Raw genomic sequence first — 44,630 nt, forward strand, 5'->3', positions numbered from 1 at the left:
TGCATTATTCCGGCATAGCTCAGTTGGTAGAGCACCTGACTGTTAATCAGGTTGTCGTCAGTTCGAGTCTGACTGCCGGAGTCATTGAAATACTTACCGGTATTTCTTTTGCCAACTTAGCTCAGCTGGTAGAGCATCTCCCTCGTAAAGAGAAGGTCGTAGGTTCGACTCCTATAGTTGGCATAATAAACATTCGTTAAATGTTACAAAGCTTGATTTATCAACGTTTTTCGTGGGTGAGTTAAGCTTTGTTTTCGTTTATTAAGAAAAGTACTGCACACGGTTCTGCACATCAAAATAAAAATGTGCAGCCAAAATCTTAATTGGTTTGATCTGGCTTCATGTCTGGCTGATTCCACGCTTAAGAAACGTTTCGGGCTTTATGATGTTGTTTAACGGCTATACTTTGATTGCAATCAGCATCTATTGTTGGTGGAAGCTGAAAATCAAAAGGCAAAGTCAGGGGATTGTTAAAGAAAATACGGCAATTGGGCAAAATATCCAGCGAATTGTGATTACTTTACCTAAGCGAGTAGAATATCATGCCGGTGATTTTTATTTTCTTTCCTTTCAAAAACAAAATAACCGCTTCAGCGAACCACATCCATTTTCGGTAGGTTCGGCACCATCTGAGCATCCAAATGAGGCCATTTGGTTTGTTTGATCAAGAGATTACAGAGGCTAATGGGCCAATCGTTCTGTATGGAATGGGAGCAGGGATGGTTCCGTTGCTTGGTTTGGCACAGCAGTATGCCAATAAAAAGAAAATTCATCTTCTCTGGACTGGTCGATTGGCCAAAGAAGATGAATATCAAAAAATCTTAAGATCACTGGCTGACAAAGGTGTTCAAATTGAACTCAAGGATCACCGTTTTTCAAAAGATGAGTTGAAAAGTATTTTTGATCCAAATGAGGTACAGACGGCACGACTGATTATAGTCGGTCCTTCGTCAGCGGTACTTTCAACGCGCCGGATCCTAAAAAAAATCGGTTTTAAAAATAATCAACTAATTGATGAACGCATGACGCTGTAAAAGTTTTGAGGATTAAGCAAATTGCCTACCTCAAGGCTTTTTATTTTGGCCAGGCTTGACTAAGGGCCTTTAACAGAGGCTGAACGACGCGACGCTCACTTTTAAGGTAGGTACCATAGATCTCCATTTCATTTTTAGGATCATCAATATCAACTGTGACGCGCGGATCGCCATTGAAACGATTTAACGTATCCGGCAATGCCTGGGTAAGGTTAGAGACGAAAAAAGAGAACCGTGAGTACTGACTGATTGTATTCATTGCATTAATGCTGTTTTGATACAGAAAGTCGGCCTGGGGGATGTTGTCTTCAACAATCTTGCGCCAAGTACCGATGTCCTGGAGCACCAAAAAAGTCATTCCAGTCAAATCCTTAAACGAAACGGCCTTTTTTTGTGATAGGGGATTAAATGGATCAATTTCGAGTTTCAGATATTCGCGGCCAAGGTAAAATGACTCTAGATCATCATTTATAATCTCATGATCGGTAAAAATCAGCCGCTCTTTTAGATTCTCCAGATCTGAGGCAACGTTATCTGGATTGACCAGTTGCCAGTTGATGACTGGTCTGGTAGGCATTTGATCTTTTAAAAAGTTCAACAGACCAATGGGGCCGGGAATTATTGAAGCTACGGTAAACTCATTTCTTAATCGATCATAATTAAGCACTTTATCGGTAAAATCATCAACGTTTTTTAAGAGCTTGGCAGCTTCATTGGCAGCCAACAGACCAGTATCATTAAGCTTGATATGATTACTAACGCTGCGATCAAATAGAGTGACACCTAACTCTTCTTCCAAACGTTTCATGCCGCGTGTCACGGTTGGCTGCGTAATCATCAGGTGCTCCGCGGTGGCGCTAAGTGTACCGTAGCGCTTAAAGGCCACCAATTCCGCTAGCAGTTCAAGATTGACTGTCAAATTGATCACTCCAATCATTGCTATTCTCTATCTGTATAGTAGCATACTTAATCAGTAATTTTTAAATTTTATTGCAGGCGTTATATTAAGAACATAATCAATAAAGCAAAATCAATTCAAAAGAACAAGGAGATTTTTTATGGAATACGTAACTTTAAATGATGGTAACAAGATGCCACAATTGGGCTTTGGCGTTTTTCAGGTTCCTGATTTGAATCAAGCTGAACAGGCAGTCAGCGATGCACTTGATTCAGGCTATCGACTGATTGATACGGCGGCTGCCTATGGTAACGAAGAGGCGGTTGGTGCCGCCATCAATAAGAGCAGCATTAGTCGTGATGAGATTTTTGTTACTTCCAAGCTTTGGGTTGATCACTTCACTTATGAAAAGGCTAAGCAGGGAATTGATGACTCACTGCGCAAGCTGAACCTAGACTACATGGATCTTTATCTGCTGCATCAGCCATATGGTGATACAGCCGGTGCATGGCGCGCTTTGGAAGAGGCACAAAAGGCTGGTAAGATCAAGTCAATTGGGGTCTCCAACTTTGCCTCTGATCAAATGATGAATCTGGAACTGATGGCTAACGTCAAGCCAGCTTTGAACCAGATTGAGGTCTCACCTTGGTATCAAGAAACGAATGAAGTTAAGTTCAATCAGGATCAAGGTATCCAAGTTGAAGCCTGGGCACCATTTGCGGAAGGCAAGCACGACATCTTTACTAATGAAACGATTGCAGCAATTGGTGAAAAATATGGCAAATCCAATGGTCAGGTAATTTTGCGTTGGCTGCTGCAGCGTGGCATTGTGGTCATTCCTAAGTCGGTTCACAAGGCTCGGATGCGTGAAAATATCGATGTTTTCGACTTTGAGCTAAGTTCAGCTGATATGCGATTGATGGCAAGTCTTGACAAAAATGAGAGTCAGTTCTTTGATCATCGTGATCCAGCGGCTATTGAAAGCATCTTTGGTCAAAGCCTCAAAGCATTACGTAACTAATGTATCAACTATATATAAGGAGGAAACTTTTATGAAGGCAGCTGTATTTATCGCTCCTGGTCAGATTGAAGTTAAAGAAGTCGCTAAGCCGGTAATTGATGGTAAGAATCAAGCGATTATCCGTGTAGTGCGGGCAAGTGTTTGTGGATCCGATTTATGGTGGTACCGCGGTATTGCCAAGCGAGAAGCCAATACGTTGGTCGGTCACGAGGCAATCGGGGTTGTTGAGCAGGTCAGCGAAGACGTTAAGCAGGTTAAGGAAGGCGACTTTGTAATTGTTCCGTTTACTCATGGCTGCGGTCATTGCGTGGCCTGCTTAAATGGCTTTGAAGGTAACTGTCTGAATCAAAAACCAGGTTCTAATGGCGGCTATCAAGCAGAATATATGAAATACGAGCCGGCTGATTCTGGATTGGTTAAGATCCCAGGTATGCCTGCTGATTATACTGATGAGCAGTTGGCCTCTCTGCAGACGCTTTCCGATGTTATGGCAACCGGCTTTCATGCAGCTAAGAGTGCCGAGGTTAAGCCAGGCGATACGGTTGCGGTAATTGGTGATGGCGCAGTTGGTCTGTGCGGCGTGATCGGTGCCAAGCTGCTGGGAGCTGAAAAAATAATCTTACTCAGTCACCATGAAGATCGCGCGTCGTTGGGCAAGGAATTTGGTGCTGATGAAATTGTTGCTGAAAAAGGTGAGGATGCCGTCAAGCATGTCTTGGCACTGACTAAAGAAAATGCAGGTGCCGATGCCGTTTTGGAATGCGTAGGTGCCGACAGCTCCATTGAACAGGCTGGCCAAATTGCTCGTCCTGGAGCAGTGATCGGTCGGGTAGGCGTGCCGCATGCCGAACCCAAATCCAACCTGCTGTTCTGGAAAAACATTGGTTTGCGTGGTGGCATTGCTTCAGTAACCAAGCCAGACAAAGAAGTGCTGCTCAAAGCCGTTTTGGATGGTCAGATCAACCCAGGCAAAGTCTTTACCAAGAGTTTTGATCTCGACCACGTAGCTGACGCTTATGCTGCCATGGATCAGCGCCAGGCCATTAAATCGCTGCTGGTCATTGGCAACTAGTAGCAGTCTGCTAAGCGCTGCTTTTGAATTATGAAACCCTCAAGATGTCTTTCTTAATCAAATTAAATTTTGATGATATAATCACCTAAAAGACATAAGAGGGGCGAAACTAATGAGCAACGTGGATGTGGATATTGAAGAGATCCGCCAGCTGACGCAAAGAGGACTCAATGAGCTGTTGGAACAGGCTAAACTGGAGTCTGGTGATCTGTTTGTCTTGGGATTGAGTACCAGTGAGGTTCAAGGCAAGATGATTGGCAAGCATTCCAATATTGAGATTGGCCGCACAATCGTCAAAACGATTCTAGAAACGCTAACGCCAACGGGGATTCATTTAGCCGTGCAGGGTTGTGAGCATCTAAACCGAGCATTGGTAGTCGAAAAATCCGTCGCCAAAGAAAAAGGATTTGAGATCGTCAACGTTTTTCCACAGATCAATGCTGGGGGAGCCGGTCAGATAGCCGCTTTCGAGAATTTTGACGATCCAGTTGAAGTTGAGCATATTATTGCTAATGCAGGTATGGATATCGGCGACACGTTTATCGGCATGCACGTCAAGTTTGTTCAGGTGCCGGTACGTACATCAGTCAAAGAAATTGGTCAGGCTCATGTGACCTACCTGCGCTCGCGGCCAAAATACATCGGCGGGCCACGAGCAAAGTATGAGTGGGATCCATTTAACGAAAAGTAAAAAAGCAGTCTTGAAATTGTGCATCTGCATGATTTTAAGGCTTTTTTTTAGCAAAAATCGCAACAAATAATTGTTATCGCTTACAATTGTCTTTAATGATAGTTTTATTAACTAACAGTATAGATTAGCATTCAATTTTAAAATTTTGTGAATATTTATTACTTTTTAAGATGCCGTGTAAGCGATTTCAAAAACCTGTGATATCACGATTTACCTTTTGAAATACCGGCACTTGGTTTGACGGAATGAAGATAAACAGTATATAATAGTAAACGTTATTTTAAGGAAATTATTACTTTCCTTTAATCTTTTGACTTTTTCAATAATTTGACTGAGCTTTTATTAGATTCAATCAAAATTTGGAGGAAATGGAATGGATAAGCAAAAACAATTAGACACGTCCTTCTTTGGGCAACCAAGAGGACTGGCTACGCTGTTCTTCACTGAAATGTGGGAACGGTTTAGTTACTACGGGATGCGTGCCATCCTGCTGTTCTATATGTACTATGCCGTCAGCAAAGGCGGTTTGGGTATGGACCAGGCAACGGCTGCTTCAATTATGTCAATCTACGGCTCACTGGTATATCTTTCCGGTGTAATCGGCGGCTGGCTTTCTGACCGGCTTTGGGGACCAAGAAAGACCGTCTTTATTGGTGGAGTTTTGATCATGTTTGGTCACATTGCCCTGTCACTGCCGGCAGGAACGACGGCGCTTTATGCTTCGATTATTTTGATCGTTATCGGGACGGGGCTTTTGAAGCCAAACGTTTCTGAAATGGTCGGGGGTCTGTATAGTGAGGAAGACCGGCGACGGGATGCCGGGTTCTCAATGTTTGTCTTCGGGATCAACTTTGGGGCGGCTATTTCACCAATCGCGGTTCCTTGGGCTGCCAACGGTTTTGGCCTGCACCTGTTTGGCAACGAAATGAACTTCCATGCTGGTTTCTCGCTGGCTGCGATCGGGATGTTCTTTGGCCTGCTGCAATACTACATTGACGGTAAAAAGTATCTGTCAAAAGACAGCCTGTATCCAGATGACCCGATTGACAAAGAAGATCTTAAGCCAATTATCAACTGGACGATCGTTGCTGTAGTTGTCTTGGCAATCATTCTTGGTCTGATGGGAGCCATGGGTCAGCTGAACATCAATAGCATCATCAATTTGATTACGGTTATTGCAATTGCTTTACCGATCATCTACTTTATCATGATGCTCAACTCCAAGAAGGTTACCAAAGTCGAAAAATCACGGGTCGTAGCTTACATTCCGTTGTTTATCGCTGCTGCAATCTTCTGGGCAATTGAAGAATCCGGTTCGGTTGTGCTGGCATTGTTTGCTGCTCAACGGACGGTTCTGCACATTGGTGGCTGGCACTTTGCTGCTGCCAACTTCCAGACGCTGAACCCGCTGTTTATCATGATTCTGACGCCATTCTTCGTTCACCTGTGGAGTCACTGGAAAAATCAGCCAAGTGCTCCTGGTAAGTTTGCTGCCGGTCTGGTTATCGTTGGCCTTTCATTTGTCTGGATGGCACTGCCTGGCTTGATTCACGGTACGACTTCTGGTCGGGTCAGTCCATTATGGCTGGTCGGTTCATGGTTTATCTGTGAAATCGCCGAAATGCTGATCTCGCCAATTGGTTTGTCAATTACGACTAAGCTGGCACCAGTTGCGTTCCGCTCACAAATGATGAGTATGTGGTTCTTGGCCGATTCTGCCGGTCAAGCCGTCAACGCACAAATCGTTAAGTTCTACACGCCAGGTACGGAAATCCAATACTTCCTGATCGTTGGTGGCGTAGCAATCGTCTTTGGGATTGTGCTGTGCTTCTTTGTTAAGCGAATCCACGGCTTGATGGAAGGCGTTGACTAATAAAATTAATTAGCGTTCGCGATTTGTTTCGCGGACGTTTTTTATTTCATCTCGGATTATGTTATCCTTACTTTCAAGGGGGGATCGAGAATGATTAAGCTGGCAGTCAGCAGCGATAATCACCTGGATGTCAATCGGATTTTATCAACGCGAGCTTTGCATATTCAAGCAAGCTGGCTGTTAAGGCATGATATCGACTACTATCTGTATGCTGGTGATCTTTACAATAATTTTGGACGAACGCGGCGCTATTTTGCTGCTTTACAACGTTTGGTTGGAGAACGGGTTCAGATCTATTATGTCCTGGGAAATCATGATATGCTGTCGCACGCGTCATACCAAGACGTTGAGCACCTGGCGGATCCAATGTATCTGCACAATCAATACGTTGATCTGCCAGGGACAGACTGGCGTCTAATCGGCAATAATGGCTGGTATGACTACTCATTTTCTGACTATGCTCAGCAGCCACAGAAAGTAGCTCAATGGAAAAAGATCTACTGGGTTGATGCTGCAGTCAAACAGCCCATGCCTGATTCGCAAAGAATGGGGTTGGTGCTGAATCAGGTTGAGCAGCAGCTGGCGATGGCCCAGGCGGCTGGCAAAAAAGTGATTTTTTTAACGCATTTCGCACCTAGAAAAGCTTTGCTGAGTCCCAAACCGTCATTTGTCCAAAGCCAACGACAGCTGAGAATCTACCAGATGATCAATGCAATGATGGGCAGCGAGCGTTTAGGCGAGCTGTTGGAAAAGACCCCAAACGTAAAGTATGTCTTTTATGGTCATCTGCATGGCATTCATGATCCATTAAAAGCAGCCCATCTGGTTTATCTTAATCAGGCGGTTGGCGTCAAAAAAGCCAAGCGAACCGAGTGGCAGTATGATAAGTTTGCGGAGCAATGGGAACATCGTTTGAAGATAATCGAGTTAAATAATTAAAAAAGGGCTTGCTTTTATTGGCTAAATTAGTTATTATAATTATTGTTGATTGTTACTGATTGTTTTCATTAACAGTTAAGCTCTTATGGAGGAGTAGCGAAGTGGCTAAACGCGACGGTCTGTAAAACCGTTCCTTCGGGTTCGGCGGTTCGAATCCACCCTCCTCCATTATTATTGGGCTATAGCCAAGTGGTAAGGCAACGGTTTTTGGTACCGTCATGCGCTGGTTCGAACCCAGCTAGCCCAACTGATAAAGCATCGCGCTGGCGGTGCTTTTTTTGTACGCTTTTTTATATTTTCGTGAAAAGAGGGTTAAGATGCCGAAACAGGGACAGTTTGCCAAATCGTTTCGTCCAAAAAAACTGAATGATTTTAAGGTTAAGCGTCATAGTCAAGGAGCCGTGATTGATGAGACACAGATGACAGATTTCTTGACGATCCGTTTTGCCTTGACGATTAAAAAGAAACTGCCAATCGTCCAACGCGAGTCTGCACAACGACTGTTGCAGGAGATCGCATCGCGTTTGCGGAATCAGGATGGCCGGCTGACTGATTTAATGGCTGAATTGATTGTCGAGCTTAATGCCAAGACGCCATGGCAGTTTTTTTGGCAGATCAGCGATTTTTGGCCGGTGCTGCAAAAATTCTTGCAAAAAGAGGTGCCAGCCGTTCCGCTTAGTCAACGGATTTTGATTAAGCAGACGTTGAGTCAGGCTGAATTGGAACGCTTGCTGGGCCAGGCTCTGGCTAAAAAAACGGCAGCTGCGATGCTGCTAGGGCAGGACCAGGCTGAGACAGAAAAGATTAACCAACTGGCCGTGATGATGATGGCCGATTTGTACGAGGAAACGCATTTGAATTGGCAAAAGGTTCGCCAGCTGCTGGCTCCATTTAAATTTTCGATTGACAATGAGCTTGATGAAACAACCAAACAGTGGCTGCGGGATTTGACTGCATTGTGAAAATAAAAACGTGCATTCTGGCTTAATTTGATTTATAATACTAATACTAATTTTAAGTAAGTTAATAAAGGGCTGTGGCGGAGCTGATTGCCATAGCCCTTTTTGCGTGCTTTTTTAAACTTGAGGAGGGATTTCTTTGCACGACAGACATCCATACTGGGCCATTTTTTCAGTGGCCTTAATGACTTTTATTGGTGTTTTGAACGAGACCTCGATGAACGTTGCCTATCCAGTCTTAGCCAAGGAATTTGGCGTCTCGCTTGATGTTGTTCAGTGGATTACGGGTGGCTATCTGCTGATGGTGACGATTGTAATGGGGACCACGGCTTATTGCTTAAGACAGTGGGCCGCGCGCTGGCTGCATCTGGCAGCGGTTTCGGCATTTATGATTGGAGATCTGCTTTGCGCTTTGGCCGTCAGTTTTCCAATGCTTTTAGCCGGACGGTTGATTCAAGCAATTGCGACGGGTTTTTCAACTCCCATGATGTTCTTTTTGATTTTTACTCAGATTCCGCGTGAGCGCTTAGGTGTAATGAATGGAATGGCGGGAATGGTAATCTCTTTGGCACCAGCTTTAGGCCCGACTTATGGCGGCGCCGTACTGGCGACTGGATCTTGGCGCGTCATTTTCTGGCTGATTCTGCCGCTTGCACTGTTGAGTCTGATTGCTGGTCAATTGACGATTCGCAACCAGCCGGTTGGTAATTCGCAACCGTTCAGTTTTTTAGCACTGCTTTTGTTGGCTGGCAGTCTGTTCAGCATCATCACTGGCGTTGCTAGGTTCGGTAATTCGGGCTGGACAAGTTCATGTGGGATGCTTTTATTACTTGGCTTGATTCTATTCGTCGGATTTGTCTGGCAGAATAAGCGTGGCAAGACACAGTTGTTTGACTTAAGCGTTTTTTCGCAGATTACCGTGCGGTTTGCGGAATGGACTTATTTCAGCCTGCAGTTCATCAATATCGGTGCATCGTTGGTACTGCCGATCTATTGCGAGTATGTTTTGCACGCGTCATCATTGACTGCGGGAATGGTCTTACTGCCAGGATCGCTTTTAGGGGCGGTGATGGCACCACTCTCTGGCTTTTTGGCAGATCGTTATGGGTATGGATTGCCGACTCGCATAGGCAGTGTGTTGATCGTTTTAGGGACAGTAGGCTTGTTGGTCTTCCAGGCTTATTTGACGCCGCTGTATGTAATGGTACTTTTCATCGTAATGCGACTGGGCTTTAATGCGGCTTTTTCCAATACGATTGCCAATGCTTCAACGTTAGTATCGAAAGAAAAATCAACCGATGTTAATTCAATCTTTAATATGACGCAGCAGTTTGCTGGTTCATTAGGGGTTGGGGTGATGACGGCTTTAATTGCTCTCAATCAAAATAACGGCCAAGGATCAATGGCAATTAGAACCTTTAAAGGCAGCCGGCTTGATTTTGGACTGCTGGTAGTCTTGGCCATCAGCGTCTTAGCTGCTGTCTGGCTTAACTTTTCTCGCCAGCAGCGATTGAAGAACGCCGCCGCTAAATGATACGTCAATAAAATAGCCAAGCCGTTCGCTTGATGATCATCAAAATGATATAATTTTATTTGACACTTAAATCGGCAAAAACTTGCCAGAAAGAAGAAAAATTGCCATGATTGCGCAGATACAGCATTTTTTGGTTGACCAACAGATTTTCACTTTGTTTATCTGTTTGGCGCTCGGTTATGTCCTGGGAAATATTAAACTGTTTGGGAGCAACTTTACGCTTGGCTCAACTGTAGGTACGCTGGCAGTGGCATTGGTTGTAGGTCAGGCCGGAACCTTTCCACGTGATAAGATGCTGGGAACGATCTTTTTTGGCGCCTTCATGTTTTCAATCGGTTACCGAATCGGCCCTTCGTTTTTGGTCAGTATGAAGTTGTTTGGAGGGCGAATGATTGCCGTGAGTCTGTTTTGGCTGTTGGCTGCTTTTCTGACCTCATGGGGCTGCTTTATCCTGTTTCATCTGGGACCGGGCGTGGCTACCGGAACGATTGCCGGTTCATTGACACAGTCGGCCACGGTTGCCAGCTCGTTGCAGGCATTGGAAAATCTGCCAATCAGCAAGACACTGCGACTGTCTTACGAGAGCCAGTTGCCGGTAGCCTATGCGCTGACATATGTTTTTGGAACCCTGGGCGTGATTATCCTGCTGCGCGATGTTGCGCCACGTTTGTTAAAGATCGATGTTCCCAAACAGGGAGATCGGATGGCTAGAAAATATCATTTTCACGCGCCCGCTCCTGATCCTACCTGGCGTCGAACCTACCGCCTGGCTGCTGAGTCGCCGCTGGTTGGCAAAAAGATTCGTGAAATTAACGAATTCTTTGATTTGCGCTTGATTGCGCTGGCAGCCTTTCACCAAGATCGCATGACTGACAAGCTGGAATACGTTGTGCAGGCAGGTGATCGCCTAACTTTAATTGGTTATGCATTGCATTTTGATGATCTAACGGGAATCGCTGGGCTGACGGAGGTTTTAACGCCAACCAACGCCCCGCGAGAACGTAAATTCGTCCTTGGTAAAAACTTTGATCCCGGTACACTGGCCAGGATCCGGCAAAATGGCGTCTTTGTAAACATTCACGATCCGCTGAGTGGTCAAGAGCATCTGATCAATCAGCTAAAGCCCGGTGATGTGATCTCATTGACTGGTAATACCAGTAAATCGGCACCCTTACTCAAAAAGATTGGGCGTTGGCATACCAGTGAACAGGCCATCAACTATACGGTTTTTTCTTTGGGAATTGCTGGGGCTTCGCTTTTGGGCCTGGTCGGGATCAAGGTCAATGGCATGCCGCTGCAGCTGGGCAACGGTACAGCGGCCTTGATCATGGGGCTTTTGCTCAGCAGTTGGATCGATCGGCATCACGATTATCGCTCGATTCCAGCAACGGTAACTTCTTTTTGGCAGAGCTTTGGCCTGACCGTTTTTGTCGGCAGTGTTGGTCTGGAGTCGGCCCAAGCTTTTACCGGTGCGATTAAGTCGTTGGGCTTTGGCATTCTGCTGATTGGTGCCCTGGTTTCAGTTGCCCCGCATCTGCTGACTTTGCTGTTTGGCCGCTTCGTACTGCGCGTTGAACCACTGGCCCTATTAGGAGCGCTATGTGGTTCGGGAACCGTGGCAGCCGCAATGAATGATCTGGCTGAACAAGCAGGCCTGGAAGGTGGGGCTTATCTTGCTTCTGCATTTACGCCGGCATTTGTTGTTGGTAATATAGGTATTACGTTATTGGGACCTTTGTTTGTGGCAATTTTGTCATGATGGTCATTATCAGAAAGGTTGAGTTTTTTTATGAAACAGTTCTTTACCGTTTTAGGCGGCATGGGTACGTTGGCAACCGAAAGCTATTGTCGACTGCTGGACGAGCGTACGCCAACGCATCGTGACCAGGATTATCTTGATTACATGATTTTGAATCATGCAACGGTTCCCGATCGAACGGAATGGATTTTAGATCACCACAAGCCTGACTATAATCCGCTCTTAATCGAAGATATCCAACAGATCACGCCGCTACAGCCGGAATTTTTTGTCTTAATCTGCAATACGGCCCACTACGCTTTTGATCGTCTGCAGGCAGCGACTTCGATTCCAATTCTTAACATGCTGCAGGAAACGGTCAATGAGATCAAAAATATTGCGCCGCATGCCAAGCGAGTCGGCGTTTTGGCAACGCGAGGCACGATCGCATCGGGCCTGTATGATTCTTATATTCAAAATGCTGGCTATGAAGAGATCAAGCCCACGCCAGCAATTTTGGATGCTACGGAAGATTTGATCTACCATGATATTAAAGAGGCCGGTCATTCCGATGGCAAGAAGTTCCATGAATTGGTTCGGACGATGATTGAGGATCAAAATTGCGATGTGGTAATCTTAGGATGTACTGAGCTTTCATACGCCAATGAAATGAATCCTGAAACTAAATTTCCCGTTGCCGATTCGCAGTCGATCATTGTCGACCGTTCATTGGAGCGAGCCTTGGCGATCCGCAACGGCAATCAATAAAATAAAACGACAGTCCATGCAAATTGGCTGTCGTTTTATTTTTGTGCAAAGATTTAATGCTAAATTGGTCTAGGCTAACTTATATTCGTGTTAAAATAAAAAAGATAAACCGTGAATGAATGGTCTGAAAAGAGGAAAAAATATGGGATCACCGGTATATATTCAAATTCATAATCAATTACGTGAAAATATTGAAAATGGTCATTGGAAGGTTGGACAAAAAATCCCAGCTGAACGTGAATTGGCAGCTGAATTTGGCGTTAGCCGCATGACGCTGCGCCAAGCGATTCAAACGCTGGTTGATGAAGGGGTCTTAGAACGGCGCGTTGGCTCAGGAACGTTTGTCGCCAGTCGTAAGGTCCAAGATAAGATGGCCGGTGTAACCAGTTTTACCGAATTGATGCTTGCTGCGGGGAAAAAACCCTCCAGCAAGACGATTTCCTATCATTTGACGACACCTTCGCAAAGTGAGATTGAAAGACTTAAATTGGAACCAGATGAGCGCGTTTTGCGAATGGAGCGCATCCGTTATGGCAATGAGATTCCAATCTGCTATGAGGTTGCGACTGTCCCGGCAAAACTGGTGGAAGATTTCAGTAAAACCGAGATCACCTCATCGTTTTATCGTACCTTGGAAAAAAAGGCCAACCTTTATCCCGGCCATGCCGTACAATGGGTTTCAGCAATCAGTGCGACTGAAAAGATTGCCGAGTATCTGCGGATCCGGCGTGGTGACGCACTGCTGCATTTGATTCAGCTTTCCTATCTGCAGGATGGCCGGCCATTTGAGTATGTCCATACCCAATATGTCGGCAGTCGTTTTGAATTCGTGTTAGAAAAATAAGAGGAATTTATATGAAGTTTGATTATCCAGATGACAGTATCGCTCTGCATACCGATGCCTACCAGCTGACCATGATGCAGACTTATTGGCAAAAAGGCATTGCCAATCGTCACGTGGTTTTTGAGGCCTTTTTCCGTAAGATGCCGTTTGGAAATGGCTATGCGGTTTTTGCCGGTTTAAGCCATATTATTCGCTATTTGAACGCTCTGCATTTTTCAGATTCCGATATTGAATATCTCAAGTCGACGCAGCAGTTTGATCCGAAGTTTATTGAATATCTGCGCGGCTTTAGATTTAAAGGAACGCTGCGCAGTGCGGTTGAAGGTGATCTGGTATACAGTCATGAACCGATCATTCAAGTTGAGGGGACGCTTTTAGAATGCCAGCTGGTTGAAACGGCCCTGCTCAATATTATTAATTATCAAATTATGATTGCCACTAAGGCTTCCCGAATTAAGTCAGTCGTTGGCGATCAGCCAGTAATGGAATTTGGATCGCGGCGGGCGCAGGAATTTGATGCGGCAATCTGGGGAACGCGGGCTGCTTATATTGGTGGATTCGATGCGACCAGTAATCTAAGGGCTGGCAAACTGTTTGGCATCCCAGTTTCTGGTACGCATGCTCACGCGCTCGTGCAGGCCTACCGTAATGATTATGATGCTTTTAAAGCCTACGCGCAGACCCATCATGACTGTGTTTTCTTGGTTGATACCTTTGATACGCTTAAAAGTGGGGTTCCCAATGCAATCAAAGTCGCCGATGAGTTTGGGGATGCTATTAATTTCCAAGGCGTCCGAATTGATTCTGGCGATATGGCCTACCTTTCTAAAAAAGTGCGGCAAATGCTGGATGAAGCCGGCTATCCAAATGCTAAGATTTTTGCTTCTAATAATCTTGATGAACGAACGATTATGGATCTACAGCGGCAAGGCGCCAAGATCGATGTTTGGGGAATCGGCACCAAACTAATTACCAGTTATGATCAGCCAACGCTAGGAGCAGTCTATAAGATGGTTTCCTTAGAAGATGAGCATGGTCAGATGGTTGATACGATCAAGCTTTCCAATAACGTGACCAAAATGTCGACGCCTGGTAAGCACCAGGTTTGGCGAATTACCGATCGAGGCAGCGAAAAGAGCGAGGGCGACTATGTAACACTGGCTGATGAGGATCCGCGCCAGCTGGACTCGCTTTATATGTTCGATCCTAACTATCCATTCTTGAACAAAACAGTTGAGGATTTCATTGCACGACCATTACTAAAAGATATTTTTGTTGACGGTCAGCAGGTCTATCAAGAACCAAGTATGAATGAAATTCGCCAGGCTCGGCAGCGGCATCTGGATCGTCTGTGGGAAGAGTATAGGCGAAACCTCAATCCAGAAGTATATCCGGTTGACTTATCGCAAAAGTGCTATGACAATAAGATGAAAATCATTAAAGACGTTAAGGACTATATTAAGCATTTGAACTAGGATCTAGACTAAAGAGGGAAAAATATGCGCAAGTTGCAAGAAGAAATCATTAATACCTTGGCCGTAACGCCATCAATCGATCCAGCAATCGAGGTCAAGCGACGCGTTGAGTTTTTAAAGGACTATCTGAAGAAAACTGGGTTAAAAACGCTGGTGCTTGGCATCTCCGGAGGTCAAGACTCGAGCCTGGCAGGACGGCTTTCCCAGTTGGCGGTAGAAAGCCTGCGAGTAGAAACCACAGATGATGCCTATCGTTTTATTGCTGTCCGGCTGCCTTATGGCGAACAGGCCGATGAAGCCGATGCAATGCTTTCGATCAATGAATTCATCAAGCCTGATCAGACCATGCGCGTTAACATCAAGCCTGCAGTTGATGCCATGGTTGCTGCGGTTGAACAAAACGGGCTGCAGATTAGCGACTTTAACAAGGGCAACGTCAAAGCTCGGGAGCGAATGATTGCCCAGTATGCGATCGCCGGTGAATTCAGCGGGGCAGTCGTTGGTACCGATCATGCCGCTGAAGCAGTTACTGGCTTTTACACAAAGTTTGGCGATGGCGGGGCCGATATTACGCCGTTGTCACAGCTGGATAAGCGCCAAGGCCGCCAGTTGCTAGAATATCTAAAGGCGCCAAGAGTGCTCTATGAAAAGACGCCGACTGCTGATCTGGAAGAAGATCGGCCAGCTCTGCCTGATGAAAAAGCATTAGGCGTTACGTACCAAGCAATCGATGACTATCTGGAAGGTAAGCCGGTTTCAGATCAAGCAGCCGCCAAAATTGAAGGCTGGTATCTTAAAACCAAACACAAGCGTCACCTGCCAGTCAGTCCCTTAGATACCTGGTGGAAAGATTAGCCTTGATATAGGGTCCAGGATCGGCCATTGCCGAATGCTGGGCCCTATAATGATTAATTGACCATTGAAACAAAATATTAAAAAGAAATGAGTTACAGATTGCTATGGAAAAAAATGATCTTAAATTAATGAGCCAGCAGCTGCCAGAATTAAGAGATCGGCAGATTGAAGCCGCTTTGAGCCTTTTGGAAGCGGGCAATACGATTCCATTTATTGCCCGTTATCGAAAAGAGGCAACCGGCAGTCTTGATGAAGTTCAGCTGCAGGGGATTCAAGAACAGTGGCATCGGGTAAAGAATCTGCGCGATCGTCAGCAGACCGTGATCAAGGCAATTGAAGAACAGGGCAAGCTGACATCAACTTTAAGAACACAGATTGAGACGGCTACCGAGCTAAACGTTGTCGAAGACCTATACCTGCCTTATAAGAAAAAACGCCGAACTAAGGCGCAGATTGCTCGTGAACAAGGCCTGCAGCCACTTGCCAACTGGATTTTTATGGCTAAGGGTGATGATCTGGACGGGAAGGCTGCTGAGTTTATCAGCCAAGACGTTCCCAACGTTCAGACAGCCTTGGAAGGGGCCCATGAGATTCTGGCCGAAACGATCAGTGAAAGCAGCACGATTCGCGCCTGGCTGCGCAGCTATACCAAGCAGCATGGCGAATTGATCGCGACAGTAAAAAAAGACGGCCAAGAACTTGATTCAGAAGGCGTCTATCAACAATATTATGATTTTTCCGCGCCGTTATCCGCAATGAACTCCTATCGTGTCCTAGCCATTAATCGTGGAGAAAAGGCCAAGATTTTAAACGTCAAGATTCTTGCTGATGAGCAGATCGTGCAGAACTATCTGAATTTCCGGCTGGTGAAAAAAGGCAGTGCCCAAAAGGCCGCTGAGTTTGTCAAAAATGCGGCTGCCGATGCCTACAAACGTTTCTTGGGGCCAGCAATCGAACGGGAACTGCGGCGAGAATTGACTGATCAGGCTGATGAGCAGGCAATCAAGGTTTTTGGTGAAAATCTCTATCATTTACTGATGCAGGCGCCAATCAAGGGCAAGGTGGTTTTGGGCTTTGATCCAGCATATCGGACAGGCTGCAAATTGGCGGTTTTAGACCCAAATGGCAAGCTGCTCAAGGTGGCTGTCATTTACCCGCACAAGCCAGCACCAGAAAATCAGCGTCAACAGGCGGAAGGACAGCTGCTGCAGCTGATTGAGGACTACCAAGTTGAGATGATTGCAATCGGTAATGGGACGGCCAGTCGTGAATCAGAACGTTTCGTGGCGCAGACAATCAAAAAAATCAAGCGCCCCGTTTATTATGTAATTGTCAATGAATCTGGCGCGTCAGTCTATTCAGCCAGCCAAGACGCACGTGACGAATTTCCAGAACTGACGGTAGAAAAGCGCAGTGCCATCAGTATCGGCCGGCGTCTTCAAGATCCATTGGCCGAGTTGGTAAAGATCAGCCCAGAAGCCATTGGCGTTGGTCAGTATCAGCATGATCTGCCTAAGACGGCACTGAAAGTTGAACTGGATGCCGTAGTCGAGCGGGCCGTCAATCGGGTCGGCGTCAATCTTAATACAGCAAGTTATCAGCTATTGGCGCACATTGCTGGGCTGAATACCACACTGGCAAAAAACATCGTGCGGTATCGCAATGAAAATGGCCGTTTTACCAGCCGCATGCAGCTAAAATCGGTTCCCCGCTTAGGACCAAAAGCATTTCAGCAGGCAGTGGGCTTTTTGCGAATCGTGGATGGCGATGAGCCGTTGGACAACACCGATATTCACCCTGAAAGTTACGTGATTGCCCGCCAGCTGCTGCAGGCAGCCGGCATCGCTAGTGAACTGGGATCAACGACAGCTGCCCAGCGGCTGCGACAATTAGACATCAATTCGTTTGTTAGTGAAAAAGTTGGACCAGCAACGCTTAAAGACATCATTGCCTCACTTTGTGAACCAGGACGAGACCTGCGTGACTCATTGCCAGCACCGCTTTTGCGTCAAGACGTTTTGACGATTGAGGATCTAAAGCCGGGAATGCAGCTGCAGGGGACGGTTCGCAACGTTGTGGATTTCGGTGCCTTTGTTGATGTGGGCATCAAGCATGATGGATTAGTTCACGTCTCGCATCTGACCAGGAAGTTTATTAAGGATCCGCGTCAAGTCGTAGCAGTTGGCGATATCGTTGACGTCTGGGTGCTGAGCGTAGACTTAAAACGTCAGCGCGTACAGCTGACGATGGTTCAGCCAAATGAGTAACCGAATGACTGACGAAGAACTGCAGAGGCTGACTCAGATCTGGTCGTTGCAGGCTTTTCAGCGGCCGTTTAAGCACCGGATCTGGTTTAATCGCCGTTTAAAGACTACCGGTGGCCGCTATCATTTAAAAGATCATCATATCGATATCAATCCCTTAATGTATGAGAGGTTTGACCTGGCCAATCTGCGCGGCGTCGTACTGCATGAGCTTTGTCACTATCATCTGCATCTAGCTGGTCATGACTGTCATCATACCCCTGAATTCAAGGCGCTTTTAAAACGCGTGGGTGGTCTGCGCTATGCTCCAGCAGTTAGGCAAGCCGAGAAGCAATTTAAATGGATCTATCAATGTAGCGGCTGCGGCATTCGAATTGGTCGCATGCGGCGTTTTGACGTGCAGCGTTTTGTCTGTCGGCGCTGCGGCGATCATTTTGAACTTTTAACTCAAAAATAGTTTGCCAACAAGTAGCATTTCTGGTAAAATGTTATTTGTTGATGCGGCAGTGGCGGAATTGGCAGACGCGCAAGATTAAGGATCTTGTGGTCGTTTTAGACCGTGGAGGTTCGAGTCCTCTTTGCCGCATTATTATTGCACTTGGCGATAGTCAGGTGCTTTTTTTAATGATTTTGAGTTCGCCCTTGAAAAGCAGGGGCGGACTTTTTTATTGGTGGATTTTTAAGATTTAAGGTGACCTTCCAATTAGTTTAGTAAATTTTTTAGTGAAATAATACTGTTTTACCGTTCATGAAAGCGCTATACTAAATAGACAGAGAATAATTTGATTTGAGGAGGCGCTTTTTAATGCAAGCAGATTTAAAATGGCTGGATGATCCACAGACGTTCCGGGTCAATCAGTTGCCCGCCCACAGTGATCATCAATGGTATCGTGATTATGCCGAGGCTGATCAGCAAAACAGCAGCTTTACCCAGAGTTTGGATGGTCAGTGGCGCTTTGCCTTTGCCAAGGATCCGCAAAATCGCATTAAGGAATTTTATGCACCGGACTATGATGTCAGCAAATGGGATCTAATCAAGGTTCCCAGCATGATTGAATTAAACGGCTATGCTCAAAACCAATACACCAATATCTGGTATCCATGGGCCGGCAAGATCTATCGGCGTCCGGCCTATGCCTTGAGCCCTGATGATCTTCAAGAAGGATCGTTCAGCCAGGGGACTGATAATACCAATGGCTCATACGTCAAGCACTTTGATCTGAGCGAATCACTGCGTGGAAAAAGCGTTCGGGTTAGGTTTGAGGGGGTTGAGCGTGCGATGTACGTCTGGCTGAACGGCCATTTTGTCGGCTACGCAGAAGACAGCTTTACGCCCAGCGAATTTGATCTGACGCCTTATTTGAAAGACACGGACAACGTTTTGGCAGTTCGCGTATATAAACACAGCACGGCTTCTTATCTGGAAGACCAAGACATGTTCCGTTTTTCAGGAATCTTTAGAAGCGTCAAGCTGTTGGGTCAGCCTAAGCTGCATTTGGAAGACTTGGATCTTAAGCCGCGCGTGACCGATGATTTTAAAAACGGCATCTTTAACGTGGATCTAAAGCTGCAGGGGCAAGCTGGTCAGGTTTTGATCAAAGTTCTTGATGCACAGGGCAAGTTGGTTGTTGATGAAAGTAAGCCCGCCGCAGAACGCGTTGCCGTACATGACATTAAAGTTAAGGATGCTCATCTTTGGGACAATCATCACCCTTATCTTTACCAATTGTTTGTCGAGCTGCGCGATCAAGCTGGTCAGCTTCTAGAGGTCGTTCCTTATCGATTTGGTTTTCGGCGCGTAGAAATCAATGCCAATCACGTGGTCCTGCTCAATGGTCAGCGCTTGATCATCAACGGCGTTAACCGTCACGAATGGAACTGCCGGACGGGCCGCTGCGTAACGATGGCCGACATGGAACAGGATATGGCCACGTTTAAGGAAAACAACATTAATGCCGTACGAACCTGCCATTATTCAGACCAGATTCCTTGGTACTACATGTGTGATCAAAACGGAATCTACATGATGGCGGAAAACAATCTGGAAACACATGCGACCTGGCAAAAGATGGGGCAAGATGAGCCGTCGTTCAATGTTCCTGGCTCTATTCCACAATGGAAAGAAGTCGTAGTTGATCGGGCGCGGACCAACTATGAGACGTTTAAGAACCATACTTCAATCTTATTCTGGTCGTTGGGTAACGAATCATATGCCGGCGATAATCTGGTTGCAATGCAGGAATTCTATAAAGAGCATGACGACAGCCGCTTGGTCCACTATGAAGGCGTCGTGCACACGCCAGCCTATCGCGATCGGATTTCTGATTTGGAAAGCTGGATGTATCTGCCACCAAAGAAGGTTGAGGAATATCTGCAGAATAATCCCGACAAGCCGTTTATTGAATGCGAGTACATGCACGACATGGGGAATTCAGATGGCGGCATGGGGTCATACATTGAATTGATCGATAAGTATCCGCAATACGTTGGCGGATTCATCTGGGACTTTATCGATCAGGCACTGCTGGTTCACGATGAGATCAGCGGTCAGGATGTAATGCGCTATGGCGGCGATTTTGATGATCGTCACAGTGACAATGAATTTTCCGGCGATGGGCTGATGTTTGCCGACCGGACGCCAAAACCAGCAATGCAGGAGGTAAGATACTACTATGGACTGCACAAATAAGATTCACGTCGTTTATGATGATGGCCTGTTGGGACTGAACGGCCAGAACTACCAATATCTGTTCAGCTATGAAAAGGGCGGTTTGGAGTCAATGCGTTTCAACGATAAGGAATGGCTTTATCGACCGCTTTATCCAACCTATTGGCGAGCAACAACCGATAATGACCGTGGTAACGGCTTTAACTTTAAGAGTGCCCAGTGGCTGGGAGCAGATCTGGCACCTAGGTGTATCAATATTGACCTGACCGTAGATGACCGTCACTTTGATCAGCTGCCGATTGCTCCATTGACCAATCAGTTCAGCAACCATGAATTTGCTGATCAGGTTAAGATTGAGTTTACTTACGAGACAGCAACCAATCCAGCAGCGCAGGTCAAGGTAGCCTATGCGATTGATGCCAGCGGTAAATGTCGGATTACGGCTCATTACTTTGGTCAGGCGGGGCTGCCAGAACTGCCCGTCTTTGGTGTGCGGCTGATCATGCCGACTTTGGCAACTGAATTTGAATATGATGGCTTGTCTGGTGAAACCTATCCCGATCGAATGGCAGGGGGAATCAAAGGTACCTGGCATGTTGATGGAATTCCGGTAACGCCTTATTTAACCCCACAAGAAATGGGGATGCACATGCAAAGCTCACGGCTGAAAATTATCCGCAATCAAACCCAAAATAACGCCGACCATGATGAGTGGCCGTTTGCCCTGACTATCAAGCAGACCGAGCAGCCATTCAACTTTAGTCTGCTGCCATATACCGCTTCAGAATTGGAAAATGCAACGCATATTGAAGAACTGCCGCTCAAACGTCGTACAGTCTTAGTAGTGGCAGGGGCCGTGCGTGGCGTTGGGGGAATTGACAGTTGGGGTGCCGATGTTGAGGAACGGTATCACCTGCCAGCTGATCGCGACTATCAGTTCAGTTTTGAAATTGAGCCAGCAACAATTGAATAGATTTGATGAAAATGGGAATTTGATTAAAGAAGTTCCCATTTTTTATTTTTGCAAGCAGTTGGCGGGTGTAAAATTGATCATGTTAGTTTGCATAAAGAGAGGGAAAAAGATGTTAAGCATATTCTGGTCAAGCCTGTCAGGAGTCTTGATCATCTTAATCATGATTGCAGCAGGATTTGTTATGAATGAGCGGCACTGGTTTACGCCTGACTCACCCAAGGCTATTTCAAAGATTGTTACCCAGGTTGCCTTGCCGACTTATATGATCAGTACGATTACAACCAAATTTACGGCTGCCGAGTTAAAGACGCTTTTGCCGGATCTGCGCTATCCGGTTTTATCGATGCTGATCCTGTTTGCATTGTCATTTGCCGTTGCTAGAGCATTGGCTATCAAAAAGAGCCACATTGGTCTGTTCAGTTCGATGTTTTTTAATTCCAATACGGTTTTTATCGGCCTGCCGATCAACCTGGCTCTGTTTGGCGCGCGTTCAGTTCCATACGTGCTGGTCTACTACATGGCCAATACGACTTTCTTTTGGACGCTAGGCGTTTGGCTGATTCAGCATGACGGTATGCAAGCAGCTAAGATTGATTTTAAGCAGGCGTTGGGCAAGCTGTTCTCGCCACCGCTACTGGGCTTTATGCTGGCGGTTGTTTTGGTGGCATTGCATATTCGGCTGCCTAAGTTCATCATCAGTACCTGCGCTTATCTGGGCAATTTAACGATTCCAATGTCAATGCTGTTTATTGGTATCGTGTTGTCCAATGCCGGCCTGTCAAGAATTCGTTTTACGCGCGATGCCTGGGGGATTTTGCTGGGCCGGTTCTTATTGGCACCGTTGCTAATGACGATTTTGGTACTGCCAAGCAACATGCCGATAATGATGAAGCAGGTCTTTATTCTGCAGGCGGCAATGCCGGTCATGACCAATGCACCGGTCGTTTCGCGAATGTATCATGCTGACTATAACTATGCCGCGATTATGGTAACTGAGACTACCACGCTTTCAATCATTGTGATTCCAATTTTAATGGTAGCAATTAAAACCTTGGTCCATTAATGAATCAAGTCGCTGAATCTTTTAAGCATAGATAAAAATAAGCGGTCAGCCTGTCGAGTCTAGACAGGCTGGCCGTTTGGCATTTATCTTTAAGAAAAAGTTTTATTGGTCTGATTAGTCGTTTCAATTGGTGATTTGCGTTATAGTTAAAGAAGCAGCATAAGGGGGAAGGTTAGTGATGACGGCAACACTGGTAATCGTTAGGCACGGTCAGAGTCAGGCCAACAAGGATAACGTTTTTACGGGATGGAGCGACGCACCGCTCACCAAGTTGGGAATTCAGCAAGGCAAACAGGTTGGCGATCAATTGGCAAAACTGGGCCTGCAGTTTGATGACGTGCACGTTTCTTACATGCAGCGGGCCATTATTACGGCCAATTTGATTTTAGATAAAATCGATCAGCTTTGGTTACCGATTCATAAAACCTGGCGACTGAATGAGCGTCATTATGGGGCCTTAAGTGGCTTAAACAAAGATGCGGTCAAAAAAGAGGTCGGCGCGGCAACTTTGCATCATTGGCGGCGCGGCTTTTTGGAGCGGCCGCCAATGCTTAAGAAGCGTACCCATGAGCGACGCTATGACCGTTTAGGAGTAAAGGTACCGCTTAGCGAAAGCCTCAAGATGACCCAAGAGCGGCTATTGCCATATTGGCAGGATCAGATTGCCCCACGACTTTTAGATGGCAGAAATCAGCTGATCGTTGCGCATGGCAGTTCGTTGCGAGCTTTGATCAAATATCTGGATTCGATTGCTGACGATCAGATTGATCAAGTTGAGGTCCCAAATGGTGAGCCGATTTTATACCGGTTTGACGATCACTTGAACATTATCGAGAAAAAAATTATTACGGATGGTGAACAGCATGTCAATTAAAGAAATTTCCAACAATCCTACGCTGGCTGGTCAAGTCAGACTGATTGAAGATATCGTCTATTCAGCTGCTGATGGCGAGGCGCAGAAAATGTCGATTCTGGCACCGTGGACGCAACGCTACAAGGATCTGCCACAGGAAAAACGACCACTGCTGGTTTTTGTTCAGGGCAGCTCTTGGACGACCCCGACCTTGGGTGAAAAGATTCCTCAATTAGTTCAATTCGTCCATGCCGGCTATATCGTGGCAACCGTTCAGCATCGCAGCGCTTTGGATGGCCATGCGTTCCCAGCTTTTTTGCAGGATGTCAAAACCGCGATTCGCTATCTGCGGGCCCATGCAGCTGAATATCAGATCGATCCTGACCGGGTTGGCATCTGGGGAACTTCATCCGGTGCCAATGCTGCTCTTTTAACCGCACTGACGCCGAATGATCCGCGCTACCGGACAGCTGACTACGCTGATCAGTCGGATGCCGTTAATGCCGTAATCAGCTGCTTTGCTCCAACCGATGTCGAAGATACCTTTAAGTTTTCTAAAAACGTGCCTGGCTCTGATGCCATGCAGTTTTGCCTGTTTGGCACCGATCCGGCGAAATGGCCAGCCATCAAGCGGGAAATGAGTCCATTATATCAAGTCAAGGATAATCAGCAATATCCGCCATTTCTGCTGATGCATGGGGATGCCGACCAGACCGTGCCATATCATGAAATGGAAGATATGTATCATGAATTGGAGAAACATCATGTTGCCGTTGAGGCCTACCGAGTTCATGGTGCCGTTCATGAACGCGACTTCTGGAGCCAGCAGATCTATGACATTGCTCGCGAGTTTTTGGATCGCAACGTTAAATAAACAAAAACTCATTGCCTGATTGGACAATGAGTTTTTTATTGCAGATATTTAGGCTAAAGTTCCCATTGGATCCCATGGCTTAAGGACGATTGGTTCTTGAGCCTGGTCAGCCTTGAGCTCATCACTGAGATATTTTTTATTGACGACGATCTGGTAGACGTATTGATCCATCCATTCATCACTCATAACGAAATAACCTTTTTCACCGACTTTTGGCCCCCATGAGTTCTCAACTTTCCATTTGGCTGGCTTGCCATCGACCAGATCAACCCCAGTCAAGACCATGGCGTGATCCATCATTGACTGATGATAGTCCAGCATGTCGGCTTTGTTCATGGTCAGTTTTGTATCAAACAGATCTTCATAGCCATACGTGTTGAGCGCCAGGATGCCCAGTTTGGTCTCAGAATATTTGACAACGTCAGAGCCAAACCAGACGCTTTCGCCGTTTTGCAGTTGCTTGATGGCCAGTTCTTTTAATTCCTTCATTGAAAGGTTTAAGTGCTTGACTTGACGACCGCCAACCACGTTCCCCAGCATCTCGATCGTATAGGTCTTGTGGTAGGCCTTGTCCTTAGTTGGGGCTTGGATAATGGAGACGTATTCACTTAGATCCCAGCCAACGTACTTATCGAAGAATTCAACCGGTGTCAGATTGCTGTCGCGATGGAACTGCTTGTCTTTTTTAGTTCGATATTCAAAATCAAAGGTCTGTACCGGTTCGCCAAAAGCATAGGCCAGCATGCGGTAGACAGTGTTGAGCATTTCTTTGCGCGTGGCATTGATCTGAGCTTCGCTGGCCTGATCATGGACCAATTGGCGCAAAATTACGGCATCATGGCGCAATTGATTGTTCAAAACGGCATTGATTTCGTTTGAGCGACTGGAATTGTAGGTTTCGGGCTGAGCTGATTTAGGTACGACTCCGTATTTTTCAATCAATGCGCACAGCATATCCCATTGACCGCCATCAGATTGGGGCGCGTCTAAAAGCCAGGCTACCTTGCGATCGTCAATATCCAGATTGGCAGTTTGAATGATGTTTTCATAAAACCAGTTGGCCTTTTCAAACTTGTCCCAGAAAAAGGCATAAGATTGCGACAACTCGAAATCATCCGGCAGATTAAAGCGATTCTGCATGTTGTGACGCATCGTGTTTAAAGCGGCAAACAGCCAGCAGCGTCCCGACTGCTTTTGATCGGCGACGTCACCGGTTGCCAGATCGATTGAGAAGTGCTGATCATTGTCGGCGATGGCGTGCCAGTCAAAGCTGGCAGCCTTGACCCCGTTTTTGGCTACGGCCCGTTCAAGAATCCGAGTATCCTGGCGGTTGGCATAGTCTTGCTTGAAATCTTTCAGTTGGTCGGCATTAATGACAAAACTCAAAAAAATCACTCCTTTAAGATATTGATTTAATTATAGTCGAATGTCCGATTCAAGCCAAAAAAGTGATCAAAAAAAGGCTCACCGGGCATTCTGCGCGGTTGAGCCTTTTAATATTAACGGGCATGCAGGATTTCTGGCCCGTTTTGACGACCAACGATAACGTCATTGACCCGGTTTAAGAATAAGCCGTGCTCAACAACGCCAACCATGTGAATCAGTTCTTCAGCCATGGCTTTTGGGTCATCGATTTTGCCCAGATGCAGATCAATGATGTAGTCATTTTCATCGGTACGGTAGCGCTGATCGCCATCCATTCGCCAAGTTGGCTGGTAGCCCTTGGCAGCCAGCTTGTTAAAGACATGCTGAGCACCGAATGGGATCACTTCAACTGGCAGTGGAAAGGCCCCCAGCTGGTGAACCATTTTGCTTTCATCAACAATCCACATGTAATGTTCGGAGATGTCGGCAACGATCTTTTCCCAAAGCAGGGCGCCACCGCCACCTTTAATGCCCTGGAAGTCATCGCTGATCTCGTCAGCACCATCAATCGTAAGGTCGATGTGGTCGACTTCATCAATATCTTTGATGGTGATGCCAAGACTTTGCGCCTGCTTGGTCGTACGGTTGGAGGTGGTGACGCCGATGATGTTCAAGCCTTCATTTTTAACGCGTTCGCCCAACGCGTCAACCATATAGCGAACAGTCGAGCCAGTACCCAAACCAACGATCATGCCGTCTTTGATGTATTCAACGGCAGCTCGGCCAACAAGCGATTTCAATTCATTTTGGTCCATATAGAACGCTCCTTTATTGATTAAAGCGATCCTCCGGTAATAGCAGATCCTGGTATTCCGGATGATCACGGAATGCCGCTTTAACATATGGACACATCAGTTTAACCGTCAGATGGCGTTCATGGGCACAATCAACGAAGCGCTTGGTAAGCTCGGCTGCCAGTCCATGGCCACGACCTTCAGGAGCGACAAAAACACGCTCTGCGACGACGCGGTCAGGATAGCCGGCAACCGGCGGGAAGCTGATGTCGCCGACCCATTTGCCATTATCATCGATAGCACTGATGCGGTGCGGTTCCGTTACAAATTGCATTTTTGTCCCCTCCATCATTAATAAATTTAATCCAATTTGATTTTCCATGGTTCTGAAATGATTGTCAAGGATTAACATGCTACAATTAAATGCTGGACTAGTTTAAAGATAGATTACGATTAAAATATAAAAACTGAACGTAAAATTTCTAGAGGTGAAGAAATGAAAAAAAGAGGATTTGAGATTGTTGCCAAGTATGCTGATGCCGGCCTAAACCTGCCGCAGCGGCAAACCAAGCAGGCAGCTGGCTATGACTTTGAGGCCGCTGCTGATTTTGTGGTACCTTCAATCTGGAAACAGGGCCTTTTTAAAGCGCTGCACGCCATCAAACATGGTGCCAAGCTTGGCGAAGATGAGCTGAAAGCCGGTGATCAGGCACTCAAACCGGTTTTGGTGCCTACTGGAATCAAGGCCTACATGCAGCCAGATGAAGTACTGATGCTCTTTAATCGTTCCAGCGGCCCCTTAAAACGGCGGCTGATTCTGCCCAATGGCGTTGGAATCATTGATGCTGACTACTATAACAATCCAGCCAATGAAGGCGAGATTTTCGTACAGCTGTTGAACTATGGGCTCTTTGACTACCATGTAAAAAAAGGTGAGCGAATTGCACAGGGAATCTTTATGCCATACTTAACAGCTGATGATGAGTCAATGCCTAAAAAAGATCGGGAGGGCGGTTTTGGCTCAACTAAAAAATAATTCCAAATAATCAGCTTTTATCAAGAAAGGAAATGCATATGGCGAAAGTCAAAACCCAGTATATCTGTCAAAACTGCGGCTATAATTCGCCTCGTTACCTTGGTCGCTGTCCCAACTGCGGTCAGTGGAATACTCTGGTTGAAGAGCGCGTTGAAACGGCAAACACGCAAAGCACGACACGGCATTCTTCGACATTGACGGGAATCGTTGCTAAACCGCAGCGCGTTAAAGACATCGATGCTCAAAAGCTGCCGCGCGTCAAGACCAGGCTAAATGAGCTTAATCGGGTTTTAGGTGGCGGCATCGTGCCGGGTTCGCTGATTTTGATTGGCGGGGATCCTGGAATCGGCAAGTCAACGCTTTTGTTGCAGGTTTCAGGCCAACTCAGCGATGAGGGGCATTCTGTCCTGTATGTTTCGGGTGAAGAAAGCGGCGCGCAGATTAAAATGCGGGCAGAACGTCTGGCAGTAGCCGGCGATGATTTTTACATCTACCCAGAGACCAGCATGGACAGCATTCGGGCAACAATCGATGATTTAAATCCTGAATATGTGGTGATCGATTCGGTCCAGACTATGCAGGCGACTGATGTCAACAGTGCGATTGGAAGCGTGTCACAGATCAGAGAGGTTACCGCGCAGCTGATGCAGATTGCCAAAAGCAAGAACATTACGATTTTTGTCGTTGGTCACGTTACTAAAGGCGGCGCGCTGGCAGGGCCTAAAATTTTGGAACACATGGTTGATACCGTTTTGTACTTTGAAGGCGATCTGCATCATACCTATCGAATCTTACGGGCGGTTAAGAATCGTTTTGGCTCGACCAATGAACTGGGCATCTTTGAAATGCGTACGGCGGGGTTGGCAGAGGTCAAAAATCCATCTGAGATCTTTTTAGAAGAGCGGCTCCAGGATGCTACTGGGTCAGCCGTCGTGGTTTCATTGGAAGGGACGCGGCCAATCTTAGTTGAGATCCAGGCCCTGGTTACGCCGACTGTCTTTGGCAATGCTCAACGAACGGCGACGGGCTTGAATCGGAATCGGGTCTCTTTGATTATGGCAGTTTTAGAAAAGCGCGCCAATCTTATGCTGCAAAATCAAGATGCCTATCTTAAGGCGGCCGGGGGCGTTAAATTAGATGAGCCGGCGATTGATTTGGCGATTGCCATCGCGATTGCTTCCAGCTATCGTGATAAGGGTACGCGCCCTGATGATGCTTTTGTCGGCGAAGTTGGGCTGACTGGTGAGATTCGCCGCGTCAGCCGCATCGAGCAGCGGGTTGCCGAAGCAGCTAAGTTAGGCTTTAAACGAATTTTGGTTCCCAAAAATAATCTCCAGGGCTGGAATCCGCCAGCTGATATTGAAGTGGTCGGCGTTACGACTATAAATGAAGCATTACGGCTTGCATTAGCGTAAAATAGAAATTACGACACAGTAACGATTTATCAAAGGAGGGTTGCAGGTGAGAAAGAGAATTATCAGATTGCTGTTCGTAATTGTAGGGGCAGCAGTTGGTTTTTACTATCTACCACCGATTTGGATTGCCATGCGCAATCAGTTTGGCGTTCAGTTGGCACGGCCCATTGAGTCAGTAATTGATTTTTTGATTGGAGCACTTGTTTTTTGGCTGATTTCACTGCTGTTGACTGACTGGACGATTAAGATGCTGAAACAGGCAGAAAACGCACTGACTAAAAAGAGTCTGACTTATCTGCTCTTTGGGGCAATTTCAACGATTTTTGGCTTGATCTTGGCGATTTTGGTCTCAATTCCTTTGTGGCGATTGAGTATTCCCGTCGTTAATAATGTCTTGCCGGTACTTTTGATGATCCTGTTCAGCTATTTAGGGTTTCATTTAGGGACCACGCGTCAAGACGAATGGCGTAAGCTTTTAACGCGACGCGGGCGAGATGAACAAGAAGCCCAGGTAATCAAGCGTCAGGATGAAAACTATCATCACTATAAGATTTTGGATACCAACATCCTGATTGACGGCCGCATTTACGATCTGGTCAAGACCGGTTTTTTGGAAGGAACGCTTTTGGTACCGAATTTTGTGCTTTATGAGCTGCAATATATCGCAGATGCCGGAGAAAGCATCAAACGCGTACGGGGGCGGCGCGGCTTGGATATCTTAAACAAGCTGCGCAGCGAAAAGATCGTTCCGGTTGAGATGTATAAAGGTGACTTTGAAGATATCAAAGAAGTCGATGAAAAATTGATTGCTCTGGCCAAAAAGGTTGATGGCGTGATCGTTACCAACGATTACAATCTAAATAAGGTCATTCAATTCCAAAACGTACAGGTGCTTAACATCAATAATCTGGCCAAATCATTGCGGCCACGTGTGATTCCTGGCGAGCAGCTGACGGTCGTCGTCGTTAAAAAAGGGACCGAGCGTCAGCAGGGAGTTGCCTATCTGGATGATGGCACGATGGTCGTGGTTGAGGATGGCCGCTACTACATGAATGAACAGCTGGACGTTGAGGTAACCAGTGCGCTGCAGACTGATGCTGGTCGGATGATTTTCGCGCGTCCGGTACATTCATCGTCATCGCATGGTATTGACGGCAATGAGCGCCAGGAGCAGAAACGATTGGCAGAATCAACCAAAAAGACAGATCATAAGCATAACGATCACAATAATCACAAAAACTAGTATTTGCAATTTAAGCATTGCACGGTACACTAGAATAGAAATATTTTCAATTTTTATGAAAGAGGCGGAACAACTTGTCAAAAAACGAAATTCGGGTTCGCTATGCACCTAGCCCGACTGGACACCTGCACATTGGTAACGCACGGACGGCACTGTTCAACTATCTGTTTGCACGTCACTACCATGGTAAATTCATCATTCGGATTGAAGACACTGATACGAAGCGTAACATCGCGGATGGCGAACGCAGTCAGTTGGATAATCTGAAGTGGATGGGACTGGACTGGGATGAAGGTCCTGACATCGGCGGCGACTACGGTCCATATCGTCAATCAGAACGCAAGGACATTTATGAAAAGTATGTTCAGGAACTGATGGACAAGGACCTGGCCTACAAGTCATACATGACCGAAGATGAGCTGGCTGAACAACGGGAACGGCAAAAAGCAGCCCACCAGATGCCTCATTACGAATATGAATATGCTGGCATGACTGATGAAGAAATCAAGCAGGCGCAAGCAGATGCTGAAGCAAAAGGCTTAAAGCCGGTTATTCGGTTCCGCGTGCCAAAGGATCACACGTATGCCTGGGATGATATCGTTAAAGGGCCATTGTCATTTGACTCGGCTTCAGTTGGCGGCGACTTTGTCATCATGAAGCGTGATGGCATGCCAACTTATAACTTTGCCGTCGTCGTTGATGATCATCTGATGAAGATCAGTCACGTTTTCCGTGGGGATGACCACGTTTCCAACACGCCTAAGCAGATGATGATCTACGAGGCTTTAGGCTGGGAAGCGCCAAAGTTTGGTCATATGGCACTGATTATCAACAACGAAACGGGTAAGAAGCTCTCCAAGCGTGACGAATCCGTGCTGCAGTTTATCGAACAGTACCGTGACCTGGGATATCTGCCAGAAGCCATGGACAACTTTATTATTTTATTGGGCTGGTCACCAGTTGGCGAAGACGAGATCTTCTCGCTCAAAGAATTCGTCAAGATGTATGATGAAACGCGTCTGTCCAAGTCGCCAGCGGCCTTTGATCGTAAGAAACTGCGCTGGATTAATAACCAATACATGAAGAATTCTGATGTAGATGAAGTCTTCAATGTTGCCATGCCGCTTTTGATCAATGCCGGTTTGATTGAAAAACATGCTGATCCATACAAGATCGAATGGATGCGGCGGATCGTTGAAATCTTCAAGCGGGAAATCTCGTATGGTGAAGAAATTCTTCAATATGCTAAGCCATTTGTCGAAGAGCCACAGATCCTGACTGACGAAGCTAAAGAAGAAATGAGTGCTGAAACGGTTGCTGTAGTGCTGCGCGATTTCCGTGACAAGATTGCTGCCTTGGACTTTATGGATGCGACGTCCATTCTGCGCTGCATCAAAGGCGTACAAAAAGATACCAAGGTTAAGGGCCGCAAGCTGTGGATGCCGCTGCGGATTGCGATTACGCATGAAACGCATGGCCCACAACTGCCGGAAAGCATTGAGCTGATTGGTCAAAAAGCAACGCTGGCTCGTTTGGACGACATGATCGACCGGGTAGAAAACGGCAAGCTTTAAGATTTTAATGCCTAACGACCAGCTTGGCGTTAGATCAAACTAAAAATGGGATCCGATATTCGGCTTGACCGAATAAGGATCCCATTTTGTTTGAGTTGAATGTTTAGATAATTCAAGAAGATGCAAAGTGGCAAAGGAGGAAGACATGCGAATCACTCCCGCACAAAACGATGCACTGCAGATGCTGGCAGCCTTGGTGACCTTAATCTTTATGAGTTGGTCATTAAAATACTGGCCGGCTTTTCATCGCTTGGATCAAAGACTGCATGACCAGGTACCCAATCGGCAAAACAGTCCTTTTTGGCGCGGCGTGGCGTGGATTGGCCAGCCTAAGCTCACGGTCGGCTATGCGTTTGTCTTAGCCGGTGTCTTGTGGCTGAATGCTGATTCAATCACGGCGTTTTGGGCCTTGGCAACGCTGGGCAGTCTGGATGCGTTGGGAATTGGCGTTAAATTGTATTTTAAGCGCAAGCGGCCTGACCAGCATTTGCCTGGTGACGGTGGCTATAGCTTTCCCAGCGGACACGTTTTGGGAACGACGGTTTTGGTGCTGATGATCTGGTCACTTTGGCCAACGCCATGGACTGGTATTTTAGGCCTGGTCTGGCTATTTTTGGTTGCTTCATCCAGGCTGGTCTTAAGAGCTCATTATCCAAGCGATGTCTTCAGTACGATGGTCATGGCTGCCGGCTGGGTGGCGCTGTTAAGAAGGCTGTACGCACCATTAGCTGAGCTGCTGACCAGGCTGTTTTAGCATCAGGTAAAGAAAAAGCAGCGGCCGGGGGAGCCGCTGCTTGAGGAGTATTACGAAGATCTTGGGGGAGATTTCGTAAAAATGTGTATTTTTCGGTTACTATTGGGAGGAGTAATTGAAAAATAATAGGTTTCGGTTAAATTGATTGCAGCCAAGCTATCTCGTTTGACTACATCTGTAATATTAGCACCCTTTTATGAAAAAAGTATGAACAAAGACTTAACAATTTATTTTTAATACGTCAATCAGGAATCGCAGTGAATTGTGGTAAAATACTGTTATTGCAACTACTTTTACAAGGAGGATTACGGCGTTATGTTGACTATTTATAATACGTTTACCCGTAAAAAAGAAGAATTTAAGCCTTTGCACCCTGGAGTTGTTAACATGTACGTCTGTGGTCCCACGGTCTACAACTACATTCATATCGGCAACGCTCGCAGTGCCATTGCCTTTGATACCGTGCGCCGTTATTTAGAGTTTAAAGGCTATCAGGTCAACTATGTCTCCAACTTTACCGATGTTGACGACAAAATGATTAAGGCGGCTGCTGAACAGGGAATTACGGTTCCTCAGCTGGCCGACAAATTTATCAAGGCCTTCATGGAAGATACGGCTGCCTTAAATATTGAACCAGCTACCAAGCGACCGCGCGCGACAGAAAGCATTCCTGAGATCATTGACTTTATCAAGGTTCTGATCGAAAAAGACTATGCGTATGTTAAAGATGGCAACGTTTATTATCGGACGCGCAAGTTTAAGCATTATGGCGAGCTTTCCGGCCAATCAATCGATGATTTGGAAACGGGTGCTAGTGAGCATATTACAGCTGAAGAGATTCACCAAAAAGAGGATCCTTTAGATTTTGCGCTTTGGAAGGCAGCCAAACCAGGCGAGATCAACTGGGATTCGCCATGGGGGCAAGGACGGCCTGGCTGGCACATTGAATGCTCGGTCATGTCAACGCGCTACTTAGGGAAAACGATTGATATTCATGCTGGTGGTCAGGATCTGCAGTTCCCGCACCATGAAAATGAGATTGCTCAAAGTGAAGCCGAAACAGGACAAAAGTTTGTTCGCTACTGGATGCATAATGGCTTTGTCACGATCGGCAAAGATAATGAAAAAATGAGTAAGTCGCTGCATAACTTTATTACGGTACACGACATCATCAAGCATGTTGATCCGCAGGTATTGCGTTTCTTTATGGCAACCACTCAGTATCGGCGGCCGATTCAATATAGCGAGGCCAACCTGCAGGACGCGCAAAATAATCTGGAGCACATCCGCAACACCTATGACAATCTGACCTATCGCCAGCGTGATGCCCAGGATGGCAGTGACGATGAAGCTGCCCAACGAGTAGCGGCATTTACGCAGCAGTTCATTACGGCGATGGATGATGACATTAACGTCCAAAACGGGATTGCCACGGTCTATGAGTTGGTCAAGTATGCTAATGTCTATGCCCAAAAGCCGGTTGTTAAGACTGAAGCGCTTAAGATGCTTAAAAAGGAGCTGGAAACGCTGCTGGGAATCTTTGGCGTGCGTTTGGAAACGTCTAATTGCGAAATTGATGATCAAGCCATCAAAGATCTGATCAGCAAGCGTAATCAAGCACGGGCTGCTAAGAACTTTGCCTTAAGCGATCAGATTCGCGATGAATTAAAAGCGCAGGGGATTATTTTGGAAGATACCCCGCAAGGAACGCGCTACAGAAAGGAATAAAATGGAAAAAGCCGACTATCAGCAACTAAATGGCATTGCCCTGGCTTATCTGGGGGATGCCGTCTATGAGGTATTTATTCGACAACATCTATTGGCACTAGGAATGAGCAAGCCCAATCGTCTGCAGCACCAGGCTACTCATTATGTTTCAGCCAAAGCACAAGCAGCTTTGATTGAGCTGATGAAGGCCGATGAACTCTTGACTGAGGATGAATGGAGCTATTTTAAGCGTGGTCGTAATGCCAACAGCTATACTCATGCCAAACATACCTCAGTTCTGACGTATCGCATGTCAACCGGATTTGAAGCCTTGTTTGGCTATCTGCAGCTATCAGGACAGTTTGAGCGAATCAATGAATTGGCGCAATGGTGCATTAAGCAAGTAGAAACAGGAAGAACAAAACATGAAAACTGATGAACCAGAATTTATTATTGGCCGTCACCCAGCGGTAATGGCACTGAAATCTGATCAAGAAATCAACAAGGTTTTTATTCAAAAGGATTTGAAAGCCGATATCATTGGTCAGATCGTCAAACTGGCCAAGGAACGGCATTTGGTGATTTCAAACGTCCCCAAGAACAAGCTGGATCAAATGACCAATCATCAAAATCACCAGGGGGTTGCGCTGGCAATTGCGGCTTACCGGTATGCAACGATTGACGATCTGTTTGCCAACGCCGAAAAACATGATGAAGCCCCGTTTTTCTTGATTTTAGACGAGTTGGCAGATCCGCATAATCTAGGATCGATCCTTAGAACGGCTGACGCAGCAGGAGTTCATGGTCTGATCATTCCTAAACGGCGTTCCGTTGGTCTGACCTCGGTTGTTGCCAAAACGTCAACTGGAGCAATTGAACATGTTCCCGTAGCGCGGGTAACCAATCTGGTACAAACGGCCAACGAGCTAAAGGAACGCGGACTGTGGTTATTTGGTACGGATATGCAAGGAACTGACTACCGTCGTTGGGATGCTAAAGGACCGGTTGCTTTAGTAATTGGCAATGAAGGAAAAGGAATCTCACCGCTGCTGAAAAAAACATGCGATGAGATGCTGACGATTCCAATGATTGGCCATGTCCAGAGTCTAAATGCCAGTGTCGCGGCCAGCCTTTTGATCTATCAGGGCTTTAATTCGCGTCATCCGCTTTAAAATCATGCCGTAGTGTTGATTGACACTGCGGTTTTATTTTTATTGAAAAATTGAGGTGATTATTTTATGAAACGACGCAGATTAGTAGTAATTTCTCTCGATTCGATGGGATTTCGCGATCTAAATGAACTGCGTGAACTAACGCCTAATCTAGCCGACTTGATCGCACAAGGCACTTGGGTTAAGCGCGTTCGAGGGATCTATCCAACCTTGACCTATCCATCACACACATCGATTATTACCGGGCAGTATCCGGCAGTTCATGGAATCATCAATAATACCAAGCTGCAGCCAGCTCGGCAGTCGCCGGATTGGTATTGGTACCAACGCAAAGAGATTAAAGCTGCGACGCTGTATGACATTGCTCATTCGGCAGGACTGAAAACAGCAGCTTTCCTATGGCCGGTAACAGCTGGCAGCCGCATCGACTGGAACGTTGCCGAAATTTTCCCCAATCGGATCTGGACCAATCAGGTATTGGTGTCTTTAAAAGCCAGTTCACCATGGTTTTTGTACCAGATGAATCATAAGTTTGGTCGCTTGCGCAAAGGAATCAAACAACCCTGGCTGGATGACTTCGTGACGGCAATGGCATCTTGGACATTAGAACATAAAAAGCCGGATCTAACCTTAATTCATCTAGTCGATATGGACAGTATGCGGCATCGCTATGGCGTAAGATCAGATCAAGCCAGACAGGCATTGCAGCGTTTGGATCAAAGAGTCGGTCAGCTGATTCAGGCGACTAAGGATGCTGGTACATTTGACCAAACCAATTTTGTCTGTCTGGGAGATCATTATCAGATTGACGTCAGCCAGATGATACATCTTAATACGCTGTTTGCTAAAAAAGGGTGGCTGATCCCAATTAAGAATCGGCAAACCTTTAAAAATAATTGGCGGGTGATGGCGAAAACCTGTGATGGCGAAACCTACGTCTACGTGCGACCAGGAGTCGATCGCGATGAGGTTAGACGGGAAATTGCCGGAATTAAGGGAATTGAGAAGATCTATGATGGTGCTCAGGCAGTTAAGCTAGGGGCTGATCCGCACTGTGCATTTTTAGTTGAGGCCAAAGCCGGTTGGTACTTTACTGATGAAGCGCAGCGTCCAGCAGTCGTTGAATCAGTCTTGCCATCAATGATGGGAAAAAGTGATCGCTACCGTGGTGTGCATGGCTATGGGGCCGATAAGCCGGACTACTTTACGACCGCTGTTTTTTATGGACCGGATATCAGAAAAAGAGCCCAGGTTGAGCGGGCCGAACTGGTAGATGAAGGGCCGACGTTTGCTGAGCTGCTTGGCTTAAGCTATCCCAAACCAACTGCCGGCAAGCCGATCAAAGGAATTTTTAAGGAAGTGAAACATGAAATTTAACAAACAGCAGTGGCAATGGATCTTTTATGACTGGGCTAATTCCGGCTACGGCATTTTAGTCGTAACCGCAGTTTTGCCGGTATATTTTAAGGCAGTTGCTCACCAGAATGGAGTCTCAGCGGCACTTTCAACGGCATTGTGGGGATATGCAAACAGCGCGGGGACTTTGGTTGTTTCGCTTTTAGCACCGTTTTTGGGAGCAATGGCGGATTATCCTTATGCCAAACGACGCTGGCTGAATTGGTTTGCAGGCTTGGGCATCATTATGACGATGATCTTGGGCATTTTATCACCGAATGCCTGGCGATGGCTGCTGATCATCTATGTCTTGTCAGCCATCGGCTATTCAGGCGGCAACCTTTTTTATGACAGCTTTTTGACCGACGTAGCCGATTATCGCCAAATCGATGCTCTGTCATCAACCGGATACGGAATGGGGTATCTGGGCGGCGTCATGGCTTTTTTGATTTTTTTGGCAGTTGAGCTTGGTCATGGATTTGGCTGGCTGAATGCTTATGGAATTGCACGTTTCAGTTTTATCTTGGCTGGCCTTTGGTGGATTATTTTTGGCTGGCCGTTTCTAAAAAATGCCCATCAGCGCTATAGCGTGCCAAAAGAGGCAAAACCGGTTGCTGCCAGCTTTGCCCGCGTGATAAAAACAATGCGGCATATTCGCCAATACCGAGCAGCATTTTGGTTTTTGGTTGCATACTTCTTTTACATTGATGGCGTTGATACGATTTTTACGATGGCTACTTCGATTGGATCCGATATGGGCATTGATACTACCATGCTGATGATTATTTTGCTGGTCGTGCAACTGATTGCCTTTCCGTTCTCAATCTGGTACGGCTGGCTGGCTAATCGCACATCAACGCGGCGGGCCTTGTTGCTGGGGATCAGCGTCTACTTGTTTATTTGTCTGCAAGCGCTGCACTTGAAAACGCTGCGTGATTTTTTGGTTCTGGCGGTATTGGTTGGTACCAGCCAAGGCGGTATTCAGGCATTGAGCCGTTCTTATTTTGGCAAGTTGATTCCTAAAGAAAACAGCAGCGAGTTTTTTGGCTTTTACAATATCTTGGGGAAATTTTCAGCAATTATCGGTCCGATCTTAGTCGGAATCGTAACGCAGCTGACGGGCGAATCAACCAAGGGAGCTGCCTCATTGGCGGTCTTATTTGCAATTGGACTCTTGATCTTTTTGAGACTGCCGGTACCTTCAGATTAACTTAGCTTTCCATTTGTAAGTAAAAATGGCGTAAATGTAAATATATGAAAGTTTGTTTGCTGCTTGTAACCGCTTTACTTATCGTGTATATTAAAAATAACAAGCAAGGGTGCGAGCCTGAGACGGCAATTGTCGGAGCAACGCATCAGGTAAAGGTGCGCTGCTTTTCTATCAGTTTACTGATCAATCAAGGCAACCCGAATCTATTTGCTAACGAGAGGGAGAAAATGACGAAAGCGAGAATCGGTGACGCTGATTTTCAAGCGTCCGCTGCTGAAGAGGCAATTTTGCGCGAAGCAAAAAGTGGCAATCCATTGGCAATTCAAAAACTGTTCGTTAATTATCAGAGGCTTTTTTGCTATGCCTGGCAAAAATATCATCCAGCTGATCTGTCTTTGCATGATTGGCTTTCAAATATGTATCAACTGCTTTATCAGGTCGCTTTGCATTATGATGGCCAGCAGAATGCATCGTTTAGCCATTATCTCTATCGTTCTTTAGAAAACTTTGCCAAGGGTCAGTATCGCAAGTGCCGTGCCAAAAAAAGGATTCCAACGGATTGCTTGGTGAGTCTGAGTGATCAGCTGCCAATTGCCAGTCAAGAGTCAATGGAAGAACGAATCTATTGTCGTTTGATTTTTGAAAATTTTTTAGATTATGATCTTTCAAATTTTGAGCGTGAGGTTTTAATAGCCAGCCTATTTATGGATATGCCGGCATTATGCAAAAAATTCGGCTGCCATCAGCGTACGATTCAATCCGCTTTATCACGGTGTCGAAAGAAATTGATTTTGGCTTTGCGGGCTTAAGTGAGTTGCTTTTATACCTGGGTCCATGATAGGCTAGACAGGTATAATTGGAGGCATCGGATGACTCAGAAAAAAGCGGCACTGGAATGTACCAAATGCGGTGCGCGCAACTACACGATAACGGTTAAGCCTGATCGTGAATCGCGCTTGGAACTAAGCAAGTTCTGCAAGCACTGCGGTGAATATACTTTGCATCGAGAAACAAAATAAGGGACGATTTCAATGAAACTTACAAAATTCGTAAAGAGCGTTAATACTGAAATGCATAAGGTAGTCTGGCCAACTGCTAAAGAAACGCGGCGGGACACGACTACGGTAGTTTCGCTGACGATTTTCTTTATTATCTTTTTTGCGATTATTGACTGGCTGCTGCACCAGTTCATGCTGTTGATTGTTGGCTAATTATTGGTCAAATTGCGCGGAATCTGGTATACTGCTGTTTGGTTAAGAAAACTTCGCTTTAGGCGGGGTTTTTTATTTTGAACTTTTTTGGTTTTACAAAAATGGAGGAACAACGTGGAATCAACTGAAAAGCGCTGGTACGTGCTGCACACGTATTCTGGCTACGAAAACCGAGTTAAGAGCAATTTGGAATCCCGGGCTCAGTCAATGGGAATGCAAGACTACATTTTTCGGGTTGTTGTACCCGAAGAAAAGGTTCGCCAGGTTAAAGATGGTGAAGCTAAAGAAATTGAAGAAAAAACTTTCCCTGGCTATGTCTTAGTAGAAATGGTTATGACTGATCAGGCATGGTACATCGCTCGGAATACTCCAGGCGTAACCGGCTTTTTGGGTTCTCACGGTGGTGGTTCTAAGCCAACTCCACTGCTGCCTGAAGAAGTCGATCGCATTTTAAAGCGGATGGACGACTCAGAAGAAGCACCACGTACTGATATTGACGTTAAAGTCGGCGATACGGTTAAGATTATTGCTGGACCATTTGCTGATATGGTTGGTAAGGTAACCGAAGTTGATCATGACAAACTGAAATTACGGGCTGAGATTGAAATGTTTGGCCGTTTGACTTCAGCTGAGGTTGGCTTTGACCAAATCGATTCAATCGAATAATCAAGATGTTTTTAATGACTGTCTATTGAAAAAACAGTAATTTAGTGGTATCCTTTTCGAGTATGCTATTTAACGCATACAGTGGGAGGGGCAAATTTTACTACCCCATCATTACCACAACACGGACTAAGGAGGTTTTGTCTCGTGGCAAAAAAAGTAGCTAACATTGTCAAGTTGCAAATCCCTGCAGGTGCCGCTACGCCGGCTCCTCCAGTGGGTCCTGCACTTGGTCAAGCAGGTATTAACATCATGGGCTTCACTAAGGAGTTCAACGCACGGACTGCAGATCAAAAGGGCATGATTATCCCTGTTGTAATTACGGTATACGAAGACCGTTCGTTCGAATTCATTACGAAGACGCCACCTGCTGCTGTACTGCTGAAGAAGGCTGCTGGTGTTGAACACGGTTCCGGTGAACCTAACACGAAGAAGGTTGCTACTGTAACCAAGGATCAAGTTAAGCAAATCGCCGAAACTAAGATGCAAGATCTTAACGCCGCTGACGTTGAAGCAGCGATGCGCATGATCGAAGGTACGGCGCGGAGCATGGGCTTCGTCGTTGAAGGCTAAGCTTTCTCGTACCGGACTGATTCATGAAAGTGAACAGTCTTAGTGGGAGGTATACACTCCGTTAGACCACATTTGCAAGGAGGAAAACATCAACATGGCTAAACATCGCGGTAAGAAGTACCAAGACGCCCTGAAGAAAGTTGATTCCAAGAAGGAATACGCTGTCAGCGACGCGGTACAATTAGTAAAAGACATTGACTTTGCAAACTTCGATTCAACCCTCGAAGTTGCATTTAACTTAAACGTAGACACGAAGCAAGCGGACCAACAATTGCGTGGTGCCGTAGTGCTGCCAAACGGTACTGGTAAAGACCAAACCGTTATTGTGTTTGCAAAGGGTGAAAAAGCTAAGGCAGCTGAAGCTGCTGGTGCAGACTTCGTTGGCGACCAAGACCTGGTTGACAAGATTCAAGACGGTTGGTTGGACTTTGACGTTGCTATCGCAACGCCAGACATGATGCCACTGGTTGGTCGTCTGGGTCGGGTATTGGGTCCTAAGGGCTTGATGCCAAACCCTAAGACGGGCACGGTTACGATGGACGTAGCCAAGGCTGTTTCTGAATCCAAGGCCGGCAAGGTTACCTACCGGACTGACCGTGACGGCAACGTTGCCGTTCCATTCGGTAAGGCATCCTTTGACACGGACAAGCTGGTTGAAAACTTGAAGACGATTGAAGAAACAATCGTTAAGGTTCGTCCAGCAGCTGTTCGCGGTGCTTACATCAAGCACGTTTCTGTAGCTTCGACTTTTGGTCCTAGCGTAACGATTGACCTGGCTAGTTTCTAAGCTGACGGTTTAAAATCGATAAAAAGTCATCAATTGATTTTGATGACTTTTTTATTCAAAATCTATGTAAGCGCTAACAACATGTGCTATAATATAGACGTAGCAAAGGTAGCAACCAAATGAGGTGATGCCTAATGATTAAGATGATTCGAGCAGTAATAAAATAGCTTCACTGCAGGACAAAAGAATGGAGCTGATACCAATGGGCTGTGAAAGTAATTAGTCATTTCAGGCGAACAACCGAGGTGGTATCTGATGGTTAAGATGATTCGAGCAGTAATAAAATAGCTTCACTGTAGGACAAAAGAATGGAGCTGATACCAATGGGCTGTGAAAATAGTTAGTCATCGCTTAGCTGATCAGGTAGGATTGATGTTCACTTAAAACGAGGCGATCTTATGTTTAAACCGCCATAAAATTTAAAATGATAAAGAAGATTGACGAATCAATAAATTAATTAGAAAACAATATGACAAAAGAAACTGAAATCAAAAAGCGATCGTGATTAAAACGCGATCGCTTCTTTAGTTATTAAGGTTAATCATTAGCTGATTGATCGATTTTTTTGACAATCCAAAATACAGGCAGTCCGATTATGACCACGCCGACAAAAAGCATGACACCGGCTGGATCATTGATGATCTCACTGACCAAGACAAAGATGCCACCAGCAATTGCAATAATTGGAATCCAAGGATAAAGTGGTGTGGAGAATGGACGGGATGCTTCATTGGTCTTGCGAAGAATGAAGATGCCAAAGAAAGCCAAAATATAAAAACAGTAGACGGTAAATACGCATAGATCCGATAAATGATCAGGATCAAAGAACAGCATCATAATGGTAGCTAACAGAATAATGAAAAGCGTTGCGACGACCGGAGATTTTCCTTTAGGAGTTAGATAGGATAAGGCCCGGGAAAATGGAATGTCGCGCCGTTTAGCCATGGCATAGACGATTCTTGGGAAGGTTAGCATCTTGCCGTTGATCGTCCCCATCATTGAAATGATAATACCAATGGATAAAAGCTTGCCGCCGATTGTCCCAAAAGCCTTAACCGCGAGATAGGCAGTCGTATTCTCGCCCAAGCGGTGAATCGTTTGGACTGGTAAAAAACGGAGAACGCCAATTGTAATTAAGGTATAGATCAATAAGACAGCGCTGATTCCTAAAATAATCGCTTTGGGCAGCAGTTTTTGCGGGTTCTTCATTTCACCACCTAAATTGGCGATTAGAATCCAGCCATCGTAGCCAAATAAGGTTGCTAAGATGGCAACTCCAAAATTACCGGTCGATTGATGTACTTGGCTGAGTGTCTGACCAAAAGCGTGCTGATGTCCCCAAAACAGGCCAAAAATAATAATTGCGGCAATTGGAATCATTTTGGCGATCGTAGTAATTACGGAAAATGCTGCCCCAACTCGGTTTTCCAACATGTTCATAGCGCCGATGGCAAGAATTGTTATGACGGCAAGGGGGATTCGCCAAGCAGAACTGAGGCCAAAAAGATTAGCCATCAAAATGCTCATAAATCCAGCTACGGAGGCAATAATTGCAGGACCGTAAACGATGATCTGCATCCAGCCGGCTAAAAATCCCCAGATACGACCGTAAAGGTTCTCGATATAGACGTACAAGCCGCCGGTATAGGGCATTTGCGAACCGATTTCAGCAATCGTCAGGCCGGCCGTTAAAGTGATGATACCTCCTAAAACCCAGGCGAGGATAGCCATGGTTGAAGATCCAGCACTATCTAAGACTGATCCTTGTTTAAAGAAGATACCAGAGCCGATAATGGTGCCGATTACGATCGAAAGTGCTGAACCGAAACCGAGCGAGCGTTTCAACTCTGTTTGTGGCTGTTTTTCCATATAGAATCCTCCATTCATTTTGCCAACAAAAAACCGAGTTGATCAACTGCTGAATTCTAAAGCAGTTAAGCATACTCGGTGTTGCTGGTGATTTGAGTACGTCAAAATTCCTCAACTGCTTTTAAATTAAAGCTGAGGATGAGGATTGGCTGATTTTAGAATAATGTTGAATCATTAAACGCACCTCTTGACGTTGGAAAAATTTACAAATCTTACATTAACATGAGAAAAAATCAAACGCAACTAATTATGATCGGAAATAATTTGGAGAAATGTTATTGCAATCTTTATCTAATCCTGTTATACTAGCAAAGTTGATTAAATATGACTCTGCCTAAGACTCAGGTGGCACAAGCCTTAATTAATGCCTGCCGAGGAAGAAATGAAATGTTCCTTCTCTATGTCTGCCGGTCATAGGGATTTTTTTAAATCCGATCAAAAATACATCGCAGGAGGTGAAATTCATGAGCGAAGCAACGATTGCTAAGAAGGCTGAAGCAGTTAAGAACGTCAACGAAATGCTGACGAACGCTGAAACGGCCATTGTTGTTGATTACCGTGGTCTGACGGTTGCCGAAGTTACGGATTTGCGTAAGCAACTGCGTGATGCAGACATCAAGATGATGGTTATCAAGAACAAGATTCTGGAACGTGCTGTTGAAGGTACGGACTACGAAGATCTGAAGAGCACGTTCGTTGGCCCAACGGCCGTAGCATTCTCTGATGAAGATGCTATTGCTCCAGCAAAGATTCTGAAGAAGTTTGCTGACGACCACGAAGCTCTGGAAATCAAGGGTGGCTTCATCGAAAAGAAGGTTCAAACCCTCGACAAGATCAACGAATACGCTACGATGCCAAGTCGCGAAGACCTGCTGTCCATGCTGGCAAGCGCTCTGCAAGATCCAATGCGGAAGATTGCCCGTGCAGTCAAGGCTGTTGCCGACAAGAAGAGCGAAGAAGAAGCTGCCTAAGCTTCTCAGCGTACCCGCTAAATTTAAAAATCTGCGCTTAAGCGCATAAACCGAAATATTGGAGGAAAATAAACATGGCTTTTGATAAGGATGCTATCATTGCTTCTCTGAAAGAAGCATCAATCTCTGACCTTAACGACCTGGTTAAGGCTATCGAAGAAGAATTCGACGTTTCTGCTGCTGCTCCAGTTGCTGTTGCCGGTGCTGCTGGTGGCGAAGCTGCTGCTAAGGACAGCTTCACTGTTGAACTGACTTCTGCAGGTTCTGCAAAGGTTAAGGTCATCAAGGCTGTTAAGGACATTACTGGTCTGGGCCTGAAGGACGCTAAGGACCTGGTTGACAACGCACCATCCGCTGTCAAGGAAGACGTTAAGGAAGACGAAGCCAACGACATCAAGGAAAAGCTTGAAGCCGCAGGTGCTACTGTTACCCTTAAGTAGTCTCAGCTTAATAATAAGAAGTGACGATCGCAATGCGGTCGTCGCTTTTTTTTAT

The 44,630-nt window shown here is 46.0% G+C and carries 44 protein-coding genes, 5 tRNA genes and 1 other annotated feature; of the genes, 44 read left to right on the forward strand and 5 right to left on the reverse strand.

Translation table 11 applies throughout. The annotated features are described in order from the left end of the window. Positions 1–8: 8 nt before the first annotated feature. The 4 genes from ACLUWI_RS06945 to ACLUWI_RS06960 all read left to right on the forward strand — a co-directional run bounded on the left by ACLUWI_RS06945 (position 9) and on the right by ACLUWI_RS06960 (position 1,034). Positions 9–81 (forward strand) — tRNA-Asn (locus ACLUWI_RS06945). 29 nt (positions 82–110) lie between these two features. Beyond that, a tRNA-Thr gene (locus tag ACLUWI_RS06950) sits at positions 111–183 on the forward strand. A 145-nt stretch (positions 184–328) separates the two neighbouring features. Beyond that, entirely contained in the window at positions 329–664 is a 336-nt protein-coding gene (locus ACLUWI_RS06955) for a hypothetical protein (protein WP_412146721.1), read from the forward strand. Beyond that, positions 657–1,034, forward strand: a complete 378-nt coding sequence (locus tag ACLUWI_RS06960) for a hypothetical protein (protein WP_412146722.1) — start codon at positions 657–659, stop codon at positions 1,032–1,034. The genes ACLUWI_RS06955 and ACLUWI_RS06960 overlap by 8 nt, the downstream gene beginning before the upstream one ends. 40 nt (positions 1,035–1,074) lie before the next feature. Here the strand turns inward: ACLUWI_RS06960 and ACLUWI_RS06965 are convergent, their stop codons facing one another. Continuing rightward, positions 1,075–1,962 (reverse strand): LysR family transcriptional regulator, encoded by an 888-nt coding sequence (locus ACLUWI_RS06965; RefSeq protein WP_412146755.1) that lies wholly within the window; start codon positions 1,960–1,962, stop codon positions 1,075–1,077. 130 nt (positions 1,963–2,092) lie between these two features. On the opposite strand from ACLUWI_RS06965, the gene ACLUWI_RS06970 reads away from it, so the two are divergent. The 22 genes from ACLUWI_RS06970 to ACLUWI_RS07075 all read left to right on the forward strand — a co-directional run bounded on the left by ACLUWI_RS06970 (position 2,093) and on the right by ACLUWI_RS07075 (position 24,396). Further along, complete coding sequence (locus tag ACLUWI_RS06970) at positions 2,093–2,953, forward strand: aldo/keto reductase (RefSeq protein WP_412146723.1); 861 nt, start codon at positions 2,093–2,095, stop codon at positions 2,951–2,953. 31 nt (positions 2,954–2,984) lie between these two features. Then, complete coding sequence (locus ACLUWI_RS06975; protein WP_412146724.1) at positions 2,985–4,025, forward strand: alcohol dehydrogenase catalytic domain-containing protein; 1,041 nt, start codon at positions 2,985–2,987, stop codon at positions 4,023–4,025. Between the two features lie 112 nt (positions 4,026–4,137). Continuing rightward, entirely contained in the window at positions 4,138–4,716 is a 579-nt protein-coding gene (locus tag ACLUWI_RS06980) for a TIGR01440 family protein (protein WP_412146725.1), read from the forward strand. Positions 4,717–5,089: 373 nt separating this feature from the next. Next, the gene (locus ACLUWI_RS06985; protein WP_412146726.1) at positions 5,090–6,589 is read left to right on the forward strand and encodes a peptide MFS transporter; all 1,500 of its coding nucleotides are present in this window, start codon (positions 5,090–5,092) and stop codon (positions 6,587–6,589) included. A gap of 90 nt (positions 6,590–6,679) precedes the next feature. Beyond that, on the forward strand, positions 6,680–7,528 hold the full coding sequence (locus ACLUWI_RS06990) for a metallophosphoesterase (RefSeq protein WP_412146727.1): 849 nt from the start codon (positions 6,680–6,682) through the stop codon (positions 7,526–7,528). Between the two features lie 87 nt (positions 7,529–7,615). Continuing rightward, positions 7,616–7,696, forward strand: a tRNA-Tyr gene (locus tag ACLUWI_RS06995). Positions 7,697–7,703: 7 nt separating this feature from the next. Beyond that, positions 7,704–7,775 (forward strand) — tRNA-Gln (locus tag ACLUWI_RS07000). A 70-nt stretch (positions 7,776–7,845) separates the two neighbouring features. Further along, positions 7,846–8,490, forward strand: coding sequence for a hypothetical protein (locus ACLUWI_RS07005; RefSeq protein ID WP_412146728.1), 645 nt, complete (start codon positions 7,846–7,848; stop codon positions 8,488–8,490). A 181-nt stretch (positions 8,491–8,671) separates the two neighbouring features. Continuing rightward, complete coding sequence (locus tag ACLUWI_RS07010; RefSeq protein WP_412146756.1) at positions 8,672–10,021, forward strand: MFS transporter; 1,350 nt, start codon at positions 8,672–8,674, stop codon at positions 10,019–10,021. Between the two features lie 106 nt (positions 10,022–10,127). Then, positions 10,128–11,780 carry a TrkA C-terminal domain-containing protein gene (locus tag ACLUWI_RS07015; protein WP_412146729.1) on the forward strand — a complete coding sequence of 551 codons (1,653 nt, stop codon included), beginning with the start codon at positions 10,128–10,130 and terminating at the stop codon, positions 11,778–11,780. Between the two features lie 30 nt (positions 11,781–11,810). Beyond that, complete coding sequence (locus ACLUWI_RS07020) at positions 11,811–12,527, forward strand: aspartate/glutamate racemase family protein (RefSeq protein WP_412146730.1); 717 nt, start codon at positions 11,811–11,813, stop codon at positions 12,525–12,527. A 142-nt stretch (positions 12,528–12,669) separates the two neighbouring features. Further along, the gene (locus ACLUWI_RS07025; RefSeq protein WP_412146731.1) at positions 12,670–13,371 is read left to right on the forward strand and encodes a GntR family transcriptional regulator; all 702 of its coding nucleotides are present in this window, start codon (positions 12,670–12,672) and stop codon (positions 13,369–13,371) included. Positions 13,372–13,382: 11 nt separating this feature from the next. Next, entirely contained in the window at positions 13,383–14,846 is a 1,464-nt protein-coding gene (locus ACLUWI_RS07030) for a nicotinate phosphoribosyltransferase (RefSeq protein ID WP_412146732.1), read from the forward strand. 24 nt (positions 14,847–14,870) lie between these two features. Continuing rightward, on the forward strand, positions 14,871–15,701 hold the full coding sequence (nadE, locus tag ACLUWI_RS07035) for an ammonia-dependent NAD(+) synthetase (RefSeq protein ID WP_412146733.1): 831 nt from the start codon (positions 14,871–14,873) through the stop codon (positions 15,699–15,701). 104 nt (positions 15,702–15,805) lie between these two features. Beyond that, a complete protein-coding gene (locus tag ACLUWI_RS07040) occupies positions 15,806–17,968 on the forward strand; it encodes a Tex family protein (RefSeq protein WP_412146734.1) in 2,163 nt (720 codons plus the stop codon). A 4-nt stretch (positions 17,969–17,972) separates the two neighbouring features. Further along, positions 17,973–18,422, forward strand: coding sequence for a SprT family protein (locus ACLUWI_RS07045; RefSeq protein WP_412146757.1), 450 nt, complete (start codon positions 17,973–17,975; stop codon positions 18,420–18,422). 43 nt (positions 18,423–18,465) lie between these two features. After that, positions 18,466–18,551 (forward strand) — tRNA-Leu (locus ACLUWI_RS07050). Positions 18,552–18,770: 219 nt separating this feature from the next. Continuing rightward, positions 18,771–20,654: a glycoside hydrolase family 2 TIM barrel-domain containing protein gene (locus ACLUWI_RS07055; RefSeq protein ID WP_412146735.1), complete on the forward strand. Its 1,884-nt coding sequence runs from the start codon at positions 18,771–18,773 to the stop codon at positions 20,652–20,654. Further along, a complete protein-coding gene (locus tag ACLUWI_RS07060; RefSeq protein ID WP_412146736.1) occupies positions 20,638–21,606 on the forward strand; it encodes a beta-galactosidase small subunit in 969 nt (322 codons plus the stop codon). Before ACLUWI_RS07055 ends, ACLUWI_RS07060 begins: the two co-directional genes overlap by 17 nt. A 109-nt stretch (positions 21,607–21,715) precedes the next feature. Next, positions 21,716–22,669: an AEC family transporter gene (locus ACLUWI_RS07065; protein ID WP_412146737.1), complete on the forward strand. Its 954-nt coding sequence runs from the start codon at positions 21,716–21,718 to the stop codon at positions 22,667–22,669. A 178-nt stretch (positions 22,670–22,847) separates the two neighbouring features. Further along, complete coding sequence (locus ACLUWI_RS07070) at positions 22,848–23,543, forward strand: 2,3-bisphosphoglycerate-dependent phosphoglycerate mutase (RefSeq protein ID WP_412146758.1); 696 nt, start codon at positions 22,848–22,850, stop codon at positions 23,541–23,543. Next, positions 23,533–24,396, forward strand: a complete 864-nt coding sequence (locus tag ACLUWI_RS07075; protein ID WP_412146738.1) for a prolyl oligopeptidase family serine peptidase — start codon at positions 23,533–23,535, stop codon at positions 24,394–24,396. Before ACLUWI_RS07070 ends, ACLUWI_RS07075 begins: the two co-directional genes overlap by 11 nt. Before the next feature lie 48 nt (positions 24,397–24,444). Here the strand turns inward: ACLUWI_RS07075 and ACLUWI_RS07080 are convergent, their stop codons facing one another. From ACLUWI_RS07080 to ACLUWI_RS07090, 3 genes are all read right to left on the reverse strand, one after another. Beyond that, positions 24,445–25,782, reverse strand: coding sequence for an aminopeptidase C (locus tag ACLUWI_RS07080; protein WP_412146739.1), 1,338 nt, complete (start codon positions 25,780–25,782; stop codon positions 24,445–24,447). Between the two features lie 113 nt (positions 25,783–25,895). Further along, positions 25,896–26,576: a ribose-5-phosphate isomerase RpiA gene (gene rpiA / locus ACLUWI_RS07085; protein WP_412146740.1), complete on the reverse strand. Its 681-nt coding sequence runs from the start codon at positions 26,574–26,576 to the stop codon at positions 25,896–25,898. A gap of 13 nt (positions 26,577–26,589) precedes the next feature. Next, positions 26,590–26,889 carry a GNAT family N-acetyltransferase gene (locus tag ACLUWI_RS07090; RefSeq protein ID WP_412146741.1) on the reverse strand — a complete coding sequence of 100 codons (300 nt, stop codon included), beginning with the start codon at positions 26,887–26,889 and terminating at the stop codon, positions 26,590–26,592. Positions 26,890–27,051: 162 nt separating this feature from the next. On the opposite strand from ACLUWI_RS07090, the gene ACLUWI_RS07095 reads away from it, so the two are divergent. The 16 genes from ACLUWI_RS07095 (at position 27,052) to rplA (ending at position 41,295) form a co-directional block, all read left to right on the forward strand. Beyond that, on the forward strand, positions 27,052–27,591 hold the full coding sequence (locus ACLUWI_RS07095; RefSeq protein WP_412146742.1) for a dUTP diphosphatase: 540 nt from the start codon (positions 27,052–27,054) through the stop codon (positions 27,589–27,591). A gap of 38 nt (positions 27,592–27,629) precedes the next feature. After that, on the forward strand, positions 27,630–29,006 hold the full coding sequence (radA, locus tag ACLUWI_RS07100) for a DNA repair protein RadA (protein ID WP_412146743.1): 1,377 nt from the start codon (positions 27,630–27,632) through the stop codon (positions 29,004–29,006). Between the two features lie 46 nt (positions 29,007–29,052). Next, entirely contained in the window at positions 29,053–30,249 is a 1,197-nt protein-coding gene (locus ACLUWI_RS07105) for a PIN/TRAM domain-containing protein (RefSeq protein WP_412146744.1), read from the forward strand. Between the two features lie 74 nt (positions 30,250–30,323). After that, positions 30,324–31,823, forward strand: a complete 1,500-nt coding sequence (gene gltX, locus ACLUWI_RS07110; RefSeq protein WP_412146745.1) for a glutamate--tRNA ligase — start codon at positions 30,324–30,326, stop codon at positions 31,821–31,823. Between the two features lie 127 nt (positions 31,824–31,950). Continuing rightward, the gene (locus ACLUWI_RS07115) at positions 31,951–32,577 is read left to right on the forward strand and encodes a phosphatase PAP2 family protein (protein ID WP_412146746.1); all 627 of its coding nucleotides are present in this window, start codon (positions 31,951–31,953) and stop codon (positions 32,575–32,577) included. Positions 32,578–32,892: 315 nt separating this feature from the next. Beyond that, positions 32,893–34,305: a cysteine--tRNA ligase gene (gene cysS, locus ACLUWI_RS07120; RefSeq protein ID WP_412146747.1), complete on the forward strand. Its 1,413-nt coding sequence runs from the start codon at positions 32,893–32,895 to the stop codon at positions 34,303–34,305. A gap of 1 nt (position 34,306) precedes the next feature. Beyond that, entirely contained in the window at positions 34,307–34,720 is a 414-nt protein-coding gene (locus ACLUWI_RS07125; RefSeq protein ID WP_275263781.1) for a Mini-ribonuclease 3, read from the forward strand. Then, the gene (gene rlmB, locus ACLUWI_RS07130) at positions 34,710–35,456 is read left to right on the forward strand and encodes a 23S rRNA (guanosine(2251)-2'-O)-methyltransferase RlmB (RefSeq protein ID WP_006500494.1); all 747 of its coding nucleotides are present in this window, start codon (positions 34,710–34,712) and stop codon (positions 35,454–35,456) included. The genes ACLUWI_RS07125 and rlmB overlap by 11 nt, the downstream gene beginning before the upstream one ends. Positions 35,457–35,522: 66 nt before the next feature. Continuing rightward, positions 35,523–36,833: an alkaline phosphatase family protein gene (locus ACLUWI_RS07135; RefSeq protein ID WP_412146748.1), complete on the forward strand. Its 1,311-nt coding sequence runs from the start codon at positions 35,523–35,525 to the stop codon at positions 36,831–36,833. After that, positions 36,823–38,061 carry an MFS transporter gene (locus tag ACLUWI_RS07140; RefSeq protein ID WP_412146749.1) on the forward strand — a complete coding sequence of 413 codons (1,239 nt, stop codon included), beginning with the start codon at positions 36,823–36,825 and terminating at the stop codon, positions 38,059–38,061. The genes ACLUWI_RS07135 and ACLUWI_RS07140 overlap by 11 nt, the downstream gene beginning before the upstream one ends. 227 nt (positions 38,062–38,288) lie before the next feature. Next, positions 38,289–38,870, forward strand: a complete 582-nt coding sequence (locus tag ACLUWI_RS07145; protein WP_412146750.1) for an RNA polymerase sigma factor — start codon at positions 38,289–38,291, stop codon at positions 38,868–38,870. A 60-nt stretch (positions 38,871–38,930) separates the two neighbouring features. Further along, positions 38,931–39,080 carry a 50S ribosomal protein L33 gene (gene rpmG / locus ACLUWI_RS07150; protein WP_074504486.1) on the forward strand — a complete coding sequence of 50 codons (150 nt, stop codon included), beginning with the start codon at positions 38,931–38,933 and terminating at the stop codon, positions 39,078–39,080. A 12-nt stretch (positions 39,081–39,092) separates the two neighbouring features. Then, positions 39,093–39,272 carry a preprotein translocase subunit SecE gene (gene secE / locus ACLUWI_RS07155; protein ID WP_412146751.1) on the forward strand — a complete coding sequence of 60 codons (180 nt, stop codon included), beginning with the start codon at positions 39,093–39,095 and terminating at the stop codon, positions 39,270–39,272. 114 nt (positions 39,273–39,386) lie between these two features. After that, the gene (nusG, locus tag ACLUWI_RS07160; RefSeq protein WP_412146752.1) at positions 39,387–39,938 is read left to right on the forward strand and encodes a transcription termination/antitermination protein NusG; all 552 of its coding nucleotides are present in this window, start codon (positions 39,387–39,389) and stop codon (positions 39,936–39,938) included. A gap of 144 nt (positions 39,939–40,082) precedes the next feature. Then, the gene (rplK, locus tag ACLUWI_RS07165; RefSeq protein ID WP_033934284.1) at positions 40,083–40,508 is read left to right on the forward strand and encodes a 50S ribosomal protein L11; all 426 of its coding nucleotides are present in this window, start codon (positions 40,083–40,085) and stop codon (positions 40,506–40,508) included. Between the two features lie 94 nt (positions 40,509–40,602). Continuing rightward, entirely contained in the window at positions 40,603–41,295 is a 693-nt protein-coding gene (rplA, locus tag ACLUWI_RS07170) for a 50S ribosomal protein L1 (RefSeq protein WP_412146753.1), read from the forward strand. A gap of 537 nt (positions 41,296–41,832) precedes the next feature. Here rplA and ACLUWI_RS07175 read toward each other — a convergent pair. Continuing rightward, the gene (locus ACLUWI_RS07175) at positions 41,833–43,164 is read right to left on the reverse strand and encodes an APC family permease (RefSeq protein WP_412146754.1); all 1,332 of its coding nucleotides are present in this window, start codon (positions 43,162–43,164) and stop codon (positions 41,833–41,835) included. 315 nt (positions 43,165–43,479) lie between these two features. Beyond that, positions 43,480–43,599: a sequence feature (ribosomal protein L10 leader region), on the forward strand. A 29-nt stretch (positions 43,600–43,628) separates the two neighbouring features. Here ACLUWI_RS07175 and rplJ point away from each other — a divergent pair. After that, a complete protein-coding gene (gene rplJ / locus ACLUWI_RS07180; RefSeq protein ID WP_302147608.1) occupies positions 43,629–44,135 on the forward strand; it encodes a 50S ribosomal protein L10 in 507 nt (168 codons plus the stop codon). Between the two features lie 74 nt (positions 44,136–44,209). After that, complete coding sequence (rplL, locus tag ACLUWI_RS07185) at positions 44,210–44,575, forward strand: 50S ribosomal protein L7/L12 (RefSeq protein ID WP_006500483.1); 366 nt, start codon at positions 44,210–44,212, stop codon at positions 44,573–44,575. Positions 44,576–44,630: the final 55 nt, after the last annotated feature.

The sequence above is a fragment of the Limosilactobacillus mucosae genome (genome assembly GCF_046939755.1).
GTDB classification, from domain to species: Bacteria; Bacillota; Bacilli; order Lactobacillales; family Lactobacillaceae; genus Limosilactobacillus; species Limosilactobacillus mucosae_A.

Coding starts and splice junctions, on each gene's coding strand:
- ACLUWI_RS06970 (WP_412146723.1), top strand. CDS start 2,093: ATGGAATACGTAACTTTAAATGATGGTAACAAGATGCCACAATTGGGC.
- ACLUWI_RS06975 (WP_412146724.1), top strand. CDS start 2,985: ATGAAGGCAGCTGTATTTATCGCTCCTGGTCAGATTGAAGTTAAAGAA.
- ACLUWI_RS06980 (WP_412146725.1), top strand. CDS start 4,138: ATGAGCAACGTGGATGTGGATATTGAAGAGATCCGCCAGCTGACGCAA.
- ACLUWI_RS06985 (WP_412146726.1), top strand. CDS start 5,090: ATGGATAAGCAAAAACAATTAGACACGTCCTTCTTTGGGCAACCAAGA.
- ACLUWI_RS06990 (WP_412146727.1), top strand. CDS start 6,680: ATGATTAAGCTGGCAGTCAGCAGCGATAATCACCTGGATGTCAATCGG.
- ACLUWI_RS07005 (WP_412146728.1), top strand. CDS start 7,846: ATGCCGAAACAGGGACAGTTTGCCAAATCGTTTCGTCCAAAAAAACTG.
- ACLUWI_RS07010 (WP_412146756.1), top strand. CDS start 8,672: ATGACTTTTATTGGTGTTTTGAACGAGACCTCGATGAACGTTGCCTAT.
- ACLUWI_RS07015 (WP_412146729.1), top strand. CDS start 10,128: ATGATTGCGCAGATACAGCATTTTTTGGTTGACCAACAGATTTTCACT.
- ACLUWI_RS07020 (WP_412146730.1), top strand. CDS start 11,811: ATGAAACAGTTCTTTACCGTTTTAGGCGGCATGGGTACGTTGGCAACC.
- ACLUWI_RS07025 (WP_412146731.1), top strand. CDS start 12,670: ATGGGATCACCGGTATATATTCAAATTCATAATCAATTACGTGAAAAT.
- ACLUWI_RS07030 (WP_412146732.1), top strand. CDS start 13,383: ATGAAGTTTGATTATCCAGATGACAGTATCGCTCTGCATACCGATGCC.
- nadE (WP_412146733.1), top strand. CDS start 14,871: ATGCGCAAGTTGCAAGAAGAAATCATTAATACCTTGGCCGTAACGCCA.
- ACLUWI_RS07040 (WP_412146734.1), top strand. CDS start 15,806: ATGGAAAAAAATGATCTTAAATTAATGAGCCAGCAGCTGCCAGAATTA.
- ACLUWI_RS07045 (WP_412146757.1), top strand. CDS start 17,973: ATGACTGACGAAGAACTGCAGAGGCTGACTCAGATCTGGTCGTTGCAG.
- ACLUWI_RS07055 (WP_412146735.1), top strand. CDS start 18,771: ATGCAAGCAGATTTAAAATGGCTGGATGATCCACAGACGTTCCGGGTC.
- ACLUWI_RS07060 (WP_412146736.1), top strand. CDS start 20,638: ATGGACTGCACAAATAAGATTCACGTCGTTTATGATGATGGCCTGTTG.
- ACLUWI_RS07065 (WP_412146737.1), top strand. CDS start 21,716: ATGTTAAGCATATTCTGGTCAAGCCTGTCAGGAGTCTTGATCATCTTA.
- ACLUWI_RS07070 (WP_412146758.1), top strand. CDS start 22,848: ATGACGGCAACACTGGTAATCGTTAGGCACGGTCAGAGTCAGGCCAAC.
- ACLUWI_RS07075 (WP_412146738.1), top strand. CDS start 23,533: ATGTCAATTAAAGAAATTTCCAACAATCCTACGCTGGCTGGTCAAGTC.
- rpiA (WP_412146740.1), bottom strand. CDS start 26,576: ATGGACCAAAATGAATTGAAATCGCTTGTTGGCCGAGCTGCCGTTGAA.
- ACLUWI_RS07090 (WP_412146741.1), bottom strand. CDS start 26,889: ATGCAATTTGTAACGGAACCGCACCGCATCAGTGCTATCGATGATAAT.
- ACLUWI_RS07095 (WP_412146742.1), top strand. CDS start 27,052: ATGAAAAAAAGAGGATTTGAGATTGTTGCCAAGTATGCTGATGCCGGC.
- radA (WP_412146743.1), top strand. CDS start 27,630: ATGGCGAAAGTCAAAACCCAGTATATCTGTCAAAACTGCGGCTATAAT.
- cysS (WP_412146747.1), top strand. CDS start 32,893: ATGTTGACTATTTATAATACGTTTACCCGTAAAAAAGAAGAATTTAAG.
- ACLUWI_RS07125 (WP_275263781.1), top strand. CDS start 34,307: ATGGAAAAAGCCGACTATCAGCAACTAAATGGCATTGCCCTGGCTTAT.
- rlmB (WP_006500494.1), top strand. CDS start 34,710: ATGAAAACTGATGAACCAGAATTTATTATTGGCCGTCACCCAGCGGTA.
- ACLUWI_RS07135 (WP_412146748.1), top strand. CDS start 35,523: ATGAAACGACGCAGATTAGTAGTAATTTCTCTCGATTCGATGGGATTT.
- ACLUWI_RS07140 (WP_412146749.1), top strand. CDS start 36,823: ATGAAATTTAACAAACAGCAGTGGCAATGGATCTTTTATGACTGGGCT.
- ACLUWI_RS07145 (WP_412146750.1), top strand. CDS start 38,289: ATGACGAAAGCGAGAATCGGTGACGCTGATTTTCAAGCGTCCGCTGCT.
- rpmG (WP_074504486.1), top strand. CDS start 38,931: ATGACTCAGAAAAAAGCGGCACTGGAATGTACCAAATGCGGTGCGCGC.
- secE (WP_412146751.1), top strand. CDS start 39,093: ATGAAACTTACAAAATTCGTAAAGAGCGTTAATACTGAAATGCATAAG.
- rplA (WP_412146753.1), top strand. CDS start 40,603: ATGGCTAAACATCGCGGTAAGAAGTACCAAGACGCCCTGAAGAAAGTT.
- ACLUWI_RS07175 (WP_412146754.1), bottom strand. CDS start 43,164: ATGGAAAAACAGCCACAAACAGAGTTGAAACGCTCGCTCGGTTTCGGT.
- rplJ (WP_302147608.1), top strand. CDS start 43,629: ATGAGCGAAGCAACGATTGCTAAGAAGGCTGAAGCAGTTAAGAACGTC.
- rplL (WP_006500483.1), top strand. CDS start 44,210: ATGGCTTTTGATAAGGATGCTATCATTGCTTCTCTGAAAGAAGCATCA.